At 54.2% G+C, this 53550-nt stretch carries 42 protein-coding genes and 2 pseudogenes; 31 read left to right on the plus strand and 13 right to left on the minus strand.

The genetic code is table 11. The features are described from left to right. The first annotated feature begins 161 nt into the window (after window positions 1-161). Window positions 162-491, plus strand: coding sequence for a hypothetical protein (locus JHD74_RS17010; protein WP_199063146.1), 330 nt, complete (start codon window positions 162-164; stop codon window positions 489-491). A 393-nt stretch (window positions 492-884) separates the two neighbouring features. On the opposite strand, the pseudogene JHD74_RS17015 reads toward JHD74_RS17010, so the two are convergent. From JHD74_RS17015 to JHD74_RS17025, 3 genes and pseudogenes are all read right to left on the minus strand, one after another. Further along, window positions 885-1013 (minus strand): annotated as a pseudogene (locus JHD74_RS17015) (IS5/IS1182 family transposase); the annotation flags it as partial. Between the two features lie 34 nt (window positions 1014-1047). Continuing rightward, window positions 1048-2456, minus strand: a pseudogene (locus tag JHD74_RS17020) (ISKra4 family transposase). 179 nt (window positions 2457-2635) lie between these two features. Continuing rightward, complete coding sequence (locus JHD74_RS17025) at window positions 2636-3226, minus strand: plasmid pRiA4b ORF-3 family protein (RefSeq protein WP_199063147.1); 591 nt, start codon at window positions 3224-3226, stop codon at window positions 2636-2638. Between the two features lie 607 nt (window positions 3227-3833). Between JHD74_RS17025 and JHD74_RS17030 the strand changes: the two genes are divergently transcribed. The 4 genes from JHD74_RS17030 to garR are packed head-to-tail and all read left to right on the plus strand — an operon-like array spanning window position 3834 to window position 8262. After that, window positions 3834-5192: an MFS transporter gene (locus JHD74_RS17030; protein ID WP_024483471.1), complete on the plus strand. Its 1359-nt coding sequence runs from the start codon at window positions 3834-3836 to the stop codon at window positions 5190-5192. A 48-nt stretch (window positions 5193-5240) separates the two neighbouring features. Then, a complete protein-coding gene (gene gudD, locus JHD74_RS17035) occupies window positions 5241-6572 on the plus strand; it encodes a glucarate dehydratase (protein WP_199063148.1) in 1332 nt (443 codons plus the stop codon). Between the two features lie 21 nt (window positions 6573-6593). Further along, a complete protein-coding gene (gene garL / locus JHD74_RS17040) occupies window positions 6594-7367 on the plus strand; it encodes a 2-dehydro-3-deoxyglucarate aldolase (protein WP_121608728.1) in 774 nt (257 codons plus the stop codon). A gap of 10 nt (window positions 7368-7377) precedes the next feature. Next, on the plus strand, window positions 7378-8262 hold the full coding sequence (gene garR / locus JHD74_RS17045) for a 2-hydroxy-3-oxopropionate reductase (protein WP_141131151.1): 885 nt from the start codon (window positions 7378-7380) through the stop codon (window positions 8260-8262). 559 nt (window positions 8263-8821) lie between these two features. Here the strand turns inward: garR and barA are convergent. Then, window positions 8822-11554 carry a two-component sensor histidine kinase BarA gene (gene barA, locus JHD74_RS17050; protein ID WP_199063149.1) on the minus strand — a complete coding sequence of 911 codons (2733 nt, stop codon included), beginning with the start codon at window positions 11552-11554 and terminating at the stop codon, window positions 8822-8824. Between the two features lie 67 nt (window positions 11555-11621). Between barA and rlmD the strand changes: the two genes are divergently transcribed. The 13 genes from rlmD to JHD74_RS17115 all read left to right on the plus strand — a co-directional run bounded on the left by rlmD (window position 11622) and on the right by JHD74_RS17115 (window position 28913). Next, the gene (rlmD, locus tag JHD74_RS17055; protein WP_199063150.1) at window positions 11622-12959 is read left to right on the plus strand and encodes a 23S rRNA (uracil(1939)-C(5))-methyltransferase RlmD; all 1338 of its coding nucleotides are present in this window, start codon (window positions 11622-11624) and stop codon (window positions 12957-12959) included. A gap of 9 nt (window positions 12960-12968) precedes the next feature. Beyond that, on the plus strand, window positions 12969-15203 hold the full coding sequence (gene relA / locus JHD74_RS17060) for a GTP diphosphokinase (RefSeq protein ID WP_074031837.1): 2235 nt from the start codon (window positions 12969-12971) through the stop codon (window positions 15201-15203). A 59-nt stretch (window positions 15204-15262) separates the two neighbouring features. After that, window positions 15263-16057, plus strand: a complete 795-nt coding sequence (gene mazG / locus JHD74_RS17065; RefSeq protein ID WP_024529807.1) for a nucleoside triphosphate pyrophosphohydrolase — start codon at window positions 15263-15265, stop codon at window positions 16055-16057. A gap of 366 nt (window positions 16058-16423) precedes the next feature. Then, the gene (gene pyrG, locus JHD74_RS17070; RefSeq protein WP_024483442.1) at window positions 16424-18061 is read left to right on the plus strand and encodes a glutamine hydrolyzing CTP synthase; all 1638 of its coding nucleotides are present in this window, start codon (window positions 16424-16426) and stop codon (window positions 18059-18061) included. Between the two features lie 80 nt (window positions 18062-18141). After that, window positions 18142-19437: a phosphopyruvate hydratase gene (eno, locus tag JHD74_RS17075; protein WP_024529808.1), complete on the plus strand. Its 1296-nt coding sequence runs from the start codon at window positions 18142-18144 to the stop codon at window positions 19435-19437. Between the two features lie 627 nt (window positions 19438-20064). Beyond that, complete coding sequence (locus tag JHD74_RS17080; RefSeq protein WP_024529809.1) at window positions 20065-20598, plus strand: fimbrial protein; 534 nt, start codon at window positions 20065-20067, stop codon at window positions 20596-20598. Window positions 20599-20736: 138 nt separating this feature from the next. Continuing rightward, a complete protein-coding gene (locus JHD74_RS17085; protein WP_024529810.1) occupies window positions 20737-21465 on the plus strand; it encodes a molecular chaperone in 729 nt (242 codons plus the stop codon). A 20-nt stretch (window positions 21466-21485) separates the two neighbouring features. Further along, entirely contained in the window at window positions 21486-24050 is a 2565-nt protein-coding gene (locus JHD74_RS17090; protein WP_024529811.1) for a fimbria/pilus outer membrane usher protein, read from the plus strand. A 29-nt stretch (window positions 24051-24079) separates the two neighbouring features. Next, window positions 24080-25417, plus strand: coding sequence for a fimbrial protein (locus tag JHD74_RS17095; RefSeq protein WP_037435196.1), 1338 nt, complete (start codon window positions 24080-24082; stop codon window positions 25415-25417). Window positions 25418-25421: 4 nt separating this feature from the next. Further along, a complete protein-coding gene (locus JHD74_RS17100; protein WP_199063151.1) occupies window positions 25422-26165 on the plus strand; it encodes a molecular chaperone in 744 nt (247 codons plus the stop codon). Between the two features lie 165 nt (window positions 26166-26330). Continuing rightward, window positions 26331-27053 (plus strand): hypothetical protein, encoded by a 723-nt coding sequence (locus JHD74_RS17105; protein ID WP_233169569.1) that lies wholly within the window; start codon window positions 26331-26333, stop codon window positions 27051-27053. Between the two features lie 286 nt (window positions 27054-27339). Then, window positions 27340-28530 carry an FAD/NAD(P)-binding oxidoreductase gene (locus JHD74_RS17110; protein ID WP_074031835.1) on the plus strand — a complete coding sequence of 397 codons (1191 nt, stop codon included), beginning with the start codon at window positions 27340-27342 and terminating at the stop codon, window positions 28528-28530. A gap of 11 nt (window positions 28531-28541) precedes the next feature. Further along, the gene (locus JHD74_RS17115; protein WP_199063152.1) at window positions 28542-28913 is read left to right on the plus strand and encodes a hypothetical protein; all 372 of its coding nucleotides are present in this window, start codon (window positions 28542-28544) and stop codon (window positions 28911-28913) included. A gap of 72 nt (window positions 28914-28985) precedes the next feature. On the opposite strand, the gene JHD74_RS17120 is transcribed toward JHD74_RS17115, so the two are convergent. From JHD74_RS17120 to JHD74_RS17135, 4 genes are all read right to left on the minus strand, one after another. Continuing rightward, window positions 28986-30380, minus strand: a complete 1395-nt coding sequence (locus JHD74_RS17120) for an amino acid permease (protein ID WP_199063153.1) — start codon at window positions 30378-30380, stop codon at window positions 28986-28988. Between the two features lie 140 nt (window positions 30381-30520). Beyond that, window positions 30521-32056, minus strand: coding sequence for a histidine ammonia-lyase (hutH, locus tag JHD74_RS17125; protein ID WP_024529818.1), 1536 nt, complete (start codon window positions 32054-32056; stop codon window positions 30521-30523). Next, entirely contained in the window at window positions 32053-33744 is a 1692-nt protein-coding gene (gene hutU, locus JHD74_RS17130) for a urocanate hydratase (protein WP_199063154.1), read from the minus strand. Before hutU ends, hutH begins: the two co-directional genes overlap by 4 nt. A 397-nt stretch (window positions 33745-34141) precedes the next feature. Continuing rightward, window positions 34142-35479 carry an aromatic acid/H+ symport family MFS transporter gene (locus JHD74_RS17135; protein WP_024529820.1) on the minus strand — a complete coding sequence of 446 codons (1338 nt, stop codon included), beginning with the start codon at window positions 35477-35479 and terminating at the stop codon, window positions 34142-34144. Window positions 35480-35798: 319 nt separating this feature from the next. On the opposite strand from JHD74_RS17135, the gene queE reads away from it, so the two are divergent. Beyond that, window positions 35799-36470: a 7-carboxy-7-deazaguanine synthase QueE gene (gene queE / locus JHD74_RS17140; protein WP_024529821.1), complete on the plus strand. Its 672-nt coding sequence runs from the start codon at window positions 35799-35801 to the stop codon at window positions 36468-36470. A gap of 231 nt (window positions 36471-36701) precedes the next feature. On the opposite strand, the gene queD is transcribed toward queE, so the two are convergent. After that, entirely contained in the window at window positions 36702-37061 is a 360-nt protein-coding gene (queD, locus tag JHD74_RS17145; RefSeq protein ID WP_021179400.1) for a 6-carboxytetrahydropterin synthase QueD, read from the minus strand. A gap of 421 nt (window positions 37062-37482) precedes the next feature. On the opposite strand from queD, the gene cysJ reads away from it, so the two are divergent. From cysJ to cysH, 3 genes are all read left to right on the plus strand, one after another. Continuing rightward, complete coding sequence (cysJ, locus tag JHD74_RS17150; RefSeq protein WP_199063155.1) at window positions 37483-39285, plus strand: NADPH-dependent assimilatory sulfite reductase flavoprotein subunit; 1803 nt, start codon at window positions 37483-37485, stop codon at window positions 39283-39285. After that, window positions 39285-41000 (plus strand): assimilatory sulfite reductase (NADPH) hemoprotein subunit, encoded by a 1716-nt coding sequence (cysI, locus tag JHD74_RS17155; protein WP_199063156.1) that lies wholly within the window; start codon window positions 39285-39287, stop codon window positions 40998-41000. Before cysJ ends, cysI begins: the two co-directional genes overlap by 1 nt. A 119-nt stretch (window positions 41001-41119) precedes the next feature. Then, window positions 41120-41854 (plus strand): phosphoadenosine phosphosulfate reductase, encoded by a 735-nt coding sequence (gene cysH / locus JHD74_RS17160; RefSeq protein WP_199063157.1) that lies wholly within the window; start codon window positions 41120-41122, stop codon window positions 41852-41854. A 179-nt stretch (window positions 41855-42033) separates the two neighbouring features. On the opposite strand, the gene JHD74_RS17165 is transcribed toward cysH, so the two are convergent. After that, a complete protein-coding gene (locus tag JHD74_RS17165; protein WP_199063158.1) occupies window positions 42034-43116 on the minus strand; it encodes an aminopeptidase in 1083 nt (360 codons plus the stop codon). A 301-nt stretch (window positions 43117-43417) separates the two neighbouring features. Between JHD74_RS17165 and JHD74_RS17170 the strand changes: the two genes are divergently transcribed. The 8 genes from JHD74_RS17170 (at window position 43418) to JHD74_RS17205 (ending at window position 49914) form a co-directional block, all read left to right on the plus strand. Beyond that, window positions 43418-43897 (plus strand): Hcp family type VI secretion system effector, encoded by a 480-nt coding sequence (locus JHD74_RS17170; RefSeq protein ID WP_199063159.1) that lies wholly within the window; start codon window positions 43418-43420, stop codon window positions 43895-43897. A gap of 2 nt (window positions 43898-43899) precedes the next feature. Then, window positions 43900-44562 (plus strand): hypothetical protein, encoded by a 663-nt coding sequence (locus JHD74_RS17175; protein ID WP_199063160.1) that lies wholly within the window; start codon window positions 43900-43902, stop codon window positions 44560-44562. After that, on the plus strand, window positions 44563-44823 hold the full coding sequence (locus JHD74_RS17180) for a hypothetical protein (RefSeq protein ID WP_199063161.1): 261 nt from the start codon (window positions 44563-44565) through the stop codon (window positions 44821-44823). Window positions 44824-45096: 273 nt separating this feature from the next. Next, complete coding sequence (gene cysG, locus JHD74_RS17185; protein ID WP_199063162.1) at window positions 45097-46527, plus strand: siroheme synthase CysG; 1431 nt, start codon at window positions 45097-45099, stop codon at window positions 46525-46527. 10 nt (window positions 46528-46537) lie between these two features. Then, window positions 46538-47446, plus strand: coding sequence for a sulfate adenylyltransferase subunit CysD (gene cysD, locus JHD74_RS17190; protein ID WP_024485711.1), 909 nt, complete (start codon window positions 46538-46540; stop codon window positions 47444-47446). A gap of 12 nt (window positions 47447-47458) precedes the next feature. Further along, window positions 47459-48889, plus strand: a complete 1431-nt coding sequence (cysN, locus tag JHD74_RS17195; protein WP_199063163.1) for a sulfate adenylyltransferase subunit CysN — start codon at window positions 47459-47461, stop codon at window positions 48887-48889. Then, a complete protein-coding gene (cysC, locus tag JHD74_RS17200) occupies window positions 48885-49508 on the plus strand; it encodes an adenylyl-sulfate kinase (protein WP_199063165.1) in 624 nt (207 codons plus the stop codon). Before cysN ends, cysC begins: the two co-directional genes overlap by 5 nt. Window positions 49509-49596: 88 nt before the next feature. Then, complete coding sequence (locus JHD74_RS17205) at window positions 49597-49914, plus strand: DUF3561 family protein (protein WP_074032400.1); 318 nt, start codon at window positions 49597-49599, stop codon at window positions 49912-49914. Between the two features lie 560 nt (window positions 49915-50474). Here the strand turns inward: JHD74_RS17205 and JHD74_RS17210 are convergent. The 3 genes from JHD74_RS17210 to JHD74_RS17220 form a co-directional block, all read right to left on the minus strand. Continuing rightward, entirely contained in the window at window positions 50475-51197 is a 723-nt protein-coding gene (locus tag JHD74_RS17210) for an amino acid ABC transporter ATP-binding protein (protein WP_074032422.1), read from the minus strand. Beyond that, window positions 51181-51948, minus strand: coding sequence for an amino acid ABC transporter permease (locus JHD74_RS17215; protein ID WP_024485716.1), 768 nt, complete (start codon window positions 51946-51948; stop codon window positions 51181-51183). The genes JHD74_RS17210 and JHD74_RS17215 overlap by 17 nt, the downstream gene beginning before the upstream one ends. A gap of 85 nt (window positions 51949-52033) precedes the next feature. Next, window positions 52034-52804 (minus strand): basic amino acid ABC transporter substrate-binding protein, encoded by a 771-nt coding sequence (locus JHD74_RS17220; RefSeq protein WP_065687025.1) that lies wholly within the window; start codon window positions 52802-52804, stop codon window positions 52034-52036. 443 nt (window positions 52805-53247) lie between these two features. Here JHD74_RS17220 and ftsB point away from each other — a divergent pair. Beyond that, window positions 53248-53550 (plus strand): cell division protein FtsB (gene ftsB, locus JHD74_RS17225; protein ID WP_199063164.1); only part of this gene is annotated, 303 nt, incomplete at its 3' end.

Here is a 53550-nt window from a genome sequence, read left to right on the forward strand (position 1 = left end):
CCCCCCCCCCCCCCCCCCCCCCCCCCCCCCCCCCCCCCCCCCCCCCCCCCCCCCCCCCCCCCCCCCCCCCCCCCCCCCCCCCCCCCCCCCCCCCACCGCGATCTACACCCAGTTGGCATCGTCGGCAGCGTCAGATGTGTATAAGAGACAGGATGAAGAGGATGCTGATTGCTAATAGCACATGTAATAAAAACAGTGTGTTTGATGTGTTTTTATCCATGCAACATAATGGAGAAGGCTATCTGTTAGTTTCAGGAACTTATTCGTGTCCTGATTCTGATCAAACGTCGGTAGATGGCATTGAGAGGTTTACCTACAAAAAAGAAGGTAATTATTACTCCCTTTATTTTAAAAATAAAAACAAAGAGTTAAGTGATATTTTTAATGTGCTTAACTATGACAATATCAAGATAAAGATCACGCCGATGACTAACGGTGATTATATTATCGCTTCGCCGATTGAGACCATCATGATGTGTTCCACTGAATAAGTTGTCTGTTCGTAACAGAAGGCCATTAAGGCCTCCATCTTGTGCTAACAATAATATTAAGTGGTGTTTTTTTATACTGACTGGATTCATTTTATACCGATTATCCTTTCGCCAAATCTAAAGCCCAAGCTTATTGCAGCTTGGGCTTTTTTGTTTGTGGTTTTTTCGGGTATGCCATTCACTGTCATTAGACTAAATTGATTGAGATTAGGATAGATAAAGTGGTTGTGTCGCGTTAACGGAGGAAAGACGAAAAAATTAGGGCTATCTATTTTTCAGGCGGCCAACAGATAAAATTGTTCCGCCGGTGATAAATGCTCCCCGACTGGATGCTGAAGTGGCTTTGTTGAATAAATCGGGTTTAGATAAAACTACCCCCTATCAGTCGTTTTCTCAGGCAATCCGTACACTTTTTGGCATGCCTGCACGCGTCATTTTGTTTAAGGCACGGATCATGGCCATAGCCTCTCCGACCTGTGCATCATAGTCACGCAGCGTAAGATGCCCGCCGAACAGTTGTTTTGGAGAGCATGAAAAAGCGTGGGGCAGCCGTAATCTACGCTGCCATCGCTGATACCTTTCCATCACTTTGTTCGCCTATTGAGAACCCCGTATACCAGCAAGCGAATTTATCCTGCAGCTCATTGTTCAGAACAGCGGTCCGGGTCTGTAACAAATAATGCGCACCTTTTCTGCTCCACTGCATCTGCTGTTTTTTGGCCATTCGTCTGGCGATCACTTCATTGATCGTTGATTCCACAAACGCCGTTGAAACAGGTTCTCCGTACCGGTGCATTTCACCGTAGTTTGGGATCATCATCTTATTGTTCCGGATGTAGGTATACATTTCATGCAGTTGTTTTTGCAGGGATTTCAGGTTTGTATAGCTGAGTTCAGGGTCATCGCAGTACATGCTGCAGTCATCAATATGTTCCAGTGCGGCGGCAACATTACCATGCCAGAGGTATCGTTTAGTGCTTTCCAGAAGCGCCAAAACCTTACTGCCCGTCTCCGGATCTGATGCTTGCAGCCCCTTTGCATATTGCATTAACACAGTCAACCGCATCGTAATATGAAACCAGTCAAGCACATGAGTTGACTCAGGATACATACCGAACTGCAGTTCCCTCAGGTTATCCGCGCCATCGGATAAAAAAATATCTGCTGGTTGGCCTGCATTCCCTGGGTGGAGAGGTGTGCCATTAGTCTGCGTTCCGGATGGCAGTCGTCATTCTGGACAAAACCAAAGCGGCGCGTGTCTGCCGGAGACCCGACTGAAAAGGATTTGCCGGCAATAATTTCAAAATTACGCTTTTTGTCGTCCCGATCCCGAACATAACCCCCATCAATACCTACCACAAGCGGTTTACCTGGTCTGGGCAGGTTCCCCCAGTCGCGGGGGCAACCGGAAAGAAAGCCAGAATTCGCTTCTGCCTCTGCCTCTGCATCAAGGCGCTGCGCCACCTGACATAAGTGATTCCTCACCGTTGAGGCATTTAGGCTGTCTCCCACTGGCAGAATATCTTTCAGCAGACGGGTTGTCATTTCATACGAGATCATTGAGGCCCAGCGGGTTTCTATATATTTCAGGGCAGGATGAGTGTGATCGCCCGCCCAGTCACTGAGAAGGCTGACGGTCTTTGTTGTACTTTCTTCGCAGCGGCATCGGTACACCCGGAGCCCCGATACGGGAATAATGCCAAACAGTGTCCGGTACTGTATTTTCTGCCGGCCTTTGATTCTGCGCGCTGCAAGGCAGTGAGGACACTGGATATGCTGGTGAGTGTATTCGTCCGCCTGCTGCTGAACCATTGACTGCTGGACGGTATTCAGCAAGCTCTTCGACTCTGAAAGCGATAATCCGATATCATTTCGGGCATCTCCTGACTTCTGTAATGTCATCAGTTCTTCCGTTCGACTCACGCCTGACTCATCGGTTATAACTATCTGGAGCGTCAATTTCATCGTTGCCTCCTGCGGTGGTGGGATTATCTCCTGGTTACTGGTTTTTCATCTGGTTGCGAAGTTTATAATATATTGAAATGCCGAGGCTTACGTGGTCGCAGGCGATCCTGAGTCTGACACCTCTGGTCCTGAGCGCGCCAATTTCCTGAATTAGAGAAGTATACCTTTATAGATATCCGTCAGCGGCGGCGACCCAACCAGATCACTTCAGGTTCCAGTGCTGGCGCCGCCAGGTCGAGTTTGCTCAATTGCCTGTTGATTTTATTGCGATTGAACCGAACAGCATCCAGGTCGTCAACAAATGCCCGGATATCACCGACCGTTGCTGTATCATCGGCATTAACGATGGCCTCCAGAAACGACAGCGTCTTATCAGCTTCATCCTCGGGGGTTGCTCCGGGCATGCCATGACCGCTTGTACAAAACGGTGTTTTCAGCGTTGAGTCTTCATGAATGGCCTCAACCCGAACGTCATGAAGCCAGTGCTCAAAGAAGTTGTATTCGTAGGTAAAGCGATCGCCGATATCAAAACTAAAATCATCAATCACGGTCTGGAACGGGTTATCCGGAAAGCCAATGCCACCGTCGTAAGAGATACCGTAATCTTTGCCGTAAATATGAAACTGATGGAGGTAATCATCACCCCAGCCCTGCACGATCTGGAAAATGGAGTGAAGTGCGGCCAGCGACGTATCAGCAGCGATTCTTAGCCGGCGCCAGACCATGGGACTGACTCCACGAACAGCGATTTTGATGACGTAGATCTTCATAGCCAGGTAACAGGTATTGTTATGAAATGATGTTGGTTATTCTAGCCCCAGCAGGCGATACATTCGGTGACTGCCCCACACTTTTTCATGCTCTCGTTATCTTGCCGATGAACCTGAATATAGCGCGGTAATGCTTTAATACTGCCAACTGCATATTCGGACATAGTGAAACCTCACGTACTCTGATTTATGTACGCCGTGGGTAATAATCGAAAGACTGGCTCAGCAAAAAGCATAACATTCGCTATTGTGTCGGGCATTATGCAAATGACCTAGATTTGGCGTTTTCCGGAGGTCAATCTTTGGCATTGTGCTAATCCGCTGTGAGATAGCTCACGCAACCGCGGGAACCGTGAACCAGCCCGCGCCTGATTGGGCATACGCCATAAACAAGCTGCCATATTAGCCCTGTTATTGGGTTATTTGCCCGATGAGTCCCGGCAGCCGGTTCCCTATACTTTTCTCCACCAAGCGTTAATGCGTTTAAAAATTGCCGATGCCGTATTAATCGAACTGCTCAAAAAAGGCTGCAATTTAATTTAAACCTTTCGTTCTGAGATATTTTTAGCGGTTTTTCAGGATGAATATAGTAATGCAGGAGAGCATCATGTCTACTATCAGCGCTGCCAACAGTGCCATCAAGCGAACCAATAAGCGTTACTGGATCGTGGTAATGCTGTTTATCGTCACCTCATTCAACTATGGCGATCGTGCCACGCTTTCTATTGCCGGTACCGCAATGGCTCAGGATATTGGCCTCGATCCGGTTGGAATGGGTTATATCTTTTCGGCGTTTTCCTGGGCCTATGTGATTGGCCAGATCCCCGGTGGCTGGTTACTGGATCGCTTTGGCTCCAAACGGGTCTACTTCTGGAGCATCTTCATCTGGTCGCTGTTTACCTTGCTGCAAGGCTTCGTGGATATCTTCAGCGGTTTTGGCATCGTGATAGCGCTGTTTGCGTTGCGCTTCCTGGTCGGTCTGGCAGAAGCACCGTCATTCCCCGGTAACAGCCGGATTGTCGCCGCCTGGTTCCCTGCCCATGAACGTGGCACAGCGGTATCGATCTTCAACTCGGCCCAATACTTTGCCACGGTGATCTTCGCACCGATCATGGGCTGGCTGACGCATGCCGTTGGCTGGTCGCACGTGTTCTTCTTTATGGGTGGGCTGGGCATCATCCTGAGCTTTGTCTGGCTTAAGGTGCTGCACAATCCCAAAGACCACCCCAGCATCAACCAGGCCGAACTGGACTATATCGAAGCCGGCGGTGCCTTGATCAATATGGATCAGAAACAGGCCACGCAGGTGAAGGTCAAAGGCGAGAAGTGGTTCCAGATCAAGCAGCTGCTGCAATCACGCATGATGATTGGCGTCTATATCGGCCAGTACTGCATCAATGCGCTGACCTATTTCTTTATCACCTGGTTCCCGGTGTATCTGGTGCAGGCGCGGGGGATGTCGATCCTCAAGGCTGGCTTTGTCGCCTCGGTTCCGGCCATTTGTGGTTTTGTCGGTGGGGTGCTCGGCGGCGTGATTTCCGACTATCTGATGCGTCGTACTCAGTCGCTGACCTTCGCCCGTAAAACGCCGATCGTGCTGGGCATGCTGTTGTCGATGTCGATGATCTTCTGCAACTACGTTGAAACCGAGTGGATGGTGGTGGGCATCATGGCCGCCGCGTTCTTCGGCAAGGGGCTGGGCGCGCTGGGGTGGGCAGTGATGGCAGATACCGCCCCCAAAGAAATCAGCGGCCTGAGCGGTGGCCTGTTCAATATGTTCGGCAATATCTCCGGCATCGTCACGCCGATCGCCATCGGCTACATCATTGGTACCACCGGATCGTTTAACGGCGCGCTGGTCTACGTCGGGATCCATGCGCTGTTGGCGGTGGCCAGCTACCTGTTCATCGTGGGGGATATCAAGCGTATCGAACTGAAACCGATGGCCAAGGCCAGCAGGCAGTGACACGGCGGCGAGTTTGGCAATTGACCCCAAAATTTTGAGGACATCTCTATGACTACAGCACCAAAAATTACTGCCATGCAGGTTGTACCGGTGGCCGGTTACGACAGCATGCTGCTCAATCTCAGCGGCGCTCACGCCCCATTCTTCACCCGTAATATCTTGATCTTGCAGGATAACGCCGGTAACACCGGGCTAGGGGAGATCCCTGGTGGCGAGAAAATCCGCCAGACCCTGGAAGAGGCTCAGTCCCTGGTGGTTGGCAAAACCCTGGGGGAATACAAGAACGTGATGAACCGGGTGCGCGAACGCTTTGCCGATCGGGATGCCAGCGGGCGCGGCCTACAAACCTTCGATTTGCGTACCACCATCCACGTGGTGACCGGCATTGAAGCGGCGATGCTGGATCTGCTGGGGCAATTCCTTGATGTGCCGGTAGCTGCCCTGTTAGGGGATGGGCAGCAGCGTGACTCGGTGGAAATGCTGGGTTATCTGTTCTATGTCGGCGATCGCAACAAAACGCCGCTGCCTTACCAGAGCCAGCCGGATGATGCCTGCGACTGGTATCGCCTGCGTCATGAACAAGCGCTGACGCCGCAAAGCATTGTGCGGCTGGCGGAAGCGGCTTTTGATAAGTACGGCTTCAACGATTTCAAGCTAAAGGGCGGCGTATTGGCGGGCAGTGAAGAGGCCGAAGCCGTCACGGCGTTGGCGCAGCGTTTTCCTCAGGCACGTATTACGCTCGATCCCAACGGCGCCTGGTTGCTGAAGGAGGCGATCGTGCTCGGCAAACAGCTGCGTAACGTGCTGGCCTATGCCGAAGATCCTTGCGGGGCAGAGCAGGGCTTCTCCGGGCGGGAAGTGATGGCGGAGTTCCGCCGTGCCACCGGCCTACCTACCGCGACCAATATGATCGCCACGGATTGGCGGCAGATGGGGCACACGCTGCAGTTGCAGTCGGTGGATATCCCATTGGCGGATCCTCATTTCTGGACCATGCAGGGATCGGTGCGCGTTGCGCAGATGTGCCATGAGTTCGGTCTGACCTGGGGCTCACACTCCAATAACCACTTCGATATCTCGTTGGCGATGTTCACCCATGTGGCCGCGGCGGCACCGGGCAACATTGCGGCGATCGACACCCATTGGATCTGGCAGGAGGGCAACCAACGGCTGACGCGGGAACCGCTGCAGATTGTCGGTGGCCGAGTACAGGTTCCACAACGGCCAGGATTGGGGATCGAGCTGGATCGGGATCGTTTAATGCAGGGCCATGAGCTTTACCAGAAACACGGGCTTGGAGCACGCGACGATGCGCAGGGTATGCAGTATCTGATCCCTGGCTGGATCTTTGATAACAAACGCCCGTGCCTGGTGCGTTAATCCGTCTACAGAGGAAATCTCATGAAGAGCTGCCATAACCCTTTTCGTCAATCGTTGCTCGCGGGCGAAACCCTGATCGGCTGCTGGTCTGCGCTTGCCAACCCGATCTCCACCGAAGTCTTGGGGCTGGCCGGTTTTGACTGGCTGGTGCTGGATGGCGAGCATGCGCCGAATGACATTGGCACTTTCGTGCCGCAACTGATGGCGCTGAAGGGCAGCCCTAGCGCCGCAGTGGTACGCCCGCCCTGCAACGAACCGGTGATTATCAAACGCCTGCTGGATATCGGTTTCTATAACTTTCTGATCCCGTTTGTGGAAAGTGCCGAGCAGGCACAACAGGCGGTAGCGTCGACGCGTTATCCCCCTGCGGGGATCCGTGGGGTCTCTGTGTCACACCGCAGCAACGGTTACGGCACCGTGCCGGACTATTTCGCCCAGATCAACCAGCAGATTGCGGTGCTGGTGCAGATCGAAAGCCAGCAGGGGGTCGATAACCTGGATGCGATAGCTGGCGTTGAGGGCGTTGACGGCATCTTTGTCGGGCCGGGGGATCTTTCCGCCGCTTTGGGGTATCTCGGCCAGCCTAATCATCCGGAGGTACAGGCGGTGATCCGTCATATTTTCGAGCGTGCCAGCGCACACGGTAAAGCTAGCGGCATCTTGGCACCGGCGGAGGCTGATGCTCGCCGTTATCTGGAATGGGGAGCCAGGTTCGTGGCCGTTGGCAGCGATCTTGGTGTATTCCGCACGGCCACGCAGGCCTTGTGCGATCGGTTTAAACAGGGTGTTGAATAAGGAGAGCGGGATGAAAATTGGATTTATTGGCTTGGGGATTATGGGGAAACCCATGAGCAAAAACCTGCTGCAGGCGGGCTATTCGCTGGTGGTGATGGACCGCAATGCCGAAGCGGTGGCTGAACTGGCCGCACTGGGTGCCGATGTTGCCGCCACGCCAAAGGCGGTGGCCGCACTGAGTGATATCGTGATCACCATGTTGCCTAACTCACCGCAGGTGCGGGAAGTGGCATTGGGAGAAAATGGCCTGATTGAGGGAGCTAAGGCGGGCTCCGTGCTGATAGACATGAGTTCTATTGCTCCATTGGCAAGCCGTGAAATCAGCGAAGCACTGGCTACCAAACAGATTGCCATGCTGGATGCACCGGTGAGCGGCGGTGAGCCTAAGGCGATCGATGCCACATTATCGGTGATGGTGGGCGGCGATAAAGAGGTGTTTGATCGCTGTTTTGAAGTGATGAAAACCATGGCCGGTTCGGTGGTGCATACCGGCGATATTGGCGCTGGCAACGTCACCAAGCTGGCGAATCAGGTGATCGTGGCGCTGAATATAGCGGCCATGTCCGAGGCGCTGGTGTTGGCGACCAAGGCCGGGGTTAATCCAGATTTGGTTTTCCAGGCGATCCGCGGTGGGCTGGCGGGCAGCACGGTGTTGGAAGCCAAGGCACCGATGGTGATGGATCGCAATTTCAAACCGGGTTTCCGCATTGACTTGCACATCAAGGATCTGGCCAACGCGCTGGATACCTCCCATGGCGTGGGGGCACAGCTACCACTGACCGCTGCGGTGATGGAAATGATGCAGGCTCTGCGCGCCGATGGTCTGGGCAATGCCGATCACAGCGCACTGGCGTGTTATTACGAAAAGTTGGCCAAGGCAGAGGTTACGCGATAGGGGCAGCAGAGTACTGGTTAGTTAAGGTGACGCCCCTCACCCCAACCCTCTCCCGTAGGGCTGAGGAATCCCCAGAAAAATTGAGACGAGAAATAGGCTGTTTTTTTACCCAAAAACGGACTAAAAAATAGCCTCAAGCAGACGAGAAGAAGTGGTTCGTCATTCTCTCACTGCCAATTTACGAACAAAATGGAACGGATTGATCGTAAAACACTCGCTCTAATTCTCTGAAACCACTAAGAAAAAATTAGTGGGGATTCCTCAGCCCGTAGGGAGAGGGAGCTGTCCGGAGTTGTGGCAAGGTGCGGTGCTCAATCTGTTAGCTGGGTAAAATGATGTGGTCTAGTAATATTGAACACCAATTAAGGTTTTTTTAGCCGCATGTTTTTCTTTGGCATGTGGGAGCTGTCCGGAGTTGTGGCAAGGTGCCGTGTTAATCTGTTAGCTGGGTAAAAGGTAGTTGGTTTAGTGCCATGGTCAGGTAAGTTTCTGCAACAAATAGCGAGCTCGATCGGTCCCCTCTCCCTGTGGGAGAGGGTTAGGGTGAGGGGCGTCTAGCTTACCCCAACTGGAACTTCGCTTCCGTCTCCACCAGCTCAATCTCATCCAACAGCTCCAGCCATTCCGGTTCTAAATCACCGTTGCTGACACCCTGACGCAGTTGCTGCTCAAGATAGAAGCAGAGTTGCTTCAGGCGCGGAACGCCGCTGTAGCTGCAACTGCCGTGCAGCTTGTGGATCAGATCGAGAATGGTGTCGTCCTCTTCTCCTTCCAGCACGGCTTTTACCCGATCGCTGACCTGCGGCAGGAACTCGATCAGCATCTGTAACAGATCGCGTGCCAGATCCTCTTTATTGGCGGCTTGGCGCAATGCCAACGGCCAATCCAGCGATAACGGTGGTTCAGCCGGGCCACGAGGCGGGGCTGCCTCAGGTTCAAGTTCGACGGTGTGATATCGTGAGAGCACCCGTGTCAGCATGGCTTCGTCAATCGGCTTGGCCAGATAGTCATCCATGCCAGCCTGTAACAGGTGTTCGCGCTCGCCGCTCACCGCATGGGCGGTAACCGCGACGATCGGTGTGGAGTTGTGATGCGGCATCTGGCGGATCAGCTCACTGGCGCGGATGCCGTCAATGTTCGGCATCTGAATATCCATCAGGATCATATCCAGCACGTTATCACGTGCCAGCACGATGGCCTCCTCACCGCTTTCGCACAGCAGCGTTTTTTCTACCTGTTCGGCCAGCAAGGCACCGATCAGCTTCAGGTTGGCCGGGTTATCATCGACTGCCATCACCGTCAGCGGTAAGCGTTTATGTACCTTTGGTGCATTCTGACGCAGTGGGGCCTCCAGACGCAGTAACGGATACAGGCGATTACTGCTGATCGGTTTGGTCAAGCAACCGATAGCGCCGAGCTTTTTCATTTCTTCGGCATCGATCTGCGACTGGCTAGGCACTGCCAGGATCACTCGATCGGCAAGGCTCAGTGACTCCAGCAGCTTGTCTCGATGCTGGCCGATACCGTCCCGATAAGGGATCGGTACGCCTGCCAGCAGGAAGTCATAATGATTTTTCGGCAATTGCCCCAGAGTTGGCGAATGGGTCACCACCAGATGGGTGGCGCTCAACATATTCAGCGTGGCCTGGGCCGCGGTTGGGTTGGCTTCGATATAGGCCAGGGTTTTACCGCGCAGATCTGGCAGGCTCGGTGGCAACGACAACATGCCTTCGTTGAGATCGAGGGTGATGTGGAACCAGAAGGTTGAACCGCGATTGAGCTGACTGTGGAAGTTGATATCGCCGCCCATCTCTTTCACCAGTTTCTGGGTGATCACCAGGCCCAGACCGGTACCGCCGTGGCGGCGCGAAATGCTGGCATCGGCCTGGCGGAAGGCCTGGAACAGCTGCGATTGCTGGCGTTCAGAAATCCCGATGCCGGTATCGTGGATTTGCACCTCCAGCTCCACTTGGCGTTCCAACTGGTTACGTAGCTCGACGCGGATATCGATATTGCCGGTTTCGGTAAACTTGACCGCATTGCCGAGCAGATTGGTGATCACCTGCTGTAGCCGCAGTGAATCGCCAATCACCTGCTCTGGCACATCGTTTTGCACATCCAGGGTCAACTCCAGCCCTTTGTCGTGTGCGCTAGGGGCCAGCAATACCAGCACCTCATCCAGCGTTTCACGCAGCGAGAACGGAATGTGTTCCAGGATCAGCTTGCCAGCCTCCAGCTTGGAGAAGTCCAGCACGTCGTTGATGATGGTCAGCAGGTTGTTGGCCGAGCGTTCGATCGTTTGCAGATAGTCGGTCTGGGTGGCGCTCAGGTCGGTTTTCAGCGTCTGGCGGGTAAAGCCGATCACCCCATTGAGCGGGGTACGCAGCTCATGAGACATATTGGCTAGGAATTCCGATTTGATACGGGCGGCTTCCTGCGCGCGCTTCTTCGCAAGATCCAGCTCGACGTTCTGGATTTCCATTTGTTCCAGCGTTTCACGCAGATCGGAGGTGGCCTGGTCGATGTTCTGCTGCATCTCCTCGTGATAGGCGGTCAGCGACATTGCCATCGAGTTGATGCCGTTTTTCAGCATTTGCAGCTCGCCGAGCATAAAGCCTTCCACCCGGCTATCCAACTGGCCGCGGCGGATACGGTCGACGGTGTTGACCATATTGCGGATTGGGCCGGTGACGTCGCGCATCAGACGGTAGGCAAACAGAATGGCAATACACATACACAACAGCAGCAGCAGGGTAGAAACAAACACCTCTTTATATTGCTGTAGGCGCACCGATTGCAGATCCAGCTCGATCGCCACATAGCCGAGATTGCTGTCAGGATGTGCCTCCTCGTTGGTGCTTTCATCCGGAAACTGTGACTCCGACAGGATTGGCGTGCGCAGGATCAGTGAATCGCCGCGCCGGGTCAGCATCATGTCGGTGGGCATTGGCACACCTTTGGGCAATTGCAACTGGGTATAATTGTGATGATAGTTGGAGGTGACAAACAGGTTGTTCTGCGCGTCAAACACGGTGATCGCCCGGACGATATCCGAATGGCGGCGATGCAGCAGACTGACCAGTTGCCGGACCGACTCACGGCTGCGGAAGGTCATGCCATATTCGCTGGCGACGGCCAGAGGTTCGATGATGCTGGCACCGGCATCGACCAATTGCTCCTGCAGCTCGTTGTAGCGGTGCACTACAAAGAAGGTGCTGAGCAGCAGACCGATCAATAAAGTCGGTGCCAGGATCAGGATCATCATGCGCGCGCGCAAGCTGTATTTGGTCATGGGATTCCAATGTGGGAGAATTGGAGGCTAATCTTAAGCTGAATTAACCAACACACAATCAATAATTATGGCGCAATTCTACTCTCCGAAACGCCGCGTGACGACCCGGCAAGCTTCACAAATATTCACGGTAACGGTAACGGACCTCGATCCATTTGGCCAGGGAGTGGCGCGCCATGAAGGCAAAGCGGTATTTGTCCCCGGCGTTCTGCCGGGTGAACAGGCCGAAATCCAGTTGACGCAGGACAAACGACAGTTCGCCAAAGGTAAGCTCAGGCGACTGTTGAATTGCAGCATACAACGTGTTGAGCCGCGCTGCCCACACTTTGGTGTGTGTGGAGGTTGCCAACAGCAACATGTCTCCGAAGAGCTGCAACAGCAAAGCAAGGCGGCAGCGTTGGGGCGGTTGATCTGCCGTGAAACCGGGGTGACGCCGCAACAGGAACCGGTGATTGCCGGGCCACAATATGGCTACCGTCGGCGTGCACGGCTGGGATTACAGTGGCAACCCCAGCAGCACCGTTTGCTGATGGGGTTTCACCAGGCCGCCTCGTCCGATCTGGTGGCGGTGAAGCAGTGCCCGGTATTGGCACCGGAGCTGGAACGGCTGCTGGTGCCGTTGTATCAATGCCTGAACGGCTTGCAGGCCGTGCAGCGTCTGGGCCATGCGGAGCTGGTGTTGGCGGATAACGGACCGGTGCTGGTGTTGCGCCACCTGGATGCGCTCAAGCAGGGCGATCGTCAGGCTTTGCAGCAGTTTGCCCAGCAAAATGGCACCGCCGTTTATTTGGCACCGGATAGCGATCGGCTGGAAAAACTGTGCGGGGAAGCGCCGTATTATCAGGTTGACGGGCTACGCTTAGACTTCAATCCGCGCGATTTTATTCAGGTAAATGATGCGGTAAATCAGCAAATGGTGGCTCAGGCCCTTGAATGGCTCGAGATTGAGCCCAATGATCGCATATTGGATCTGTTTTGTGGCATGGGCAACTTTACCCTGCCGCTGGCCAAGCGGGCCAAGGCGGTGGTCGGGATTGAAGGTGTTGCCACGCTGGTAGCGAATGGGCAATATAATGCCGATAGGAATAGGCTCAGTAATGTCTCCTTTTTCCATGAAAATCTGGAAGATGACGTTGCGCGACAACCATGGGCAGCACAGGGATTTGATAAGGTGATGCTGGATCCAGCCCGCGCAGGTGCGGCTGGAGTGATGTCACATATTGTAAAACTGGCGCCAGAGCGTGTGGTGTATATATCCTGTAACCCCACGACGTTGGCACGCGACAGCAAAGTGTTGCTGGACGCCGGTTATCGTCTTGCGCGTGTGCGAATGTTGGATATGTTCCCGCACACGGGGCATCTTGAATCCATGGCGCTGTTTATCCACGGGTCGCGGAAAAAGTAGGGAGAAGTTATGGTCGCGGTAAGAACTGCACATCTGAATACGGCGGGTGAATTCGCGCTTGATGACTGGATAGCCAGCCTGGGGTTGCCCAACCCGCAGTCAGGTGAGCGATTAGCCGCAACCTGGCGTTACTGTGAACAGCAGACGAAAGACCATCCTGACGCGCCGTTGCTGCTATGGCGTGGCCTGGAAATGGTGGAGATCCTCTCGACCCTCAGCATGGATAACGACAGTATGCGCGCTGCGCTGCTGTTCCCGCTGGTGGACGCGGCGATCGTTCCTGAAGCCACCCTGACCGAAGAGTTCGGTGCCGGCATTACCTCCCTGGTGCACGGCGTACGCGATATGGACGCCATCCGCCAACTGAAAGCCACCCACAACGACTCGATGGGCTCCGAGCAGGTCGATAACGTGCGCCGCATGCTGCTGGCGATGGTGGAAGATTTCCGCTGCGTGGTGATCAAGCTGGCAGAGCGCATTGCCCACCTGCGTGAAGTGAAGGATGCGCCGGAAGACGAACGCGTGCTGGCGGCCAAAGAGTGTTCCAATATTTACGCCCCGCTGGCTAACCGCCTAGGGATCGGCCAGTTGAAGTGGGAACTGGAAGATTTCTGTTTCCGCTATCTGCATCCCGATGAATACAAACGCATTGCCAAGCTGCTGCATGAACGGCGTATCGATCGCGAGCAGTTTATTGATGACTTTGTGGCTTCATTGCATAGCGCGATGGAAATCGAAGGCATCAAGGCGGAGATTTATGGCCGCCCGAAACACATTTACAGCATCTGGCGCAAGATGCAGAAGAAATCGCTGGCGTTCGACGAGTTGTTCGACGTGCGTGCGGTGCGCGTAGTGGTGGAGCGCCTGCAGGATTGCTATGCGGCATTGGGCATCGTCCATACCCATTTCCGCCATCTGCCGGATGAGTTTGACGACTACGTCGCCAACCCGAAACCGAACGGCTATCAGTCGATCCATACCGTGGTGCTCGGGCCGCGTGGCAAAACGCTGGAGATCCAGATCCGCACCCGCCAGATGCACGAAGATGCCGAACTGGGCGTCGCCGCACACTGGAAATACAAAGAAGGCGCGGTGGTTACGGCGCGTTCCGGCTATGAAGAACGCATTGCCTGGCTGCGTAAGCTGATTGCCTGGCAGGAAGAGATGGCGGACTCGGGCGAAATGCTCGACGAAGTGCGCAGCCAGGTGTTCGACGATCGCGTCTACGTGTTTACGCCGAAGGGTGACGTGGTGGATCTGCCAGCCGGCTCCACACCGCTGGACTTTGCTTACCATATCCACAGCGACGTCGGCCACCGTTGTATCGGTGCCAAGATTGGCGGCCGTATCGTGCCGTTTACCTACCAGTTGCAGATGGGCGATCAGATTGAAATCATCACCCAGAAGCAACCGAACCCCAGCCGCGACTGGCTGAACCCTAACCTGGGCTATGTCACCACCAGCCGTGGGCGCTCCAAGATCCACAACTGGTTCCGCAAGCAGGATCGCGATAAAAACATCCTGGCCGGGCGGCAGATGCTGGACAACGAGCTGGAACACCTCGGTATCAGCCTGCGGGAAGCCGAAAAGCTGCTGATCCCACGTTATAACGTCAACTCGTTGGATGAAGTGTTGGCGGGCATTGGCGGCGGCGATATCCGTCTCAACCAGATGGTCAACTTCCTGCAGGGCAAGCTCAACAAGCCTAGCGCCGAGGAGCAGGATCGCGAAGCGTTACGCCAACTGACCCAGCAGAAAGCCCCGGCAACCTCAGCCCGCAGCAAAGATAATGGCCGTGTGGTGGTCGAAGGCGTCGGCAATCTGATGCACCACATTGCCCGCTGCTGCCAGCCGATCCCGGGTGACGACATTGTCGGCTTTATCACCCAGGGGCGCGGGATCTCGATCCACCGTGCGGATTGCGATCAACTGGCGGAGCTACAGTCTCACGCGCCGGAACGTATCGTGGATGCGGTCTGGGGGGAAAGCTACTCCAGTGGTTATTCGCTGGTGGTGCGCGTCGTGGCCAACGATCGCAGCGGTTTGCTGCGTGATATCACCACCATCCTGGCCAACGAGAAGGTCAACGTATTGGGTGTCGCCAGCCGCAGCGACACCAAAAAGCAGCTGGCCACCATCGATATGGACATCGAAATCTATAACCAGGTGGTGCTGGGGCGCGTGCTGGCCAAACTCAATCAACTGCCCGACGTCATCGATGCCAAACGCCTGCACGGCGCTTGATTTTTCTTTTTTGCTTAAGGGCTCAGCATGCTGGGCCCTTAATTATTCAGAGACTCAACATGACCCAATCAACACCACTGCAACGCCTGCTGACCATTATGAAAACCCTGCGCGATCCGCAGGTGGGTTGCCCGTGGGATCGTAAGCAGACCTTCGCCACCATCGCGCCTTACACCCTGGAGGAAACCTACGAAGTGCTGGACGCCATTGAGCGCCAGGACTATGCCGAGCTGCGTGATGAACTGGGCGATCTGCTGTTCCAGGTGGTGTTTTATGCCCAGATGGGGCAGGAACAGGGGCTGTTTGACTTCGACCAGGTGTGCAACGCCATCAGCGACAAGCTGGAACGCCGTCACCCGCATATCTTCGGCGAGGCAGAGGCAGCAGACAGCGCGGCGGTTTCCGCTCGCTGGGAGCAGTTGAAGGCCGGTGAACGGGCAGAGAAAGCGCTGCACTCGGCGCTGGATGATATTCCCAACGCCTTACCGGCGCTGATGAAGGCTCATAAAATCCAAAAGCGCTGTGCCGCGGTCGGCTTCGACTGGAACACCTTGGGGCCGGTCGTAGGCAAAGTGTATGAAGAGCTGGATGAAGTGATGCACGAAGCTCAGCAAGCGGTGGTGGACGAGCAGAAGCTGGAAGAGGAAATTGGCGATCTGCTGTTTGCCACGGTCAATCTTTCTCGCCATCTGGGGCATAAAGCGGAAAAGGCGTTGCAGGTGGCCAACCGCAAGTTTGAACGCCGCTTCCGCCAAGTGGAGGATATCGTGCAAAGCCGCGGTCTGACAATGCAGGAAGCCACGTTGGAGCAGATGGAAGAGGCCTGGCAGCAGGTAAAACGCCTGGAAAACTAATTGCTCATCGCGTTGTCCTAACTGTGTCGCTTGTTTGATCGGCGACAATATTTACCCAAGCTGAAACGGTTAAGCTCGGGGTTGTGGATTGCTGAATCTGGTTTAACCGGCAGAAAAGCTCAACAAACTGAAATCTAAGGTGTTTTATTGCATCCAAAGTCGGTTTGTACGCAGTTTTTTACGCTAACCCATTGTTTCTAAAAGGCTCTAAAACGGGGGCCAAACGATTAAACCGGGATGAACTCACGAGGGTGGTTGAGATGATGGCAGGTAAAACGATCGTTTGTAGGTCAAGAGAGGTTCGGGTATACTACTTTCCCGTCTTGGTTCTTCCATCGTCTTTAAACCTAAACTCTCAGGTTCAGCATGACAACTAACTATATTTTTGTAACCGGCGGGGTCGTATCCTCTCTGGGTAAAGGCATTGCCGCAGCCTCCTTGGCGGCTATTCTTGAAGCCCGTGGCCTCAACGTTACCATCATGAAACTGGACCCGTACATCAACGTGGATCCGGGCACCATGAGCCCGATTCAGCATGGGGAAGTTTTCGTCACCGAAGACGGGGCAGAAACCGATCTGGATCTGGGTCACTACGAGCGCTTCATCCGTACCAAAATGACGCGTCGTAACAACTTCACCACCGGGCGTATCTACTCCGATGTGCTGCGCAAAGAGCGCCGTGGCGACTACTTGGGTGCCACCGTACAGGTGATCCCACACATCACCAACGCCATTAAAGAACGCATTATCGAAGGCGGCGAAGGCCACGATGTGGTGCTGGTCGAGATCGGCGGCACCGTCGGCGATATCGAATCCCTGCCGTTCCTGGAAGCCATTCGTCAGATGGCCGTCGAAGTGGGCCGTGAGCACACTCTGTACATGCATTTGACGCTGGTGCCATATCTGGCTGCCGCGGGTGAAGTGAAAACCAAACCTACCCAGCATTCGGTAAAAGAGCTGCTTTCCATCGGTATTCAGCCAGATGTGCTGATCTGCCGTTCCGATCGCGCAGTTCCTGCTAATGAACGCGCAAAAATCGCTCTTTTCTGTAACGTACCGGAAAAAGCGGTTATCTCCCTGAAAGACGTTGATTCCATTTATAAAATCCCAGGCCTCTTGAAATCTCAGGGCTTGGATGATTATATTTGTAAACGATTCAGCCTGACACCACCGGAAGCCAATCTGGGTGAGTGGGAGCAGGTGATCTACGAAGAAGCCAATCCAGGCGGTGAAGTGACCATCGGGATGGTCGGCAAATATGTCGAACTGCCAGATGCTTACAAGTCGGTGATCGAAGCGCTCAAGCACGGCGGGCTGAAAAACCGTCTGACCGTCAACATCAAGCTGATCGATTCGCAGGATGTTGAAACCCGCGGCGTTGAAGTGCTGAAAGATCTGGATGCAATCCTGATCCCTGGCGGCTTTGGCTACCGTGGCGTGGAAGGCAAGGTGATGACCGCACGCTACGCGCGTGAAAACAAAATTCCTTATCTGGGCATTTGCCTGGGTATGCAGGTGGCGTTGATGGAGTTTGCGCGCAACGTAGCGGGTATGGAAAATGCTAACTCCACCGAATTTGTGCCAGACTGTAAGTACCCGGTTGTCGCATTGATCACCGAGTGGCGTGACGAAGACGGCAACGTCGAAGTCCGTACCGAAGAAAGCGATCTGGGCGGCACGATGCGCGTCGGTGGCCAGCAATGCCACCTGACCGACAACAGCCTGGTGCGCAAGATGTACGGCGAGCCAACCATCGTGGAACGTCACCGTCACCGTTACGAAGTCAACAACATGCTGTTGAAGCCGATCGAAGCCGCGGGTATGCGTGTAGCGGGTCGTTCTGCGGATAACAAGCTGGTTGAGATTATTGAATTACCTGATCATCCGTGGTTTGTGGCCTGTCAGTTCCATCCGGAATTTACGTCGACGCCGCGTGATGGACATCCGTTGTTCGCTGGCTTTGTCAAGGCGGCTGGTGAGCATCAGAAGCGTCAGGTGAAATAAGAGTTTTAGTAAGCAACGCGCGGCCAAAACCGCGCGTTGTTTGTCTGGAGTTTTAGTTTAACTTGTCTGAGGAAAACCTAATGTCCAAAATCATTAAAGTCATCGGTCGTGAAATCATCGACTCACGCGGCAACCCAACTGTTGAAGCCGAAGTTCATCTGGAAGGCGGTTTCGTCGGTCTGGCTGCAGCGCCGTCAGGTGCTTCTACCGGTTCCCGTGAAGCACTGGAACTGCGTGACGGTGACAAGTCTCGTTTCCTGGGTAAAGGCGTACTGAAAGCCGTTGCCGCAGTAAATGGCCCAATCGCTCAGGCGGTTGTGGGTAAAGATGCCAAAGACCAGGCTAACATCGACAAGATCATGATCGAGTTGGACGGTACCGAGAACAAATCCCAGTTTGGTGCTAACGCCATCCTGGCTGTCTCTCTGGCTGCTGCCAAGGCCGCCGCTGCCTCTAAAGGTATGCCGCTGTATGAGCACATCGCTGAACTGAACGGCACTCCAGGCAAATTCTCTATGCCATTGCCTATGATGAACATCATCAACGGTGGTGAGCACGCAGACAACAACGTCGACATTCAAGAGTTCATGATCCAGCCTGTTGGCGCTAAAACCCTGAAAGAAGCCGTGCGTATGGGTTCTGAAGTGTTCCACACCCTGGCTAAAGTGCTGAAGTCTAAAGGCATGGGCACTTCTGTTGGTGACGAAGGTGGCTACGCGCCAAACCTGGGTTCTAACGCCGAAGCGCTGGCTGTTATCGCTGAAGCGGTAAAAGCGGCAGGTTATGAGCTGGGTAAAGACATTACTCTGGCTATGGACTGTGCAGCGTCTGAATTCTACAAAGACGGCAAATATGTTCTGGCCGGCGAAGGCAACAAAGCCTTCACTTCTGAAGAGTTCACTCACTTCCTGGAAGACCTGACCAAGCAATACCCAATCGTGTCTATCGAAGACGGCCTGGACGAATCTGACTGGGATGGTTTCGCATACCAGACCAAAGTGCTGGGCGACAAAATCCAGCTGGTGGGCGACGACCTGTTCGTGACCAACACCAAGATCCTGAAAGAAGGCATCGAGAAGGGCATCGCTAACTCCATCCTGATCAAATTCAACCAGATCGGTTCTCTGACCGAAACTCTGGCTGCAATCAAGATGGCGAAAGACGCAGGTTACACTGCGGTGATCTCTCACCGTTCAGGTGAAACCGAAGATGCTACCATCGCTGACTTGGCGGTAGGTACTGCGGCTGGCCAGATCAAAACCGGTTCTATGAGCCGTTCTGACCGCGTTGCTAAATACAACCAACTGATCCGTATCGAAGAAGCGCTGGGCAACCGCGCGCCGTTCAATGGCCTGAAAGAAGTTAAAGGTCAGTAATATTACGGTTTGATTCGTTACCGAATCAGTAAGCAAACGGAGAGTGCCGTAAAGGTACTCTCCGTTTTTTTATGCCTGCGTTAAATAGATTTACCCCTCTGCAACCTGGCGAAATAATGGGGTTGAGATTTTACTTGGGCTTAAAAAATTATTTCTGCGCTAATTGTCCTGTTTTTTTGGGAGTATTTTTCTGCCTGATGACGCAAGTTTTGACATCGGTCTGGTCACTTAATAATCAATAATGGCCAGGTAATGATATTAAATTATTAAAATGTTGGGAATAATCCTAACTTCAGGTAATACCCCTAAAAAGACCCATATGTTTCAAAATGTTTCATATGATAACAAAATAATTCTTTTGTGTTTTTAACTTATTGATATTTATTGAGTTAATTTTTCAATAATGCCGATTTAATAAGTGTTACCAAATGTAAGTTCAATCTATTATCTACGATTGCTACGAAAAAATAGTTGTTAAGAAAAATCTTGGTTTGCTAGAATAATCTCACATGTCCACAGGGCGTCTGAGAAAGACAGTGTGACATGTCTATTTTTAGTGAGTTTAAGCCAGTAAATAATTACTGCCAGGACTGCTTTATTGGAAAAAGTAAATTAAAAGGATTTCTTATGAAAATCAAAATGATCTCTCTCGCTTTAATTGCATTCTCTAGCGCCTCCATGGCAGATTCAGCCAATACAGTGCAATTCAAGGGTGAAGTTAGTACCCAAACCTGCTCGGTTAATATTAACGGCAATGAAGCCAACCCTGTGGTGTTACTGCAGACGGTTGCGGCCAGCTCGCTCGCTACCAAAGGTGCTACCGCTGGGGAAACGACCTTTACCGTTAACGTAACCGGTTGTACTACCGCGGCCAGCGACACCTCCATCAAAACGGTGTTTGTGGGGAATAACACGACCACCAATGGCAATCTGGGTAACACCGGTGATGCAACCAAGGTTTCTATTCAACTGCTGGATAGCGATGCCACCACGCCATTAAGCTTTGCTACGGGTTCAACGGCTACCACCAGCGCAATGACGCTGGCAACCGGCGCGACATCAACGTCGCAAGAACTGGTTGCCCGTTATTATGCCGAAGAGGCTGGGGTGACTGCAGGTTCAGTGATCGCCACTGCACAATATGCGATTACGTATAAATAACACTCTGCCGCTCTAGGTTGTTTCCGCCACCGGGCTCAAGCCTGATGGTAGGAAATAACCTGTTATCCATAATAACGCCAGCACTGTCCGAAACCTTAAGGGGTGCTGGGTTATTAGTCTTGTTGACTGGTCTCTCTTATGGCGTATACCACACGTACCTTTTCTTGTTGGGCGGCATTGCTGTTCAGCCTGACATTGCTGATTGTCGATAGCGCAGCTGCCAGCGTCACCATGCTGGGCAACCGGGTGATCTACCCCGCTCAGGCGCGCGAAAAGACGCTGCAGTTTACCAACGATGATGCTGCCCCGGCGCTGATCCAGGTCTGGCTTGATATCGATAATGACAAGTCGACGCCGGAAACGGCCGATGCCCCCTTTATCGCATCGCCACAGATTTTCCGGATGAATGCCCATAGCGGGCAAATGGTAAGGCTGATGTACACCGGGAAAGGCTTACCGACTGACCGCGAATCCCTGTTTCACCTTAACTTCCTCCAGGTGCCAGCCGTCAAACAAAGCGAAACGGATAAAAACAAGTTGGTGCTGTTGGTCAGCAATCGGCTGAAGGTGTTCTATCGGCCCGAAGGGCTGCCGGGAGAGGGTAATCAGGCAGGCAAACAGTTGCGTATCCAGCGTAATGGCAATGCACTCCAGGTCAGTAATCCTACGCCTTATTACGTCAGCATCAGCTATGCCAAAAGCGGCAATAAAAACCTGCATATTGAACCGGCCGATATGATCGCGCCTTTTTCGCAGGTGAGTTGGCCGCTAGGTTCGGCGTTCCCTAAAGGGAAACTGAAAGTGGTGCTCGGCGTTATGAATGACTATGGGGTAGAGGTTCCCGTAACGCTAGAGACGCTGCACTAAAAAAGGACAGGGAGGTCCTGATGCCGTTAAAAAACTATCCCACATTTCCGTCTCTGCTATCAACGTGCTGCCGCTGTGGCCTCTTTTTGTTCTCTCTGGGCGGGATCTCCCTGGCACAAGGCGCAACGGACGACTACGCCTTCGACGCCGATTTACTGCGTGGCAGCGTTTTCAGCAGCACGCAACTCGAACAGTTCAACCAACAGGATCTGGTAACGCCGGGCAACTATGAGGTTGAGCTGTTTACCAACGGTGTATTTGTTGAACGCAGCCAAATCCGCTTTGTTCTGGGCGACGATCGCCGCGTATTGCCGTGTTTTGAGCAGCAACAACTGGAGCGCCTTGGCCTGAAGGAAGTGCCAGCGGTGCCTGCAGAAGGCTGCCTGCAACCTGGACGCGATCTTAAAGACATTCAGGTTCAGGCCGATATGTCACAACTAAGATTGGATCTCAGCATTCCACAGAGTTTGCTGAACCATAAACCCCGTGGCAGCGTCAGCCCTGGCAGCCTGAGCAGCGGTGAATCGATGGCGTTTTTCAACTACAACGTTAACCAATATCACGTCAACTACCGCCAGGGGCAGACCAAGGACCTCAACTCCACCTTCGCCAACCTGAATGGGGGTTTTAACCTGGGGCTATGGCGTTACCGTCAGCAATCCAACTTCCGCTTTGATAATGAGTTTGGCAGCCATTGGGATACCAGCCGCCGCTATGTTCAGAGGGCGGTACTGCCGTTACGCAGTGAGGTTTTGCTGGGGGAAGGCTTTACCGACGGCCATTTCTTCGCTGGGCTGGGGTTTCGCGGCGTCCGGATGACGTCGGACGATCGTATGCTGCCGGACTCGCTGCGAGGCTATGCTCCCGTGGTGCGCGGTATTGCCAACAGTAACGCCAGAGTGACCGTCTTTCAGGGTAAAAGCCAACTGTATGAAACCACGGTGGCCCCAGGTCCCTTTGCGATTGACGATCTGTTTGCCACCAACTTCTCCGGTGACCTGACGGTGGTGGTGACAGAGGCCGATGGTAGCGTCAGCACCTTCACCGTGCCATTCTCTGCCGTTCCCCAATCCATGCGCCCTGGATCCTCACGCTATTCGGCGACTCTGGGGCGATCGCGCTTTATCGGCGATAACGACCTGTTCAGTGAGTTGACCTGGCAGTATGGTTTGAGCAACTCGGTGACGTTTAACGCGGGTAACCAGTTGGCTGATGGCTATCAGGCCTTGATGCTGGGTGGGGTCTACAGTAACTCACTGGGGGCTTTTGGCCTGGATAGCACTTTTTCCCATGCCAGCCTGCCGGAAGGCACAACCTCGGGTTGGATGCTGCACCTCTCCTATAGCAAAAGCTTTACCCCAACGGATACCACGCTTTCCATCGCCGGGTATCGTTACTCCACCGAAGGGTTTCGTGATTTGAGCGATGTGCTCGGCGTACGTCAGGCAGACAGCAGTGGACAAAGCTGGCAATCCGATTCCTATCGCCAGCAGTCGCGCTTTGAAGTTGCCGTCAATCAGGGGATTGGCTCATTGGGTAACCTGACGCTGTCAGGCTCTACCCAGGATTACCGCGATGGGCGCGGCCGGGATAATCAGCTACAGTTGGGTTGGGGCAAGGTGTTTGGCAACGGCGTCGCGTTGAACCTTTCGGTGACGCGTACCCGTAGCCTGAACGGCAACAACAGCGCCTATTACGACGGCAGCCAGCCCTATGTGAATACCAATGATTTCGCGAGTACCAATACCTCGCAAACCGTTAGTTCGCTCTCGGTTTCCTTTCCTCTTGGTCGCTCTTCTTCTGCGCCAACGGCATCGTTGTTCTCTAACCATAGTCAGGGGCAGGGAGGGAGCTATCAGGCGGCGATCTCGGGCAACGTGGGGGAGACGCAGCAGGTCGGTTATGGGCTTAATTTCACTACCGACGATAATAACCATAACAGCATCTGGGGGGGTAACCTGCAAACCCGCCTGCCTTATGCCAGTGCTACCGGCTCGGTTTCAGCATCCAGCCAATATTGGCAGGGATCGGCTGCGCTGCAGGGGGCTGTGGTTGCCCATCGCGGTGGGGTCACGCTTGGGCCTTATGTTGGGGACACCTTTGCCCTGATTGATGCTCCTGGTGCGCGTGGTGCGCAAGTGATGGATGGGCAGGGCGCTCGTGTCGATCGTTTCGGCTATGCGCTGGTTCCTTCGCTGGTGCCCTATCATTTCAATACTGTGGCTCTGAATCCGCAGGGGATGAGCAGCAAGGCAGAATTGGAAGATGGGCAACAGCGTGTGGCACCTTTCGCAGGAGCCACGGTGCGAGTGCACTTCAAGACGATACGGGGTCAGGCTGTGCTGATCAAAGTTCAGCGGCCGGATGGCAGTATAATCCCGATGGGTACCTCGGTCTTTGATGAGAACAATAACGATGTCGGCATGGTTGGCCAGGCTAATCAGATCTATCTGCGCAGTGATAAACCGCAAGGGAAATTGACCTTACGCTGGGGAGAAGGGGCGACTGAACGATGCAGTCTGCCCTATAAATTACCCCCGGCAAGCGATGAGCCGCTCCTGCTGCTGAAGGCGACATGCCGCTGATTCACCGATTATTCACCGGAGGTTATTCCATGAAGTTATTTTCACTGCTACGGTTGGCGCTGTTGGGGAGCCTACTTGCTGGGATCAGCTTACCAGCGGCGGCCAGATGTACCCGTGTTTCGCCAGCCATCGACTCCGGTTGCGACGCCTGTGGCGTCGGTGTCGGCCTGGGGCGTATCAACCTGACCAGCACTTACCTGCAGCCCGTAGGCACGCCGCTGGGCAGTAGCGTGTTTGATTTCACCTCCGGCGTCCGTTACCCGGATCCGAACAAAGTCTTGTATCAGTGCGATACCAGTGACGTCGGGCAGATTTTTGAAGTGTTTGCCACCAACGGTGATGACCGGGTAGGGGGCTATTATGATTTAGGGGCGGTGGACGGCAACCCCAATTATTATGCCACCTACTTTCCCTATGTCGGCATTCGGCTAACCCATCTGGATTCGGGCAAGGTATTTACCCGTTACTGGCAGGCAACGCCGATCACCCGCTACGCCACGGTGGGTGACAAGATCCAGATCCGGGTCAAGGATTTCAGCCCCATCCGGGCAGATCTGATCCGCATCAGTTCGCTCCCTGGCCGTGGTGCCAGTAACTACTGTGGTTACAGTGCGTCTAATCCGCTGAGTGGCATGGCTTCAACCACCGGTAATTCGAACTATACTTGCATCCAGCCTAATGGCTATGTGACCTTCCAAGGGCCCGGTATTGCGTCTGATCCTATCGGTAGTGATTCGGCCACCAACTATTCGACCTGGGGAACTGGGCGTTGGAACGCGATGGGGATGGGAACGTCGCCGATTTCTTCCCTTTCTTATACCGCCACCTGTGTGGCACGCAACGTCACGCCGCTGGTGATCCTGCCAACGCTTTCCGTCGGCCAATTAACCGCAGGCCGAACTTCTCAGGCCCAGTTCACCATCAATATTGAATGTGATAATGCAGCCGTTTCGGGGATTAGCACCAATCGTACCGCCCTGGGCCTGCAAGTCCCTTATGCCAGCTTTGCTCTGGCGCAACAGCTTGGCCTGGTCAACGCCAGCGGTGGCGTAAGCTATCTGCTCTCTGACGGTTATGGCACGGACAGCAGTGTAGCGACCGGCGTGGGAATTGCGCTTTCCAACAGCAGCAACGGTACGCCAATGAACTTTGTCGGCTGGGCTCGTTGTAGTGCTGGCCAGTGCCCGCAGGGTAACAATGCGGGGTGGTACCCTGTTCTTGATGGCGCAAGCAACGGGGGCAGCACCGCGACGGGGTATACCCATTACACCACGCAGTTGACAGCCACATTATCACGCTTGCCGGGCCAGACCGTTACGGCGGGTAAGGTTGATGCCAAGGCTTACGTTTGGGTTAAGGTACAATAAGATCATGAAGAAAATCGTCTGTACGTTACTGCTGCTCGGTGGTTTGTTACCCGCAATGCTGGCTCAGGCCGGTATTATTGCCTCCGCGACGCGAGTGATTTTTCGCGAGGGCGATAATGAAAAAAGCTTGATGCTCCTCAATACCAACGACTACCCGATCGTGGTACAAACCTGGGTAGACGATGGGGATGTCAATGCGGCCCCCGAACAATCAACAGCGCCTTTTGTCAGCTTACCTGCGGTATTTAGCATGCAGCCCAAGACCGTGAAAGGGCTGAGGCTGATTTATAACCAGCAGTCACTGCCAACGGATAGGGAATCGGTCTTCTGGATTAATCTGTACGAAATCCCACCGACGCGCCCTGTGATCCCCCCGCTACAGCCTAGCGTGACTATGGCGATGAACACCCAGATGAAGATATTCTATCGGCCCAAGGCGGTGGTCGCGGCCGAGAAGGATGCGCCTAAGCCGGTGTTCACCCTGAAAAAGGAAGATAATCATTACGTCTTGCAGTGCGATAACCCGTCGCCGGTTTATCTCTCTTTTTCCCGTCTTGCGCTGCGCATTGGCCAGCAGGATTATCCGGTGCAACAAGAGAGCGATATGATGACGCCGCCTTACGGCAGTAAGCAGTATCGGATTAATGATATTGTTCAATCAGGGGCTATCTCTTCAGCGATGGTCAACGCCGCCATTATCGATGATCAGGGTAATGCGGTCGATCAGCAATATACCGTACGGAAATAACAGTCCGCACCTTGCAGCTAAATTGAGAATAAGATGATACCCAATAAACATCAGATCGAACTTGAATTGGCACAACGAGCCAGCAAGATAAGAAGCTCGGGGCGGTTCCATCAGGCGATAATTAAACACGGCGTGATGATAGATGAAACCTATAGGAATCATCCCATGTTCTATAAAATCATCTTTCGTAACAGCCGCTTTATTATCTGTTCGACTCTGCTGGCCATCTATTACAACCAAAGCGAGGCAGCCCTGAAGGATGTCAAAGCCTTTTTTAAAGGCAAAGATATTATCAGCGAGAACGCGTTGGATTCGTTTCTGTTCTTCCTGCGCGTTGGGCGCTGGCTAGAGGTCAAGAAGGACGATCAAGACCGGCGCACGCTGTTGTTTAGGCCTACCCCGAATGCCCTGCGCCAAACCCATGAGCTGGTTTCCTCAATGGCGTTGCCCTATCAAACGTTAGCCCCCGAGATCCCGGTTGCCGAGCTGCTGGATCAGAGCTGGTTTTTACCTGCATTCTTCAAGGTTTACGGCCAACTGATGATACAGGAGATCTATCTGAACGATCTGGTACCACAGGCCGCATTGTTTATTACTAAAGATGCGGGCCATATGGTGTTGCTGATGCTATTTATGGAAAGTATCCGCCACAATTCCCACATGCTGTTTTTGTCCTCGGCGGAGATCGCCAAGTTTAGCTCGGTGTCCCGTACGCATATCAATCGGATCCTGCTGGCGGCGGAAAAATCGGGCCTGCTTACCACCAAAAATAACGTGCTGATTGAGTTAAATAGCTCGTTTATTGAGATGGCAGAGCGCTATTTTAGCCTGTATATGGCGATGGTGGGGTATAGCCTGGATGGGGCATGTCAGCAGCATAATAACTAGATCTGCCAAGAAAACCAGGACAGTGATATAGCTGCAATATGCAATTTATAGCATTCAACTAATGATCGTGTTATTTATTTCAATACTCATAACGCCATGATTTTATTGGTGTAATAAAAATCCTATTTTTATATTCTTTTTTGTTATGTCTTATAGCTGTGAGCTACTAGACTCTTAGTTCTATCAGAGAAATATCTGCTCTCCCTCGATTAAATACCTTAAATAGAGCCGGTGGAATAATGCCATTGGCTATCGTACTTTGTTGCATACAGACTGAGAGGTTGGAATGCGAAGTAGGATAATTATTGTAGGTGGTGGTACGGGAGGTACCATACTTGCCAATCTATTGGCCGCCAAGTTACACCGGGAGGTTATCAATAATCAGGTTGAAATCATGATGATTTCTGACTCAGCGGTACATTATTACAAACCCGCGTTTATGTATGTCGCCTTTAATGCTTTTTTCAAACAAGAACTGACCAGGCCACAGCAAAGCCTATTACGGCCAGAGATACAGTTTATTGTTGATAAGGTTGAACAATTCGATTTATCCCAGCGTTGTATTTATACCCGCAGTGGCAATCAATATCACTACGACTTTTTAGTCTTTGCCACAGGCTGCGTACCCTGGCCTGAACAAATTGAAGGATTGGCCCAGGCGGGCGATCACTTTTACCAATATCAGGCGGCTCGCCAGTTGGCGCAAAAGCTGGCCACTATTGAGAAAGGGCGCATTTTTATCACGGTGTCGTTCCCGCAAACGCCCAATGTACCGCACCAATGTGGTATTGCCCCGATAGAAACTACCCTGATGCTGGATGACTACTTGCGGCGGCGCGGGGTGCGTAACAAGGTTGAAATTGTTTATACCTACCCGACCATTTCACAGCTCCTGCGTAACTGCCTGTTCCTGCAACGCCCCACCGGCGAGGCTCTGCCCAGCATTTTTGCGGCCCGCGATATCAAGCATCAGCGCGGTTTTACCCTGAGCAAAGTGGACAGCGAACGGCGCATTGCCTATTCCACCGAGGGCGACGAACAACCCTTCGACATCCTGATGGCTACCCCGCCGATCCGTGCGGTGGAAGCGGTGCGCAACACCGGGTTGAGCGATATCGATAACGGCGAAGGCTGGCTCCCTACCGATCACCAGACGTTGCAGGTTTATGGACAGCAGGGCGTTTATGTGATTGGCGATACCGTCGATCTGCCGGTCAGCAAGGCGGGCGGTTCCTGCCATAACCAGGCCCCGGTGATTGCCGACAATATCGTCGCGGAACTGCGCTTAGGCCAGCCCCATACCCATTACGACGGCAAGGTACAGGCCATCGCCCAAATGGGACTGCAGGCCGGTATGCCGTTGGTTTACGACTATCGCCATGACGTGATCCCCACTCCTGCCACTAAGCTGGGCGGCATGCTGCGCAACGGGTTTAACCGTGGCCTGTACTGGGCCACCGTACGCGGACTGATTTGAACGGAGGAAATATGGACTCATCGCAAGCACAGCCGTTAGATGCCCTGTTGGCCAAGCTCGATCCACTGCTGGCGACTGGCAGGCTGGATAACGTGGTCGATCTGCTGTCGTTGCTGTCTGACATAACGGATATTGCGGACAACGCGCTGGTGGAAAAACTGGCCGGAGTGTTCGAAGGCGTGGTCGCTGCGGGTTGGGAGGGAGGCATGGCGCTGAAGATGGCGCATAGCGAGCTGCAATTAAACACTTCGCCCGCCAACTACCGTTCGGTTTATGCGCTGCTGCGCCAGCCGGACACGCTATTGGGATTGATGCTGGTATTGCGCACGTTTCAAATCATCGGCCAGCGTTTGCGAACCTCCGCGTTGCCAGCAGAAAGCTGACGGCAACTCTTGGGCGAGTAAACCTGCCACAGCAGCCACCAGCCTCATGAATCGAGGCTGGTGGGCTGGTTTTTAGTGGCTTTCAGTTGAGATTACGGCAGGGGTTTCCCCACCTTTTTTGCGTACCCACAGCGTATAAGCCAGCGTCAGGAAGGCTACCCAGACTAGCCCGACATACAGCGCGATACGGCTTTCCTCGAAGTATCCGAGCAGGCCGATCACGAACACCATAAACGCCGTTGCCAATGCAGGAGCTACTGGCCACCAAGGTACTGGGAAGCTCAGTTTGGCCACTTCATCTTTAGTGAGCGTGCGGCGCATGGCGATCTGCGACAGCAGGATCATCAGCCACACCCACACCGTGGCAAAGGTGGCGATGGAGGCAATGATGATAAAGATCTGTTTGGGGATCAGATAGTTGAGCACTACGGCCAGCAGCAGGGCAATGGACATCACCAACACCGTCATCCAAGGTACGCCGTTACCGGTCAGCTTGGTGAAGGCCTTAGGTGCTTGCCCATCTTGCGCCATGCCGTACATCATGCGGCCAGCGCCGAAGATGTCGCTGTTGATAGCGGAGATGGCGGCGGTGATCACCACTACGTTCAACACGTTAGCCGCCGAGCTGATGCCCATATGGCTGAAAATCTCGACAAACGGGCTACCGTTCTGGCCGATGCTGTTCCAGGGATAGATAGACATCAACACCAGCAGGGTCAGCACGTAGAACAACAGGATACGGACCGGCACGGCGTTGATCGCCTTGGGCAGTACCTTGGCGGGATCTTTGGCTTCGCTGGCGGTGATACCGATAATTTCAATCCCGCCGAAGGCAAACATCACCACCGCCAGGGAGGCAATAACGCCACCGATGCCGTTAGGCATTAAGCCGCCGTGTTGCCACAGATTGCTGAAGCCGGTCGCTTGCTGCGTGACACCGAAGCCGAACAACATCACGGCGGCCCCACCAATGATCATCGCCACGATGGCGGCAACTTTGACCAGCGACAGCCAGAACTCCATCTCGCCAAACACTTTGACGCTGCACAGGTTAAGCGCGCCGATAAACAGAATGATGCTCAGCACCCAGACCCATTGCGCGACATCCGGGAACCATAGCCCCATATAGATGCCGAAGGCCGTTACGTCGGCCAGGGCCACGATCACCATTTCAAAGGTATAAGTCCAACCGGTGAGGAAGCCCGCCAGCGGGCCGAGGTAATGGCTGGCATAGTGGCCGAACGAGCCGGAGACGGGCTGATGTACCGCCATCTCCCCCAAGGCACGCATTACCATAAATACCGCCGCGCCACCCACCAGATAGGCAAGCAGTACGGCCGGGCCAGCCAGTTGAATAGCGCCAGCGGAACCATAGAACAGACCGGTACCGATGGCCGAACCCAGGGCCATAAAGCGGATATGTCGCGCGTTCAGGCCACGCCGGAGCTGGGGTTTCTCATTACGCATGTTGCTTCTCCGTTTTAATCATATTGTTGTCGGACAGGCAGCGCTATCCGCACAGGGGGAACGAACCCCGGCGGGATAGAGGACGAATTGTGCAGGGTAATAGGCCGTGCCCCAGACTGACGGAGCACGGCCTAAAGGCGTTACGCCTGGCTAGGTAACAAGGTGGCTGGGATCAGCGCGGTCAGATGGCCTGCTGCCAACAGTTGGCTGGCTGCTTCGATATCGGGGGCGAAGAACCGATCCTTATCGTAGTAGGCGACATGCTCGCGCAGCAGATGCCGAGCCTGCTCCAGCCCTGCGGTGGTTTGCAGACCGTTACGCAGATCCAGCCCCTGACAGGCCGCTAGCCATTCTACAGCCAGAATGCCGCGGACGTTATCCGCCATTTCCCACAGGCGTCGGCCCGCTGCCGGTGCCATCGAGACATGGTCTTCCTGGTTGGCCGAGGTTGGGATACTGTCAACGCTGGCCGGGTGTGCCAGTGCCTTGTTCTCGCTGGTCAGCGCGGCGGCGGTGACCTGGGCAATCATAAAGCCGGAGTTCACTCCGCCGTTATCCACCAGGAACGGTGGCAGCTGCGACATGTGTTTATCCATCATCAGTGAAATACGGCGCTCGGAGAGTGAACCGATTTCGGCAAACGCCAGCGCCAGGTTATCGGCAGCCATGGCTACCGGTTCGGCGTGGAAGTTGCCACCGGACAGCACATCGCCCTGTTCGGCAAACACCAGCGGGTTATCGGAAACGGCGTTGGCCTCAATCTCCAGCACTTCTGCGGCCTGGCGGATCTGCGTCAGGCAGGCACCCATCACCTGCGGTTGGCAGCGCAGGGAGTAAGGATCCTGCACTTTTTCGCAGTTGGCGTGTGAGTCTGACACGGCGCTACGTGCGCCAAGCAGGTGGCGATAAGCGGCGGCGGCGTCGATTTGCCCGCGCTGGCCACGTACTTCGTGAATGCGTGGATCGAACGGGCTGCGTGATCCCAGTGCGGCCTCTACGGTCAGGCTGCCGGTTACGGTGGCGGCAGCAAACAGATCTTCGGCATCAAACAGGCCACGCAGCGCAAAGGCGGCGGAAACTTGGGTGCCGTTCAGCAGTGCCAAGCCTTCTTTAGCTGCTAGCGTTAACGGTTTCAAACCCGCTTTGGCCAACGCCTCGGTAGCCGGTAACCACTCGCCCTGATAGCGGGCTTTACCTTCGCCCAACAACACCAGACTCATGTGTGCCAGTGGGGCCAGATCGCCTGAAGCACCAACGGAGCCTTTCAGCGGGATATGCGGATACACTTCGGCATTCACCAGCGCCATCAGCGCCTGGATCACCTCCAGACGGATGCCGGAGAAACCACGCGACAGGCTGTTGATTTTGAGCACCATAATCAGGCGCACCAGGCTGTCATCCGTAGGCGCACCTACACCGGCCGCATGTGACAGCACGATGGAACGTTGCAGGTTCTCCAAATCTTCGCGGGCGATACGGGTGGAGGCCAGCAGGCCAAACCCGGTATTGATGCCGTAAGTGGTACGGTTCTCTTCCACAATGCGTTCCACGCAGGCCACGCTTTGCTGGATAGCGCCGTAGGCGTTGTCGTCCAGCGTCAGGGTGACCGGGTGCTGATAAACCTGGCGCAGTTCGGCAAGCGTCAGCTTACCTGGGCGGATAGTCAGAGCGTTCATGCTTTTTCTCCCTGAGTAGCGGCAACCATTGGCAGGTTCAGACCTTGCTCGCGGGCGCAGTCGATGGCGATCTCGTAACCCGCATCGGCATGACGCATGACGCCGGTGGCCGGGTCGTTATGCAGCACGCGGGCGATACGCTCGGCGGCTTCATCGGTGCCGTCACAGACGATCACCATGCCAGAGTGTTGGGAGAAGCCCATGCCGACGCCGCCGCCGTGGTGCAGAGAAACCCAGGTGGCACCGCTGGCGGTGTTGAGCAGGGCGTTGAGCAACGGCCAGTCGGATACGGCATCAGAGCCGTCTTTCATTGATTCGGTTTCACGGTTCGGGCTGGCAACTGAGCCGGAATCCAGGTGGTCACGGCCAATGACGATTGGAGCAGAAAGTTCGCCGCGGCGTACCATCTCGTTAAACGCCAGGCCCAACTTGGCACGCTGGCCCAGGCCGACCCAGCAGATACGGGCTGGCAGACCCTGGAAGCTGATGCGCTCACGCGCCATATCCAACCAGCGGTGCAGGTGCTCATCGTCTGGGATCAGCTCTTTGACCATGGCGTCGGTCTTGTAAATATCCTGCGGATCGCCAGACAGCGCAGCCCAACGGAACGGACCGACGCCACGGCAGAACAGTGGGCGAATATAGGCAGGCACAAAGCCCGGGAAGTCAAAGGCGTTATCAACGCCCATCTCTTTGGCCATCTGGCGGATGTTGTTGCCGTAGTCGAAGGTAGGTACGCCCATTTTCTGGAACGCCAGCATGGCTTCTACGTGTTCGGCCATCGACTGTTTGGCGGCCTTCACCACTACCGCAGGTTCGGTTTGTGCGCGGCGGCGATACTCTTCCCAGTTCCAGCCTTTTGGCAGGTAACCGTTGAGCGGATCGTGGGCGCTGGTCTGGTCGGTGACCATGTCCGGGCGTACGCCGCGCTTGACCAGCTCCGGCAGGATTTCTGCCGCGTTGCCACACAGGGCAATCGAGATGGCTTTGCCTTCGGCGCAGTATTTTTCCAGGCGCGCCAGTGCGTCATCCAGATCGGTGGCCTGCTCATCGACATAGCGGGTTTTCAGGCGGAAATCGATGCGGCTCTGCTGGCATTCGATATTAAGTGAACTGGCTCCAGCCAAAGTGGCGGCCAGTGGTTGTGCGCCACCCATACCACCTAGACCGGCGGTCAGCACCCAGCGGCCTTTCAGGCTGCCGTCGTAATGCTGGCGGCCAGCTTCGACGAAGGTTTCGTAAGTGCCTTGCACGATGCCCTGGCTACCGATGTAGATCCAGCTGCCAGCGGTCATCTGGCCATACATCGCCAGGCCCTTGGCATCCAGTTCGTTAAAGTGTTCCCAGGTTGCCCAGTGAGGCACCAGGTTGGAGTTGGCAATCAGCACGCGCGGGGCGTTACTGTGCGTTTTGAACACGCCGACCGGCTTGCCGGACTGCACCAGCAAGGTTTCGTCGTCTTCCAGAGTCTTGAGGGTGGCAACAATCTTGTCGTAACAGTCCCAATCACGGGCTGCGCGGCCGATACCGCCATAAACGACCAGTTCGTGTGGATTTTCAGCCACTTCAGGATCGAGGTTGTTCATCAGCATGCGCAGCGGCGCTTCGGTCAGCCAGCTTTTGGCGTTTAATTGTGTGCCGCGGGGCGCGCGAATATCAACATGGCGAACTTTGTTATTTGCAGTCACAGCTAGTTCCTCAAACAGTATCGGTACAAATCTCATCTTATGACGGCAACTCACAGGCCATAACAATGAGTGGGGTTTATTAACATATACTTGTATGTACAAGCATATGCAACAGCGGTGACAATTTGAGAAAAATGGCATAAGCAAATGTTATTTGTATTTAAAATCATGTGATTACATCCATTTTTTGTATTGAGTCCATTAGCCGAACGTGGCAAAACAGTGAGCTACTCTACAAAAATGAATTAAAATAGTGTCATTTTTGAGCGACAAATCACAATAATTTTACATATGGATTACAACTAAGCGGGAGCGATAAAAAAAACGTATTACGGGCGGGGAGGAGGCAAGGATCTGTAGGGCGCTGCATACAGCGCCCATTAATATAATCAATAGGTTAGATGGCCGTTTGCAGTGCACTCGGACGCGTCATTTTAAATACCGTGGCCAGGCTGGCTAACAGAGCCGGAATAGCCAGGAACATCAAAATACTCTGTACCTGCCAATCCATCGCCAGTAGGTGAGCGGCCATCATGGTGCCAGCCACGCCACCAAAGCGGCCAATGCCCTGCATCCAGGCAATACCGGTAGCGCGGCTGTGCGTTGGGTAGTAGGTGGCAGCCAGGGTTTGCAGGCCGGATTGCGCGCCGTTCATGGTAATGCCCATCAGGAAGATAAAGGCGCCGAGCAGCACGATCTGGCTATCCTCGGTGGCCATCGCCACAATCAGCAAGGCGCTGATGGCAAAGCCGGTGGAAACCACCTTGTGGGCATTCCAGCGGTCCATCAACCAGCCGGCCATCAGGATCCCCAGCGTTCCGCCGAAGGTGAACAGCGACGTCAGGATCGCCGACTGCTCAAGCTGATATCCCAGCCCTTGCATCAACAGCGGCATCCAGCTCAGCAATACGTAGTAGATCACCAACCCCATAAAGTAGGTGAGCCACAGCATCAGTGTCCCCACCAGGTAGGGGCGGCTGAACAGCAGGCCGACGCTGGTCTTCGACAGGGCCAGCTTGTCTTCATACAGGTAGAAACGGGTGATATGGCTGATGTTGTGGCTGATAAAGCGTTGGGCAATCTGTTTGATTTTAGCGGCATCCTGACCACGGTTAACCATGTATTTCACCGATTCCGGCAGCAGCAGGATCAACAGCACGGTGAGCAATAGCGGGGCAATGGCCCCCAGCAGCAACACGCTGTGCCAGCCGTAAGCAGGGATCAGCCAGGAAGAGATGGCGCCACCGCCTGCCGCTCCCAGCGGAAAGCCGCAGTACATGGTGTTAATGGCCAGCGATCGGCAGCGCTGCGGAGCATATTCGGAGATCAGCGTAATGGCGTTTGGCATGGCGGCACCCAGCCCAAGCCCGGTGAGGAAGCGCCACAGCGTCAGGCTATTGAGTGAACCCGCGTAGGCAGTGGCCAGGCTGGAAAGGCCAAAGAACAGGCAGGAGAACACCAGCACCCGTTTGCGGCCAACGCGGTCAGAAATCGGCCCGGCAACCAGGGCTCCCAACGAAAGGCCAAGCAGCGCCGCGCTTAATACCGGCCCCAGATCCTGTTTCACTATCCCCCAGTCTTTGGCCACCGAAGGAGCGATATAGCCCATCGCCGCCGTATCGTAACCGTCAATTGCCAGGATCAGGAAACCCAGGATGATCAGGGTCCAGTGAAACAGCGAAAATTTACTGTCGTCGATAGCCTGCTGAATATTCAACTCGGTGGAATGGGCCATAGTTTCCTTTAACGCAGATGTGATGTTGATGGAGGGTCGGAACTGCGCCCGACTTGTGCTTGCCTGTCTATACATCTGCGTCACAGGCGCTTTTATGTCAAATATTTTCGTTTTAAATGTTGATTTTATGTTTGTTTTGAGCGGTGGATAACATTGGTGGTTGGCGTTAAGTCTGCAATAAACGTCACCCATTAGCGGGTTAACCGGAGAAAGCTGCTGGGCACCGTCGAACGGACAAAATTTAATACACTTTTCCAGGTTTGGTCGCCCGGTCGGGATCTGCGATAATGCGTCTTTAACTAGACAGATTGAGAAAGCGATGCAGTACCCGATTAATGAGATGTTCCAGACTTTGCAGGGCGAAGGCTATTTCACCGGCGTTCCGGCCATTTTTATTCGCCTACAGGGTTGCCCGGTGGGATGCAGCTGGTGCGATACCAAACACACCTGGGAAAAGGACGCCGATCGGGAAGTGGATATGCAACGCATCCTGGTGAAAACTGCCGAGAGTGATGCCTGGGGGAGCGCCAGTGCAGAACAGTTGCTGGAGGTAGTCGAACAGCAGGGCTATACCGCACGCCATATCGTGATCACCGGCGGTGAGCCGTGCATCTACGATCTGATCCCGTTGACCAGGCTGTTCGAGAATGCAGGCTTCGGTTGCCAGATCGAAACCAGCGGCACCCATGAAGTCCTCTGTTCCCCCAATACCTGGGTGACCGTTTCACCCAAAGTGAATATGCGCGGTGGTTTGAAGGTAGTAGAGCAGGCGCTGATGCGGGCCGATGAGATCAAGCATCCGGTGGGGCGTGAACGTGATATTGAGGCGTTGGATGAGCTGCTGGCAACGTTGCACGACGAAAAACACCGCATTATCGCTTTGCAGCCGATCAGCCAGAAAGAAGAGGCGACGCGGTTGTGTATTGAGACCTGCATTGCCCGCAACTGGCGGCTTTCGATGCAGACGCATAAGTATTTGAATATCGCTTAAGACCTGCCCCTCACCCCAACCCTCTCCCACAGGGAGAGGGAGCTGATAGCCCCTGCTCTGTTGTGAGAAGAGAGATAATCTCAGCAACCCGGATCATTCCTTCAACCGCTGGTGCTGATGATACATCATGACACTATCAGCTTAACTCGATCGGTTCCCTCTCCTTGGGGAGAGGGTTAGGGTGAGGGAGATCGCACTGGAGCCAATCGCCTCACCCCGAGCCTTGCTCTGTTAACCTTTATATACGCAGCCTGCTGTACAGGTCTCTTTGACCATCACTGCCGACAATTCTGGCAGCTGCGGTTTCAACTGCTGCCAGATCCAGGCGGCGAGCACTTCGCTGGTTGGGTTCTCCAAGCCAGGAATATCGTTCAGATTATAGTGATCCAGGCGCTGCCAAATCGGCTTGAAAGCGGCCTTCAGCTCGGCAAAATCCATCACCCAACCGGTGTGGGCGTCCACTTCCCCGGTCACTTCAATACGCACCATAAACGAATGCCCGTGCAGGCGGCCGCATTTATGGCCCTCCGGTACGTTTGGCAGATGGTGTGCGGCTTCAAACTGAAAATCTTTAAATAGCGTGGTTGCCATTATTACGGCCTCATTGACTCAAAAACCGCCGAATACTAACGGAAAGTGGCCCTGGTTACTATCTTTTGGGCTGCTTCAGGGGAGATCCAGGGGGGGCAGCATGTAGCGCTGCTGGCATTTTTTTATTTGGGCGGGATTGAGCCCATCGGAGGCGGTTATCAACCTCAAATGCGATTCATTCAAACTTTAAAAAAATAAATTATTAAATATCAATGAATTAAAAATAAACATCTAACGATTTAGCCACTATCCCTTACCAGGAAAACTGCTTAGTCGTTTTGGTTATTAATTATTGCTATCCCTTATTTAATCGTTGCAATTACGCTCGGTAACCTTACAAACTCTCCTGGTCTTTTCAGGACATTACACAACAACCATTACAGCGACTGACACTGGCTAAGCATAGGATATCCGTACCGCGATGACGACTCAGGTTCCTCCAACATCTTTGCTCCCGCTGACCCCCGAACAGCTCTCGAGTTTGCAGGCCGTCATTGGCGGGTACACCCCAACGCAGCTGGCGTGGCTCTCTGGTTACTTCTGGGGCAGGGTTAATCAGCAGCCGGAAATCGTGGCTTCAGCACCGGTTGCCGCGGCCCCTGCGGCCAGCATCACCCTGATTTCTGCTTCCCAGACCGGTAACGCACGCCGTCTGGCCGAACAGCTACGCGACGATCTGCTGGCGGCGAAGCTGAGCGTCACCCTGGTGAATGCCGGTGACTATAAGTTCAAGCAAATCGCCCAGGAGCGCCTGTTGGTGGTGATCGCCTCCACCCAAGGGGAAGGGGAGCCAGCGGAAGAAGCGGTGGCGCTGCACAAATTCCTGCATTCGAAAAAAGCCCCCAAACTCAATGAAACCGCCTTTGCGGTGTTTGGCCTGGGGGATAGCTCTTATGAGAATTTCTGCCAGTCCGGCAAAGACTTTGATGGCAAGCTGGCCGAGCTGGGGGCCGAGCGCCTGGTGGAGCGCATCGATGCGGATGTGGATTATCAGGAACTGGCTATCGCTTGGCGTAAGCAGGTGGTGGAAGTCCTGAAGGCTCGAGCGCCAGCGGAAAACAGCGCTCCGGCGGCATTGGCCAGCGGTGCGGTCGATCAACTGGACAGCAGCCCCTACAGCAAAGAACAGCCGCTGACCGCGCAATTGGCGACCAAGCAAAAGATCACTGGCCGTGCTTCCGATAAAGACGTGCGCCATATTGAAATCGATTTAGGCGATTCCGGCCTGCGTTATCAACCGGGCGATGCGCTGGGCGTATGGTTTGATAACGATCCGGCGCTGGTGGATGAGCTAGTACAACTGCTGTGGCTGAAAGGTGACGAACCGGTCGAGGTTGAGGGGCAAACCCTGCCACTGCGTGAAGCTTTGCGTAGCCACTTTGAACTGACGCAGAACACCACGCCGATCGTGGAAAAATATGCCGGGCTATCGCGGGACGAAAAGCTGATTGGCCTGCTGGCTGACAAGCCTAAACTGCAACACTACGCCCATAACACTCCAATTGTGGACATGGTACGCCAGGCTCCGGCCGACCTGAACGCAGAGCAGTTACTCAGCCTGCTGCGCCCGCTGACGCCGCGTCTGTACTCCATCGCCTCCTCTCAGGCAGAGAATGAAAACGAAGTGCACATCACCGTTGGCGTGGTGCGTTACGACATTGATGGCCGCAGCCGTGCCGGTGGGGCTTCCAGCTTCCTGGCCGATCGTCTGGAAGAAGAAGGCGAACTGCGGGTGTTTATCGAACATAACGACAACTTCCGCTTGCCTGCCAACCCGGAAACGCCGGTGATCATGATCGGCCCTGGTACCGGTATTGCCCCATTCCGCGCCTTTATGCAGCAGCGTGAAGCGGAAGGTGCCGGGGGTAAGAACTGGCTGTTCTTTGGCAACCCGCACTTTACCGAAGATTTCCTGTACCAGGTCGAATGGCAGCGCTATGTGAAAGAGGGCCTGCTGACCCGTATCGATCTGGCCTGGTCACGGGATCAGCAACATAAGGTTTATGTGCAGGACAAGCTGCGCGAGCAAGGTGCGGAAATCTGGAACTGGATCCAGCAGGGCGCGCACATCTATGTCTGTGGCGATGCCAACCGCATGGCGAAAGACGTTGAAAACACATTGTTAGCACTGGTGGCCGAGCACGGTGGTATGGATACCGAGCTGGCAGACGAATTCTTAAGCGAGCTGCGCCTTGAGCGCCGTTATCAGCGAGACGTTTACTAATGAGTGATAAACACCCTGGGCCTCTGGTGGTTGAAGGCAAACTGGCCGATGCCGAGCGTCTGAAGAAAGAGAGTAACTTCCTGCGCGGAACCATTGCCGAAGATTTACAAGACGGTCTGACCGGCGGTTTTACCGGCGATAATTTCTTGCTGATCCGTTTCCACGGCATGTACCAGCAGGACGATCGCGATATTCGCGCCGAACGTGCCGAACAAAAACTCGAGCCACGCCACGCCATGATGCTGCGCTGCCGCCTGCCGGGCGGGATTATTTCCCCGCAACAGTGGCTGGGGATCGACAAATTTGCCGCAGAAAGTACGCTGTACGGCAGCATCCGTATCACCAACCGGCAGACGTTCCAGTTCCATGGCATCGTCAAAGGCAACGTGAAACCGGTGCACCAGTTGTTGAACCGTCTGGGGCTGGATGCGCTGGCGACGGCTAACGACGTGAACCGTAACGTACTTTGCACCTCGAATCCGGTGGAGTCGGAGCTGCATCAGGAAGCGTACGAATGGGCGAAGAAAATTTCCGAGCACCTGCTGCCGCGTACTCGTGCCTATGCTGAAGTGTGGCTGGATAAAGAAAAAGTCGCAACCACGGACGAAGAGCCGATCTTGGGCGCTACTTACTTGCCGCGCAAGTTTAAAACCACGGTGGTTATCCCGCCGCAGAACGATGTGGATCTGCATGCCAACGACATGAACTTTGTGGCGATTGCCGAACACGGCAAGCTGGTGGGCTTTAACCTGCTGGTGGGCGGCGGTCTGTCTATCGAGCATGGCAACAAGAAAACCTTTGCGCGTACGGCGAGTGAGTTTGGCTATATTCCGCTGGAACACACGCTGGCCGTCGCCGAAGCGGTGGTGACCACCCAGCGTGACTGGGGCAACCGCACCGACCGTAAGAACGCCAAAACCAAATATACGCTGGAACGGGTGGGGGTTGATACCTTCCGCGCCGAAGTAGAAAAGCGGGCAGGCATCACCTTTGCGCCGGTGCGTCCGTACGAGTTTACTGGCCGTGGCGATCGCATCGGCTGGGTCAAAGGGGTTGATAATCACTGGCACCTGACGCTGTTTATTGAAAACGGTCGCTTGCTGGATTATCCAGGCCGCCCACTGAAAACCGGCGTGGCCGAGATCGCCAAGATCCATCGGGGTGATTTCCGTCTGACAGCCAACCAGAACCTGATCGTGGCCGGCGTACCGGAAAGCGAAAAGGCGAAGATCGAAGCCCTGGCGCGCCAGCATGGCCTGATCGATGACGGCATCAGCGAGCAGCGCAAGAACTCGATGGCCTGCGTGTCCTATCCAACCTGCCCATTGGCGATGGCGGAGGCCGAGCGCTTCCTGCCGGAGTTTGTGACCAAGGTAGAAGGCATCATGCATCGACATGGTGTGGGTGATGAGCACGTGGTACTGCGTATCACCGGCTGCCCGAACGGCTGTGGCCGAGCGCTGCTGGCGGAGATTGGCCTGGTCGGTAAAGCGATTGGCCGTTACAACCTGCATTTGGGCGGTAACCGTGAAGGGACGCGTATTCCGCGCATGTATCGGGAAAATATTAACGAAGAAGAGATTTTGCAGACCATCGACCAACTGGTAGGGCGTTGGGCAACAGAGCGCACCGCTGGCGAAGGCTTTGGCGATTTCACCGTGCGTACCGGGATTATCCGGCCGGTGGTGGATCCTGCGCAGGATTTCTGGGAATAACCTTGCTGGCTTTCCTCACTCTTTGTGCAGCAGCTAAGTTTGTGCACCTTACTGTCCCCTCTCCCTGTGGGAGAGGATTAGGGTGAGGGGCCACATCAACACTTTCAGGAGATCGCATCATGGCTGAATTGGATCTGGCGGCGCTGAACGCGCTACCGAAGTCCGGTCAAGCGCTGGCACTGGCGGTCGTTAACGGCCAGTTGGAACAGCTTTCTGCACAGGAGAGGGTTGCCTGGGCGCTGGAACATCTACCGGGGGAGTTTGTGCTTTCCTCCAGCTTTGGTATTCAGGCGGCGGTGTGCCTGCATCTGGTCACGCGCATCAAGCCGGATATCCCGGTGATCCTGACCGATACCGGCTACCTGTTCCCAGAAACTTACCAGTTTATCGACCAACTGGCCGACAAGCTGAACCTGAACCTGCAAGTGTTCCGCGCCGAGCATTCACCAGCCTGGCAAGAGGCGCGCTACGGCAAGCTGTGGGAGCAGGGCGTTGAGGGCATTGAGCGGTACAACCAAATCAACAAAGTTGAACCGATGAACCGCGCGCTGGAAACGCTAGGTGCGCAAACCTGGTTTGCCGGCCTGCGCCGTGAGCAATCGGGCAGCCGAGCCAATCTGCCGGTGCTGGCGGTGCAACGCGGGGTGTTCAAGATCCTGCCGATCATCGACTGGGATAACCGCCAGATTTACCACTATCTCAACGAGCATGGTCTGAGCTACCACCCGCTGTGGGATCAGGGCTACCTGTCGGTCGGCGATACCCACACCACCCGTAAATGGGAGGAAGGCATGAGCGAGGAAGAGACCCGCTTCTTCGGCCTGAAGCGCGAGTGTGGTCTGCACGAAGGTTGATGTCCCTAACCCTCTCCCACAGGGAGAGGGAGCTGACAGTCACTGCTCTGTTGGGAGAAAGAAGTTCACTCTTAGCTGAGGCGAGTTACTCGGTGTTCATAATGAATCACTCACTTTCAGCCTGACTCGATCGGTCCCTCTCCCTGTGGGAGAGGATTAGGGTGAGGGGCTGTAACGTACTACTTCTTCTTTTTCTTCTTCTGCTCAGGAGCAGGATGCGCCTGCACCCATTCTTTTACCAACGGTAACAGGATCCGCACGCTGTCGCGGCTGCGTTTGTCGATCCGCCCTGGCAGGTGGGTTTCCAGATATTGCAGATTGTCGTATTGCGGGCGATGCCAGGTAATGCCCTGCGGGAAGCTGGGGCTGACAGCACGCTGCTGGTAACCGTTCTGATCCCCCAGCGACCAGTTGGTGGCTTCTACCGCTATCACCGGAATTTTGGCGTTATCAAAGACAATCTGATCGGAACAGCAACCGGTGCCGGTTGGAAAACCTTTGCTGCCTGGGTTGATGGCCGCTTCAATGCCGTAACGGTGGGCGATGCTCAGCGCACGATCGCGGGATCTGGCCACCACTTCCGGCTCGGTGTTACGCCCGGAATGGAAATAGAGGCGATCGCCGGTGATCAGGCTATCGAGGTTAATCACCAGCAGCGTGTTGTTACGCTCTTCCGGCGTCATACGGGCGAGGTAGTTCTTAGCCCCTATCGACTTGAGCTCTTCACCGCTCGTGGCCACAAAGCGCAGGCTATAGGTGGTGGGGATGTTTTTCAGCCTGTTGGCCAACTCCAGCATCACGCCCACGCCGGAGGCATTGTCATCGACCCCCTGTAGCGTCAGGCCACCAAGATTATTGTCCACCTCATCGTCGCTAAGCGGGGTGTAGGTATCGAAGTGCGCCATGATGATGACCTGTTGGGGCCGCTCACCCTTTTTGGTGGCAATCACCGAGGTGACGCTGATCTTGCGCCAGTTTTCACTGGTGTCTTTATTGGTGTAGAGATAACGGGCGTCAAAGGTGCGGGTATCAGCCGGGTAGCCCATCTCGGTAAACTGCTGTTTCAGGTAATCTGCGGCCAGTAATTCTGCCGGGCTGCCCGCCATGCGGCCGGGGAAGTAGGTAGCGATATGGCGGATCTGTTTAGCGGCGAACTGGCCCATCGGGGCTTCTTTTACGGGTTTGGTAGCGGCCGAAACGCTTACAACACTGCCGAGAGCGACTAGCAACAGCCCTGCTCTCAGGCACAAGCGGGAAAACATACCGAAAAATCCTTCTCTGACAGCGGTGATGCCGATTATTTTTGCGATGTTCAGTATGGGACGCTACGGGCGATAAGACAATTTCTTCGCGTCCTATTTTTGCTTCAGACCCGACCCAAATTGATCACACTCTTGTAGCTTAAGTGTTAACCTAATCGCTTTCAATGGAAGATGGTGGCAAAGCCTACTCTATCATCACCTTATTGATAGGGGGACATTGCAATAAAAAACCACTAGACATAAGTAATTCTTCAGGATAGTGTTAAAAATCATACAATTTAGATTATGAAAAGGGATTTTTATGTCAAGTATCATCTATATGAGTATTAAAGGGAAAAAGCAAGGGTTGATATCTGCTGGGTGTGGGATGTTTGATTCGATAGGAAATCGGTATCAGGTGGGACACGAAGATGATATCTTTGTTCTATCTTATCAGCACTTGGCCACTCGCTCTCAGCATGTCAATCATCAACCTGTTATTATTCTCAAACTTATAGATAAATCGTCCCCGTTAATAGCAGCATGTATGGATAATAATGAAGAAATAGAATGTAACATTCAGTTCCTTAGGACTAGTGTGAACGGTGGCTTGGAACGCTATTACTCAATCCGGCTGGGGGGCGCAACTATTGTAGCAATTAAGTGTGATTACCCCCACTCAATTAATGATAATGGAATGATCCCACAAGAGGCAATATCTATAAAATATAGAGATATAACGCGCAATCACGAATCATGCTCGACAGGTTCGTATAGTTTCTGGGATGACAGGGTGTATTGAGTATGAATTCTTCATTAGTTGCTTCGACTATAGCAGAGGAGATGTCTGAGTCTATTTCAGCACTAGGAGACTCTGATCTGGCAGATGCATCTTACTCTCTATTGAGTGGTACATGGGAGACTCTTGGTGATTATGGTTATCTCGCCTATGATTTTATAGATACAGATTCGAGATATCAAAAAAACAATGACAAGCATAGACTTGCCAAACTGGTGAAAGATGGAATCAACTCAGAAAAAGTCAATAGGACTCTACATATTGTCTATGAGGATTACTATAAAAATTTGACAGAAGAGCAACGGCAGTTATTGAGCCGGAGGCAGACAGCGGGTATTGCGGGAGGAGCGATAGCTAATAACTATCTTTTTAAAAATGTGATTGGCACGCTGTTGACTGGTTTTTTCCCGCGTTTCGTTACTGGTTTAACGATAACAACTACATATACGTTAGGTGGAAAAATAGCTCGTTCAACGTATGGATCTCGACAATTGATGAATGATGCTCCTGATTTGTATTGGAAGTTAAGATCGGAAGGGGATTTGGATTTACTTTATTTTTTAATTGAAAAATATGCGGAGCCTTTTGTTAGAGCATCTAAAATAAAAAATACCAACCCGGAGCTATTTGAAGAGATAAATAATAAATTTTTATCGATGGAGTTATAAATGAAAGGTAAAATAATCAAATTTATTATTTCTATCACTGATTTTATACTTGGTTATTTTGTTGTTTTAGGTGCTGCATCTATAATTTTATCAATTTTTTTGTTTAAGCATGACATACGTAATCTGATCTATTTTAATGTAATGATGATTACGGTTGGTCTATTAAGTTGGTATCTTCAACGTAAATTAAAGGCGTATCGAGAACGCTTGATAAAGGAAGGAATTATTCCTCCCAAGAAAGAAAATCACAGACCTTATTGAATTTGGGTATATGACGGAGAGGGTGACCTTTAATAACCCGCCTATGTGTACCCGGCCTACGTTACCAAGGCAGACATATGTTACCTGAAACTTCAGGGTTGTGGAACCATCTGGATCAGTACCTCACCTTCGTTTCTTGCCCTTCCTTCCGTTTTGGCCTTGGTACGGCCTGCCTTATTCCTTTTAAGAACATCTCATGCCTTTTCGTCATTTCAGGGGGCAAATCGCACGCCGTATAGTCACCCTATCAATCTGTTATATGAAAAGGCCGTTGTGGACTATCTACCAATATTTGCCGACCTGAAACAACGCCCGGTGCTGGTGGTTGGCGGCGGCGAAGTGGCTGCACGCAAAGTTGACCTCCTGCTACGCGCAGGGGCCGAAGTGCGGATCGTGGCGCAGGCGCTCTTAGCGGAGCTGGAGCACCAACACCAGCAAGGACGCGTTGAGTGGCTGGGGCAGAACTTTGTGCCGCAGCAGTTAGACGACGTCTTTCTGGTAATTGCCGCTACCGATGATAGCGCGCTGAACGCCGAGGTGTATGCCGAAGCGGATAAGCGCCGCGTGTTGGCCAACGTGGTGGATGACCAACCGCGCTGCTCCTTTATTTTCCCGTCGATTATCGATCGCTCACCGCTGGTGGTGGCCGTGTCATCTAGCGGCCAGGCACCGGTATTGGCTCGGATGTTACGTGAGAAGCTGGAGGCGTTGCTGCCTGCCAGCCTGGGGAAGATGGCGGAACTGGCCGGAGGGTTACGTGGCAAAGTGAAGCAACGGCTGGTTTCCATCGGGGCCAGACGCCGTTTCTGGGAGAAAACCTTCAATGGCCGTTTCGCGACTTTGGTGGCGAATGGTCAGACGGATCAGGCGCAGCAGCAGTTGGAACAGGATTTAACGGCTTTTGCACAGGGTAATGAGGGGGCGCAAGGTGAGATCGCACTGGTTGGGGCAGGCCCGGGCGATGTCGGTTTGTTAACCCTACGCGGGCTGCAGGTGATGCAGCAGGCTGACGTGGTGCTTTACGACCACCTGGTGAGCGAAGAGACGCTGGATTTGGTGCGTCGCGACGCCGAGCGTATCTGCGTGGGCAAACGCGCGGGCGCGCACTCGGTGATCCAGGAAGAGACCAATCGGTTGCTGGTGGAACTGGCGCAGCAGGGCAAACGGGTAGTGCGGTTAAAAGGCGGCGATCCCTTTATCTTTGGCCGGGGTGGCGAAGAGTTACAGGTGGCCGCCGCTGCCGGGATCCCCTTCCAGGTGGTGCCGGGCGTAACCGCTGCCGCAGGGGCTACGGCCTATGCAGGTATTCCGCTAACGCACCGCGATCACGCCCAAAGCGTGACCTTTATTACCGGCCATTGCCGTGACGATGACGACGGCTTGGATTGGCCCGCTTTGGCGCGGGCGCGTCAGACGTTGGCGATCTACATGGGCACCATGAAGGCGGCGGATATCAGCCGCAACCTGATCGCCCATGGTCGCGATGCGGATACGCCAGTCGCAGTGATCAGCCGGGGCACGCGGGCCGATCAACAGGTGCAGACTGGCACCTTGCAACAGCTGGAACAATTAACTCGGCAGGCCCCGTTACCGGCGCTGCTGGTGATCGGTGAAGTGGTGGAATTACATCATCAAATCGCCTGGTTTGGGCATCAATCGCAGACGGCAGTGGCAGCGCGCCCGGCCGTCGTGAATTTGGCTTAAAGGATCTGTTATGGACCAAAAACGACTCACTCATTTGCGGCAATTGGAGGCGGAGAGCATCCATATCATCCGTGAAGTGGCCGCCGAATTCGGCAATCCGGTGATGCTCTATTCCATCGGTAAAGACTCCTCGGTGATGCTGCATCTGGCACGCAAGGCGTTCTACCCGGGCACGCTGCCGTTCCCACTGCTGCATGTGGATACCGGCTGGAAATTCAACGAAATGTACCAATTCCGCGATCGTACCGCCAAAGAGTACGGTTTCGAGCTGCTGATCCATAAAAACCCGGAAGGGGTGGCGATGGGGATTAACCCGTTTGTCCACGGCAGCGCCAAGCATACCGATATCATGAAAACCGAAGGGCTCAAGCAGGCGCTGAACAAATACGGCTTTGATGCTGCTTTCGGTGGCGCACGCCGTGACGAAGAGAAATCCCGCGCCAAAGAGCGTATCTACTCTTTCCGCGATCGCTTCCACCGTTGGGATCCGAAAAACCAGCGTCCAGAGCTGTGGCACAACTATAACGGCCAGATCAACAAGGGCGAAAGCATCCGCGTGTTCCCGCTGTCGAACTGGACCGAGCTGGATATCTGGCAATATATCTTCCTGGAGAAGATCGACATCGTTCCGCTCTACCTGGCCAAACCACGTCCGGTGGTGGAACGCGACGGCATGCTGATGATGGTGGATGACGATCGTATCGATCTGCAACCGGGTGAGGTGATCAGCCAGCGTATGGTGCGGTTCCGTACCCTCGGCTGCTGGCCGTTGACCGGCGCGGTGGATTCTTCTGCGCAGACGTTGCCGGAGATCATCGAGGAAATGCTGGTTTCCACCACCAGCGAACGTCAGGGCCGCATGATCGACCGCGATCAGTCCGGTTCGATGGAGCTGAAAAAGCGCCAAGGGTATTTCTAAGGAGCCGCCGGAATGAACAACGTTATTGCACAACAAATCGCCGAACAGGGCGGGGTAGAAGCCTACCTGCACGCGCAGCAGCACAAGAGCCTGCTACGCTTCCTGACCTGCGGCAGCGTGGACGACGGCAAAAGTACCCTGATTGGCCGCTTGCTGCACGATACCCGCCAGATCTACGAAGATCAGCTCTCAACCTTGCATACCGACAGCAAACGCATCGGCACCCAAGGGGAGAAGCTCGATCTGGCCTTGCTGGTGGATGGCCTGCAGGCAGAACGTGAGCAGGGCATTACCATCGACGTGGCCTACCGCTATTTTTCGACCGAAAAGCGCAAATTCATCATCGCCGATACGCCGGGGCACGAGCAGTACACCCGCAATATGGCTACCGGTGCTTCGACCTGTGACTTGGCGATCCTGCTGATCGATGCGCGCAAGGGCGTGCTGGACCAAACCCGTCGCCACAGCTTCATTGCTACATTGCTCGGCATTCGCCATCTGGTGGTGGCGGTGAACAAAATGGACTTGGTGGATTACAGCCAGGCGGTGTTTGAACAGTTCAAACAGGACTACCTGACCTTCGCCGAGCAGTTGCCCAACGACCTGGAGATTAAATTCGTCCCGTTGTCGGCACTGGACGGGGACAACGTCGCTACCCAGAGCACACAGATGCCTTGGTACAGCGGCCCGACGCTGCTGGAAGTGTTGGAAAGCGTGGATGTGATCAGCGAGCGTGAACATCAGCCGCTGCGTTTCCCGGTACAATACGTCAACCGCCCGAATCTCGATTTCCGCGGTTATGCCGGTACGTTGTCTGCCGGTGTGGTCCGCGTGGGCCAGCGCATCAAGGTGCTGCCGTCTGGCGTTGAATCCTCCGTGGCGCGTATCGTGACCTTTGATGGCGATCTGCAGGAGGCGGGGCCGGGTGAAGCGATCACGCTGGTGCTGAAAGACGAAGTCGATATCAGCCGGGGCGACCTGCTGGTGGATGCCTGCGAAACCTTACAGGCCACGCAAAGTGCCTTGGCAGACGTGGTATGGATGGCAGAACAGCCGCTGTTGCCGGGCCAAAGCTACGACATCAAGGTAGCCGGGAAGAAAACCCGCGCCCGCGTTGAGAGCATTCGCCATCAGGTGGAGATTAACTCGCTGTCGCAGCATCAGGCCGATGTGTTGCCTTTGAACGGCATTGGGCTGGTGGAGCTGACCTTCGACGAACCGCTGGTGCTGGACAGCTATCAACAGAATCATGATACCGGCGGCCTGATCTTTATCGATCGTTTGACTAACGTCACGGTTGGCGCGGGGTTGATCCGCGAAGCTTTGCAGCAGGATAATCTGGCAACGGTGGGCAATTTCAGCGCCTTTGAACTGGAGCTGAATGCCTTGGTACGCAAGCATTTCCCACACTGGGGTGCGCGTGACCTGCTGAAGGGGAATTAACGTGGCCGAGGCTGAGTTAGCGAAAGACGACAACGTCGTGTGGCACCCGCATGCGGTAACGCGTGCGGAGCGTGAAGCCGCGAACGATCATCAGGGCGTGGTGCTGTGGTTTACCGGCCTGTCTGGTTCGGGGAAATCGACCGTGGCCGGGGCATTGGAACAGGCGTTGCACCAGTTGGGGGTCAGCACCTATCTGCTGGATGGCGACAATGTGCGCCACGGCCTGTGCCGCGACTTGGGGTTCTCCGACGACGATCGGCGTGAGAACATCCGCCGGGTGGGTGAAGTGGCGAAACTGATGGTGGATGCCGGGCTGGTGGTGTTGACGGCATTTATCTCACCGCACCGTGCTGAACGGCAGATGGTGCGGGAAATGTTGGCAGAGAGGCAGTTTATCGAAGTGTTTGTCGACACCCCGCTGGCGATTTGTGAGGCTCGCGATCCGAAAGGATTGTACAAAAAGGCCCGCGCTGGTGAACTGCGTAATTTCACCGGTATCGACTCGGTGTATGAAGCGCCGGAACGGCCGGATATCCGGCTTAATGGTGAACAATTGGTAACAAATTTGACCGCGCAATTGTTAGACCTGCTGCGTGGTCAGGCTATTATCAAACCCTGAATTCGCAAAAAGCGCGTGGCGTGATCAAGCCACGCGCTTTTTACTCTAGCAAGTCGCCGCAGAGCGAGCCAATAGACCAGGGAACGCTATGCAAAATGCCACGCCACTAGTGATTGATAGCCAACTCGAGCCAGAGGAACCCTCATATTCGTTTTTGGGCGGTACCAGCGGCTTTGTCTTCTATTGGTTGGCGTTTACCGTGCCTTTTCTGGTTTACGGCTCTAACACCTTGTTTTTCCTTCTCTATACCTGGCCATTTTTCCTGGCTTTGATGCCAGCTTCCGTGCTGCTGGGTATCGTCTTCAGCGTGGTGCTGCGCGGGCGTTTGTTCCTCACACTGCTGCTGACTGGTATCACCGTCATTTGTCTGTTCTGGCTGGTGTTCAGCTTTCTGAGCGGTTGGTAATCCAGACGCCCTCACCCTAGCCCTCTCCCCCAGGAGAGGGGACAGCATGTGCCACAGATTGAGTTTGTGTCTACCTAGATCCCGAATCAGCTCAAAGCGAAAGATTGGCTTCGGTTCCTGCCCCTTGCAGTGGGCCAACTCCCTCTCCCCCAAGAGAGGGGACAGCATGTGCCACAGATTGAGTTTGTGTCTACCTAGACCCCGAATCAGCTCAAAGCGAAAGATTGGCTTCGGTGCCTGCCGCTAGCACTGGGCCAACTCCCTCTCCTCCAAGAGAGGGGATAGCATGTGCCACAGATAGAGTTTGTGTCTACCTAGATCCCGAATCAGCTCAAAGCGAAAGATTGGCTTCGGTGCCTGCCCCTTGCACTGGGCCAACTCTCTCTCCCCCAGGAGAGGGGACAGCATGTGCCACAGATTGAGTTTGTGTCTACCTAGACCCCGAATCAGGTCAAAGCGAAAGATTGGCTTCGGTGCCTGCCCCTTGCACTGGGCCAGCTCCCTCTCCCTGTGGGAGAGGGTTGGGGTGAGGGGAACATGCGTCCAAGAGATGCCGAAGGTTACAAAACTTTGCTTAAAAATGCCTGGGTACGCGGATTGGTCGGGTTACTGAAGATATGCTCCGGTGTGCCTTCTTCCTGGATGATCCCCTGATCGATAAACAGCACCCGGTCAGCCACTTCACGGGCGAAGCCCATTTCGTGGGTTACCACCACCATCGTCATGCCTTCAAGGGCCAGCGCTTTCATCACCGCCAGCACTTCACCGACCAACTCCGGATCCAGCGCCGAGGTAGGCTCATCAAACAGCATGATTTGCGGTTCCATCGCCAATGCGCGGGCGATGGCAACACGCTGTTGCTGTCCGCCGGACAGGCTGCTGGGATAGGCATCGATCTTGTCCAGCAGGCCTACTTTATTCAGTAGCACCTCGGCACGTTCAATGGCTTCGCTGCGGGACAGTTTTTTCACCTCCATCGGCGCCATGATGATGTTTTCCAACACCGTCATGTGCGGGAACAGGTTAAAGCGTTGGAATACCATGCCCACGCTTTCACGCATCTTGTTCAGATCGGTCTTCTGGTCGTGAATGGCAAAGCCGTTAACGTCGATCTCACCGCCAGAAAGCGTTTCCAGCGCGTTGATACAGCGCAGAAAGGTACTTTTACCGGAGCCGGATGGGCCGATAATACACACCACTTCTTTCGGCGCGATCTGGCAGGAGATCCCGCGCAGCACGTGGGCTTCGCCAAATTGTTTTTGCAGGTTATGTACGCGAATCACTTTTACCGAACCTTTTTTCCATGTGTTGCACCATCAGCGAGAGCAGGAAGGTGATGATCCAATAGATCACTGAAATAGTCAGATAGGGCTCCCAGTAGGTGGCGTACGCGCCGGAAACGGTGCGCGCGGCATAAGCCAGATCCGCCAGACCAATCGCGGAGGCCAGGGACGAGTCCTTGACGATGGCGATGGCGTTGTTGCCGAGCGGTGGCAGCATGCGGCGGAAGGCCTGCGGCAGGATCACCTTACGCATGGTTTTGCCGTAGCCCATTCCCAACGAGCGCGATGCTTCCATCTGGCCGCGATCGATCGACTGGATCCCGGCACGGAAGATCTCCGAGACGTAGGCACCGGCGTTCAACGTGATGGCGACTACGCAAGACAGGAAGGCACCGTAATCGGAACGCAATGCGCGCGCGAAGTCGACGCTCATCAAACCGTTGCTGACCAGCAGGCCGTCACGCGGGTTGATAAACAGCGGCACCAACGCGAAGTGGACCACCATGATTTGCACAAACAGCGGCGTGCCCCGGAAGGCGCTAATGTAGATGCGCACCGGCCATTGCACGCAATAGTGCAGGATCGGTTTCCAGATGCCGTGCGGTGCCTGCGCCAGGCGGCCTAAGCCGAGGAGTAGCCCCCAAGTGGTGCCCAGGATCACGCAGATGATGGTACATTTGATGGTCATCCAGGCACCCTCCATAAACAGCGGAGCGTATTCCTCAATGATCTCCCAACGGAATGCTGACAAAATAGAATCCTTACGGTGGTAGTGCGAACTTGCAGGTCATTGATACGTAGGGGCACAGTCAATTGCGCCCCTATTTACAGCCGGTTTATTCTGCTGGCAGCGTAGGGACGTTGCTGTCGAACCAGGTCTGGTAGATTTTGGCGTAGGTGCCATCGGCGATGATTTTCTTCAGGCCGCTGTTAATCTTGTTGCGCAGCTCATCGTTGCCCTTGGCCACCGCAATGCCGAAATACTGGCGCTCAAACTTGGCGTCTGACACCAGCTTGAACTCTTTCTCCGGGTGGGTCTTGATATAGAATTTGGCCACGCCAACGTCACCCACGGCCGCGCCAATACCATCTTCATACAGCTCTTGCAGCAGCAGCGGGGTATTATCAAAACGCTTAATGGAGGTGCTGTTCTTACCCAAGACGTCGGAAACCACGATGTCGCCGGTGCTGGAGTTAACCACGCCCACCTTCAGGGTTTTCAGCGCGTCGATGGAGTCTACCGTAGACTCTTTAGGGACTACGATAGCCTGCTCTGCCGGGAAGTACGGCGTAGAGAAGTCGACCATCTGCTTGCGCTTGTCGGTAATGGTGATGCCGGAAATGATGATGTCGCGGTCACCAGAGTTCAGGGTGGCAAAGATGCCTTCCCACGGCGTATTTACCAGCTTCACCTGGAAACCTTCCGCTTTGGCGACGGCCTTGATCACATCGATATCAAAACCTTCCAGCTCTTTTTTGCTGTTTTCGTATTCGAACGGACGATAGGTACCGCCGGAGCCGACAACATACGTCGGTTCTGCGGCAAAGGAGGCCGCGGAAAAAGTGGCCGCCAGGCAGGCACTAATCAGCACGAGACGTTTTAACATGAGCAATCCCCGAATAAGTTGAGTCGTTAAGTAAAGGTTATACATTGGATTTATTTATGCACTTTAGATGCATAAAAATAAACTTACATGAATAAAAACACAACCCCTACCTGATGATGAAAATGCTAACAGTGTTAAATATGAATAATTATTTAAAAACTGGCTTAAATGTCGGTAAAAATACCCTCAGCCCAGTTATTCTTACTGCATACTGATGTGGGGCGACGATGTGTGCATGATGTCGATGTATGCAGCAGCATGCGGTGCCTGTCGATCCATGCTGCCTGCGGCCACCTGGATTTAATGCCACTTTCAGGCGACAATCAGGCGCTAAACTCAGGAAATTCTGATTACGCTTGATGGCGGCAGATGAAAAGCCGCCGCTGCTGTGGAGTCAAACGGCAAGTTGTGGGATGATTAAGCGCTTTTTTTAGGGGGCGGAGATGGGAAAACTGACGCTGCTATTGCTGGCGCTGCTTGGCTGGTTACAGTATTCGCTGTGGCTGGGGAAGAATGGTATTCACGATTATGTACGGGTCAATGATGACGTTGTGGCTCAGCAGAGCAACAATGCCAAATTGAAAGCGCGTAACGATCAGCTGTTTGCCGAGATTGACGACCTGAACGGCGGTCAGGAAGCGATAGAAGAACGCGCACGCAATGAACTGGGCATGATCAAGCCCGGCGAGACTTTCTATCGTCTGGTTCCTGAACCTTCCGGGCGCAACGCGGCGTCTGCCACACAG

Source organism: Serratia sp. ASV30 (assembly GCF_016428815.1).
Taxonomy (GTDB): Bacteria; Pseudomonadota; Gammaproteobacteria; order Enterobacterales; family Enterobacteriaceae; genus Chania; species Chania fonticola_C.

What these genes read in the sequence shown, in the direction of transcription:
- rlmD (WP_199063150.1), top strand. Translation starts at nt 11,622, where the DNA reads ATGGCGCAATTCTACTCTCCGAAACGCCGCGTGACGACCCGGCAAGCT.
- garR (WP_141131151.1), top strand. Translation starts at nt 7,378, where the DNA reads ATGAAAATTGGATTTATTGGCTTGGGGATTATGGGGAAACCCATGAGC.
- JHD74_RS17175 (WP_199063160.1), top strand. Translation starts at nt 43,900, where the DNA reads ATGAATTCTTCATTAGTTGCTTCGACTATAGCAGAGGAGATGTCTGAG.
- cysN (WP_199063163.1), top strand. Translation starts at nt 47,459, where the DNA reads ATGAACAACGTTATTGCACAACAAATCGCCGAACAGGGCGGGGTAGAA.
- gudD (WP_199063148.1), top strand. Translation starts at nt 5,241, where the DNA reads ATGACTACAGCACCAAAAATTACTGCCATGCAGGTTGTACCGGTGGCC.
- JHD74_RS17030 (WP_024483471.1), top strand. Translation starts at nt 3,834, where the DNA reads ATGTCTACTATCAGCGCTGCCAACAGTGCCATCAAGCGAACCAATAAG.
- cysJ (WP_199063155.1), top strand. Translation starts at nt 37,483, where the DNA reads ATGACGACTCAGGTTCCTCCAACATCTTTGCTCCCGCTGACCCCCGAA.
- JHD74_RS17220 (WP_065687025.1), bottom strand. Translation starts at nt 52,804, where the DNA reads ATGTTAAAACGTCTCGTGCTGATTAGTGCCTGCCTGGCGGCCACTTTT.
- JHD74_RS17100 (WP_199063151.1), top strand. Translation starts at nt 25,422, where the DNA reads ATGAAGAAAATCGTCTGTACGTTACTGCTGCTCGGTGGTTTGTTACCC.
- JHD74_RS17165 (WP_199063158.1), bottom strand. Translation starts at nt 43,116, where the DNA reads ATGTTTTCCCGCTTGTGCCTGAGAGCAGGGCTGTTGCTAGTCGCTCTC.
- hutH (WP_024529818.1), bottom strand. Translation starts at nt 32,056, where the DNA reads ATGAACGCTCTGACTATCCGCCCAGGTAAGCTGACGCTTGCCGAACTG.
- JHD74_RS17010 (WP_199063146.1), top strand. Translation starts at nt 162, where the DNA reads ATGCTGATTGCTAATAGCACATGTAATAAAAACAGTGTGTTTGATGTG.
- JHD74_RS17090 (WP_024529811.1), top strand. Translation starts at nt 21,486, where the DNA reads ATGCCGTTAAAAAACTATCCCACATTTCCGTCTCTGCTATCAACGTGC.
- garL (WP_121608728.1), top strand. Translation starts at nt 6,594, where the DNA reads ATGAAGAGCTGCCATAACCCTTTTCGTCAATCGTTGCTCGCGGGCGAA.
- eno (WP_024529808.1), top strand. Translation starts at nt 18,142, where the DNA reads ATGTCCAAAATCATTAAAGTCATCGGTCGTGAAATCATCGACTCACGC.
- cysH (WP_199063157.1), top strand. Translation starts at nt 41,120, where the DNA reads ATGGCTGAATTGGATCTGGCGGCGCTGAACGCGCTACCGAAGTCCGGT.
- cysD (WP_024485711.1), top strand. Translation starts at nt 46,538, where the DNA reads ATGGACCAAAAACGACTCACTCATTTGCGGCAATTGGAGGCGGAGAGC.
- JHD74_RS17080 (WP_024529809.1), top strand. Translation starts at nt 20,065, where the DNA reads ATGAAAATCAAAATGATCTCTCTCGCTTTAATTGCATTCTCTAGCGCC.
- JHD74_RS17085 (WP_024529810.1), top strand. Translation starts at nt 20,737, where the DNA reads ATGGCGTATACCACACGTACCTTTTCTTGTTGGGCGGCATTGCTGTTC.
- JHD74_RS17110 (WP_074031835.1), top strand. Translation starts at nt 27,340, where the DNA reads ATGCGAAGTAGGATAATTATTGTAGGTGGTGGTACGGGAGGTACCATA.
- pyrG (WP_024483442.1), top strand. Translation starts at nt 16,424, where the DNA reads ATGACAACTAACTATATTTTTGTAACCGGCGGGGTCGTATCCTCTCTG.
- mazG (WP_024529807.1), top strand. Translation starts at nt 15,263, where the DNA reads ATGACCCAATCAACACCACTGCAACGCCTGCTGACCATTATGAAAACC.
- queE (WP_024529821.1), top strand. Translation starts at nt 35,799, where the DNA reads ATGCAGTACCCGATTAATGAGATGTTCCAGACTTTGCAGGGCGAAGGC.
- JHD74_RS17170 (WP_199063159.1), top strand. Translation starts at nt 43,418, where the DNA reads ATGTCAAGTATCATCTATATGAGTATTAAAGGGAAAAAGCAAGGGTTG.
- JHD74_RS17205 (WP_074032400.1), top strand. Translation starts at nt 49,597, where the DNA reads ATGCAAAATGCCACGCCACTAGTGATTGATAGCCAACTCGAGCCAGAG.
- barA (WP_199063149.1), bottom strand. Translation starts at nt 11,554, where the DNA reads ATGACCAAATACAGCTTGCGCGCGCGCATGATGATCCTGATCCTGGCA.
- queD (WP_021179400.1), bottom strand. Translation starts at nt 37,061, where the DNA reads ATGGCAACCACGCTATTTAAAGATTTTCAGTTTGAAGCCGCACACCAT.
- JHD74_RS17105 (WP_233169569.1), top strand. Translation starts at nt 26,331, where the DNA reads ATGTTCTATAAAATCATCTTTCGTAACAGCCGCTTTATTATCTGTTCG.
- cysI (WP_199063156.1), top strand. Translation starts at nt 39,285, where the DNA reads ATGAGTGATAAACACCCTGGGCCTCTGGTGGTTGAAGGCAAACTGGCC.
- JHD74_RS17025 (WP_199063147.1), bottom strand. Translation starts at nt 3,226, where the DNA reads ATGAAGATCTACGTCATCAAAATCGCTGTTCGTGGAGTCAGTCCCATG.
- JHD74_RS17120 (WP_199063153.1), bottom strand. Translation starts at nt 30,380, where the DNA reads ATGCGTAATGAGAAACCCCAGCTCCGGCGTGGCCTGAACGCGCGACAT.
- relA (WP_074031837.1), top strand. Translation starts at nt 12,969, where the DNA reads ATGGTCGCGGTAAGAACTGCACATCTGAATACGGCGGGTGAATTCGCG.
- JHD74_RS17135 (WP_024529820.1), bottom strand. Translation starts at nt 35,479, where the DNA reads ATGGCCCATTCCACCGAGTTGAATATTCAGCAGGCTATCGACGACAGT.
- JHD74_RS17115 (WP_199063152.1), top strand. Translation starts at nt 28,542, where the DNA reads ATGGACTCATCGCAAGCACAGCCGTTAGATGCCCTGTTGGCCAAGCTC.
- JHD74_RS17180 (WP_199063161.1), top strand. Translation starts at nt 44,563, where the DNA reads ATGAAAGGTAAAATAATCAAATTTATTATTTCTATCACTGATTTTATA.
- JHD74_RS17095 (WP_037435196.1), top strand. Translation starts at nt 24,080, where the DNA reads ATGAAGTTATTTTCACTGCTACGGTTGGCGCTGTTGGGGAGCCTACTT.